50 protein-coding genes, 5 tRNA genes and 1 pseudogene (2 of these 56 running past the window's edge) are annotated in these 56,381 nt (G+C 66.4%); 26 read left to right on the top strand and 30 right to left on the bottom strand.

Annotated elements, in window-relative coordinates; all coding sequences use genetic code 11:
• The 5 genes from ACFOLG_RS12505 to ACFOLG_RS12485 all read right to left on the bottom strand — a co-directional run.
• Positions 1-555, bottom strand: partial view of an ABC transporter permease gene (locus ACFOLG_RS12505; protein ID WP_386092282.1) — the 5' portion only. Its footprint begins 471 nt before the window's first position; the window shows 555 of its 1,026 coding nt (coding positions 1-555); its start codon is at positions 553-555; the stop codon falls past the left edge of the window.
• 76 nt (positions 556-631) lie between these two features.
• A complete protein-coding gene (locus tag ACFOLG_RS12500; protein WP_386092280.1) occupies positions 632-2,089 on the bottom strand; it encodes a sugar ABC transporter ATP-binding protein in 1,458 nt (485 codons plus the stop codon).
• Between the two features lie 161 nt (positions 2,090-2,250).
• A complete protein-coding gene (locus ACFOLG_RS12495; protein WP_386092276.1) occupies positions 2,251-3,189 on the bottom strand; it encodes a sugar ABC transporter substrate-binding protein in 939 nt (312 codons plus the stop codon).
• Positions 3,190-3,588: 399 nt separating this feature from the next.
• Positions 3,589-5,445 carry a 3D-(3,5/4)-trihydroxycyclohexane-1,2-dione acylhydrolase (decyclizing) gene (gene iolD / locus ACFOLG_RS12490; protein WP_386092274.1) on the bottom strand — a complete coding sequence of 619 codons (1,857 nt, stop codon included), beginning with the start codon at positions 5,443-5,445 and terminating at the stop codon, positions 3,589-3,591.
• Positions 5,446-5,613: 168 nt separating this feature from the next.
• Positions 5,614-6,666: a LacI family DNA-binding transcriptional regulator gene (locus tag ACFOLG_RS12485; RefSeq protein WP_386092271.1), complete on the bottom strand. Its 1,053-nt coding sequence runs from the start codon at positions 6,664-6,666 to the stop codon at positions 5,614-5,616.
• Between the two features lie 203 nt (positions 6,667-6,869).
• On the opposite strand from ACFOLG_RS12485, the gene ACFOLG_RS12480 reads away from it, so the two are divergent.
• From ACFOLG_RS12480 to ACFOLG_RS12460, 5 genes are all read left to right on the top strand, one after another.
• Positions 6,870-7,769 (top strand): sugar phosphate isomerase/epimerase family protein, encoded by a 900-nt coding sequence (locus ACFOLG_RS12480; RefSeq protein WP_386092268.1) that lies wholly within the window; start codon positions 6,870-6,872, stop codon positions 7,767-7,769.
• A gap of 83 nt (positions 7,770-7,852) precedes the next feature.
• Positions 7,853-8,671, top strand: a complete 819-nt coding sequence (locus ACFOLG_RS12475) for a TIM barrel protein (protein ID WP_386092266.1) — start codon at positions 7,853-7,855, stop codon at positions 8,669-8,671.
• 82 nt (positions 8,672-8,753) lie between these two features.
• The gene (locus ACFOLG_RS12470; protein WP_386092264.1) at positions 8,754-9,767 is read left to right on the top strand and encodes a Gfo/Idh/MocA family oxidoreductase; all 1,014 of its coding nucleotides are present in this window, start codon (positions 8,754-8,756) and stop codon (positions 9,765-9,767) included.
• 250 nt (positions 9,768-10,017) lie between these two features.
• The gene (gene iolG / locus ACFOLG_RS12465; protein WP_386092261.1) at positions 10,018-11,004 is read left to right on the top strand and encodes an inositol 2-dehydrogenase; all 987 of its coding nucleotides are present in this window, start codon (positions 10,018-10,020) and stop codon (positions 11,002-11,004) included.
• A gap of 141 nt (positions 11,005-11,145) precedes the next feature.
• Complete coding sequence (locus ACFOLG_RS12460) at positions 11,146-12,159, top strand: Gfo/Idh/MocA family oxidoreductase (protein ID WP_386092258.1); 1,014 nt, start codon at positions 11,146-11,148, stop codon at positions 12,157-12,159.
• 155 nt (positions 12,160-12,314) lie between these two features.
• On the opposite strand, the gene ACFOLG_RS12455 is transcribed toward ACFOLG_RS12460, so the two are convergent.
• The 3 genes from ACFOLG_RS12455 to ACFOLG_RS12445 form a co-directional block, all read right to left on the bottom strand.
• Positions 12,315-13,487 carry a Gfo/Idh/MocA family protein gene (locus ACFOLG_RS12455; RefSeq protein ID WP_386092255.1) on the bottom strand — a complete coding sequence of 391 codons (1,173 nt, stop codon included), beginning with the start codon at positions 13,485-13,487 and terminating at the stop codon, positions 12,315-12,317.
• 61 nt (positions 13,488-13,548) lie between these two features.
• On the bottom strand, positions 13,549-14,475 hold the full coding sequence (locus ACFOLG_RS12450) for a sugar phosphate isomerase/epimerase family protein (RefSeq protein ID WP_386092252.1): 927 nt from the start codon (positions 14,473-14,475) through the stop codon (positions 13,549-13,551).
• Positions 14,476-14,665: 190 nt separating this feature from the next.
• Positions 14,666-15,565 carry a sugar phosphate isomerase/epimerase family protein gene (locus tag ACFOLG_RS12445; protein WP_386092249.1) on the bottom strand — a complete coding sequence of 300 codons (900 nt, stop codon included), beginning with the start codon at positions 15,563-15,565 and terminating at the stop codon, positions 14,666-14,668.
• A 187-nt stretch (positions 15,566-15,752) separates the two neighbouring features.
• Between ACFOLG_RS12445 and ACFOLG_RS12440 the strand changes: the two genes are divergently transcribed.
• Positions 15,753-16,763: a LacI family DNA-binding transcriptional regulator gene (locus ACFOLG_RS12440; RefSeq protein ID WP_386092247.1), complete on the top strand. Its 1,011-nt coding sequence runs from the start codon at positions 15,753-15,755 to the stop codon at positions 16,761-16,763.
• Here ACFOLG_RS12440 and ACFOLG_RS12435 read toward each other — a convergent pair.
• The 10 genes from ACFOLG_RS12435 to ACFOLG_RS12390 all read right to left on the bottom strand — a co-directional run bounded on the left by ACFOLG_RS12435 (position 16,760) and on the right by ACFOLG_RS12390 (position 28,187).
• Complete coding sequence (locus tag ACFOLG_RS12435; RefSeq protein ID WP_386092244.1) at positions 16,760-17,509, bottom strand: endonuclease/exonuclease/phosphatase family protein; 750 nt, start codon at positions 17,507-17,509, stop codon at positions 16,760-16,762. The two genes, ACFOLG_RS12440 and ACFOLG_RS12435, sit on opposite strands and share 4 nt — an antisense overlap.
• 201 nt (positions 17,510-17,710) lie before the next feature.
• The gene (locus tag ACFOLG_RS12430; protein WP_386092242.1) at positions 17,711-21,967 is read right to left on the bottom strand and encodes an ATP-binding protein; all 4,257 of its coding nucleotides are present in this window, start codon (positions 21,965-21,967) and stop codon (positions 17,711-17,713) included.
• A gap of 30 nt (positions 21,968-21,997) precedes the next feature.
• Positions 21,998-22,705, bottom strand: a complete 708-nt coding sequence (locus ACFOLG_RS12425) for a response regulator (protein ID WP_386092239.1) — start codon at positions 22,703-22,705, stop codon at positions 21,998-22,000.
• Positions 22,706-22,823: 118 nt separating this feature from the next.
• Entirely contained in the window at positions 22,824-23,267 is a 444-nt protein-coding gene (gene nudB, locus ACFOLG_RS12420; protein WP_386092236.1) for a dihydroneopterin triphosphate diphosphatase, read from the bottom strand.
• Positions 23,264-23,878, bottom strand: coding sequence for a response regulator transcription factor (locus tag ACFOLG_RS12415; protein ID WP_386092233.1), 615 nt, complete (start codon positions 23,876-23,878; stop codon positions 23,264-23,266). The genes nudB and ACFOLG_RS12415 overlap by 4 nt, the downstream gene beginning before the upstream one ends.
• Before the next feature lies 1 nt (position 23,879).
• Positions 23,880-25,175 carry a mechanosensitive ion channel family protein gene (locus ACFOLG_RS12410; RefSeq protein ID WP_386092230.1) on the bottom strand — a complete coding sequence of 432 codons (1,296 nt, stop codon included), beginning with the start codon at positions 25,173-25,175 and terminating at the stop codon, positions 23,880-23,882.
• Positions 25,176-25,196: 21 nt separating this feature from the next.
• On the bottom strand, positions 25,197-25,880 hold the full coding sequence (gene lolD / locus ACFOLG_RS12405) for a lipoprotein-releasing ABC transporter ATP-binding protein LolD (RefSeq protein ID WP_386092229.1): 684 nt from the start codon (positions 25,878-25,880) through the stop codon (positions 25,197-25,199).
• The gene (locus tag ACFOLG_RS12400; RefSeq protein ID WP_386092226.1) at positions 25,873-27,120 is read right to left on the bottom strand and encodes a lipoprotein-releasing ABC transporter permease subunit; all 1,248 of its coding nucleotides are present in this window, start codon (positions 27,118-27,120) and stop codon (positions 25,873-25,875) included. The genes lolD and ACFOLG_RS12400 overlap by 8 nt, the downstream gene beginning before the upstream one ends.
• Positions 27,121-27,123: 3 nt before the next feature.
• Positions 27,124-27,336, bottom strand: coding sequence for a hypothetical protein (locus tag ACFOLG_RS12395; protein ID WP_386092224.1), 213 nt, complete (start codon positions 27,334-27,336; stop codon positions 27,124-27,126).
• Between the two features lie 89 nt (positions 27,337-27,425).
• Entirely contained in the window at positions 27,426-28,187 is a 762-nt protein-coding gene (locus ACFOLG_RS12390) for a C40 family peptidase (protein WP_386092221.1), read from the bottom strand.
• 271 nt (positions 28,188-28,458) lie between these two features.
• On the opposite strand from ACFOLG_RS12390, the gene ACFOLG_RS12385 reads away from it, so the two are divergent.
• The 3 genes from ACFOLG_RS12385 (at position 28,459) to ACFOLG_RS12375 (ending at position 31,702) form a co-directional block, all read left to right on the top strand.
• Positions 28,459-30,117 (top strand): ABC1 kinase family protein, encoded by a 1,659-nt coding sequence (locus ACFOLG_RS12385; protein WP_386092219.1) that lies wholly within the window; start codon positions 28,459-28,461, stop codon positions 30,115-30,117.
• A 405-nt stretch (positions 30,118-30,522) separates the two neighbouring features.
• Positions 30,523-31,170, top strand: a complete 648-nt coding sequence (locus ACFOLG_RS12380) for a hypothetical protein (RefSeq protein WP_386092217.1) — start codon at positions 30,523-30,525, stop codon at positions 31,168-31,170.
• A gap of 178 nt (positions 31,171-31,348) precedes the next feature.
• Entirely contained in the window at positions 31,349-31,702 is a 354-nt protein-coding gene (locus tag ACFOLG_RS12375; RefSeq protein WP_386092214.1) for a DUF2325 domain-containing protein, read from the top strand.
• 170 nt (positions 31,703-31,872) lie between these two features.
• Here ACFOLG_RS12375 and ACFOLG_RS12370 read toward each other — a convergent pair whose 3' ends face one another.
• The 8 genes from ACFOLG_RS12370 to hpnC all read right to left on the bottom strand — a co-directional run bounded on the left by ACFOLG_RS12370 (position 31,873) and on the right by hpnC (position 38,305).
• Complete coding sequence (locus ACFOLG_RS12370) at positions 31,873-32,049, bottom strand: zf-HC2 domain-containing protein (RefSeq protein ID WP_386092212.1); 177 nt, start codon at positions 32,047-32,049, stop codon at positions 31,873-31,875.
• Complete coding sequence (locus ACFOLG_RS12365; RefSeq protein WP_386092209.1) at positions 32,046-32,606, bottom strand: sigma-70 family RNA polymerase sigma factor; 561 nt, start codon at positions 32,604-32,606, stop codon at positions 32,046-32,048. The genes ACFOLG_RS12370 and ACFOLG_RS12365 overlap by 4 nt, the downstream gene beginning before the upstream one ends.
• A gap of 4 nt (positions 32,607-32,610) precedes the next feature.
• A complete protein-coding gene (gene radA / locus ACFOLG_RS12360; protein WP_386092206.1) occupies positions 32,611-33,975 on the bottom strand; it encodes a DNA repair protein RadA in 1,365 nt (454 codons plus the stop codon).
• 4 nt (positions 33,976-33,979) lie between these two features.
• Complete coding sequence (locus ACFOLG_RS12355; RefSeq protein WP_386092204.1) at positions 33,980-34,540, bottom strand: hypothetical protein; 561 nt, start codon at positions 34,538-34,540, stop codon at positions 33,980-33,982.
• Between the two features lie 66 nt (positions 34,541-34,606).
• Positions 34,607-35,359 (bottom strand): SDR family oxidoreductase, encoded by a 753-nt coding sequence (locus ACFOLG_RS12350; protein ID WP_386092202.1) that lies wholly within the window; start codon positions 35,357-35,359, stop codon positions 34,607-34,609.
• Positions 35,356-36,630, bottom strand: a complete 1,275-nt coding sequence (gene hpnE, locus ACFOLG_RS12345; protein WP_386092200.1) for a hydroxysqualene dehydroxylase HpnE — start codon at positions 36,628-36,630, stop codon at positions 35,356-35,358. Before hpnE ends, ACFOLG_RS12350 begins: the two co-directional genes overlap by 4 nt.
• Positions 36,627-37,472: a presqualene diphosphate synthase HpnD gene (hpnD, locus tag ACFOLG_RS12340; RefSeq protein ID WP_386092197.1), complete on the bottom strand. Its 846-nt coding sequence runs from the start codon at positions 37,470-37,472 to the stop codon at positions 36,627-36,629. The genes hpnE and hpnD overlap by 4 nt, the downstream gene beginning before the upstream one ends.
• Positions 37,469-38,305, bottom strand: a complete 837-nt coding sequence (gene hpnC, locus ACFOLG_RS12335) for a squalene synthase HpnC (RefSeq protein ID WP_386092195.1) — start codon at positions 38,303-38,305, stop codon at positions 37,469-37,471. Before hpnC ends, hpnD begins: the two co-directional genes overlap by 4 nt.
• Before the next feature lie 144 nt (positions 38,306-38,449).
• On the opposite strand from hpnC, the gene ACFOLG_RS12330 reads away from it, so the two are divergent.
• The 3 genes from ACFOLG_RS12330 (at position 38,450) to ACFOLG_RS12320 (ending at position 39,737) form a co-directional block, all read left to right on the top strand.
• A tRNA-Ala gene (locus ACFOLG_RS12330) sits at positions 38,450-38,525 on the top strand.
• A 37-nt stretch (positions 38,526-38,562) separates the two neighbouring features.
• A tRNA-Glu gene (locus ACFOLG_RS12325) sits at positions 38,563-38,638 on the top strand.
• Positions 38,639-39,098: 460 nt separating this feature from the next.
• Positions 39,099-39,737, top strand: a complete 639-nt coding sequence (locus tag ACFOLG_RS12320; RefSeq protein ID WP_386092192.1) for a DUF2238 domain-containing protein — start codon at positions 39,099-39,101, stop codon at positions 39,735-39,737.
• 116 nt (positions 39,738-39,853) lie between these two features.
• Here the strand turns inward: ACFOLG_RS12320 and ACFOLG_RS12315 are convergent, their stop codons facing one another.
• Positions 39,854-40,363: a hypothetical protein gene (locus tag ACFOLG_RS12315; RefSeq protein WP_386092189.1), complete on the bottom strand. Its 510-nt coding sequence runs from the start codon at positions 40,361-40,363 to the stop codon at positions 39,854-39,856.
• A 277-nt stretch (positions 40,364-40,640) separates the two neighbouring features.
• On the opposite strand from ACFOLG_RS12315, the gene ACFOLG_RS12310 reads away from it, so the two are divergent.
• The 10 genes and pseudogenes from ACFOLG_RS12310 to ACFOLG_RS12265 all read left to right on the top strand — a co-directional run bounded on the left by ACFOLG_RS12310 (position 40,641) and on the right by ACFOLG_RS12265 (position 53,234).
• A complete protein-coding gene (locus ACFOLG_RS12310) occupies positions 40,641-43,787 on the top strand; it encodes a transglycosylase domain-containing protein (RefSeq protein WP_386092187.1) in 3,147 nt (1,048 codons plus the stop codon).
• Positions 43,788-44,267: 480 nt separating this feature from the next.
• On the top strand, positions 44,268-45,263 hold the full coding sequence (locus ACFOLG_RS12305) for an MsnO8 family LLM class oxidoreductase (protein WP_386092184.1): 996 nt from the start codon (positions 44,268-44,270) through the stop codon (positions 45,261-45,263).
• A 21-nt stretch (positions 45,264-45,284) separates the two neighbouring features.
• Positions 45,285-46,625 (top strand): LLM class flavin-dependent oxidoreductase, encoded by a 1,341-nt coding sequence (locus ACFOLG_RS12300; protein WP_386092182.1) that lies wholly within the window; start codon positions 45,285-45,287, stop codon positions 46,623-46,625.
• Complete coding sequence (locus tag ACFOLG_RS12295) at positions 46,625-47,854, top strand: M20 aminoacylase family protein (protein ID WP_386092179.1); 1,230 nt, start codon at positions 46,625-46,627, stop codon at positions 47,852-47,854. The genes ACFOLG_RS12300 and ACFOLG_RS12295 overlap by 1 nt, the downstream gene beginning before the upstream one ends.
• Entirely contained in the window at positions 47,839-48,378 is a 540-nt protein-coding gene (locus ACFOLG_RS12290; protein WP_386092176.1) for a GNAT family N-acetyltransferase, read from the top strand. The genes ACFOLG_RS12295 and ACFOLG_RS12290 overlap by 16 nt, the downstream gene beginning before the upstream one ends.
• Positions 48,379-48,401: 23 nt before the next feature.
• A pseudogene (locus ACFOLG_RS12285) lies at positions 48,402-49,298 on the top strand (amino acid ABC transporter permease); the annotation flags it as partial.
• 168 nt (positions 49,299-49,466) lie between these two features.
• Positions 49,467-50,216 carry an amino acid ABC transporter ATP-binding protein gene (locus tag ACFOLG_RS12280; RefSeq protein WP_386092756.1) on the top strand — a complete coding sequence of 250 codons (750 nt, stop codon included), beginning with the start codon at positions 49,467-49,469 and terminating at the stop codon, positions 50,214-50,216.
• Positions 50,217-50,282: 66 nt separating this feature from the next.
• Positions 50,283-51,221, top strand: coding sequence for an ABC transporter substrate-binding protein (locus ACFOLG_RS12275; RefSeq protein ID WP_386092174.1), 939 nt, complete (start codon positions 50,283-50,285; stop codon positions 51,219-51,221).
• Positions 51,222-51,287: 66 nt separating this feature from the next.
• A complete protein-coding gene (locus tag ACFOLG_RS12270) occupies positions 51,288-52,214 on the top strand; it encodes an ABC transporter substrate-binding protein (RefSeq protein WP_386092172.1) in 927 nt (308 codons plus the stop codon).
• Between the two features lie 9 nt (positions 52,215-52,223).
• Positions 52,224-53,234 carry an LLM class flavin-dependent oxidoreductase gene (locus ACFOLG_RS12265; protein WP_386092170.1) on the top strand — a complete coding sequence of 337 codons (1,011 nt, stop codon included), beginning with the start codon at positions 52,224-52,226 and terminating at the stop codon, positions 53,232-53,234.
• A 124-nt stretch (positions 53,235-53,358) separates the two neighbouring features.
• On the opposite strand, the gene ACFOLG_RS12260 is transcribed toward ACFOLG_RS12265, so the two are convergent.
• A complete protein-coding gene (locus ACFOLG_RS12260; RefSeq protein WP_386092168.1) occupies positions 53,359-53,949 on the bottom strand; it encodes a malonic semialdehyde reductase in 591 nt (196 codons plus the stop codon).
• A 9-nt stretch (positions 53,950-53,958) separates the two neighbouring features.
• On the bottom strand, positions 53,959-54,174 hold the full coding sequence (locus ACFOLG_RS12255) for a TOBE domain-containing protein (protein ID WP_349585552.1): 216 nt from the start codon (positions 54,172-54,174) through the stop codon (positions 53,959-53,961).
• Between the two features lie 264 nt (positions 54,175-54,438).
• Here ACFOLG_RS12255 and ACFOLG_RS12250 point away from each other — a divergent pair, with 264 nt between their 5' ends.
• The 4 genes from ACFOLG_RS12250 (at position 54,439) to ACFOLG_RS12235 (ending at position 56,017) form a co-directional block, all read left to right on the top strand.
• Entirely contained in the window at positions 54,439-55,437 is a 999-nt protein-coding gene (locus ACFOLG_RS12250; RefSeq protein WP_386092165.1) for a sulfate ABC transporter substrate-binding protein, read from the top strand.
• 346 nt (positions 55,438-55,783) lie between these two features.
• Positions 55,784-55,859 (top strand) — tRNA-Ala (locus ACFOLG_RS12245).
• 2 nt (positions 55,860-55,861) lie between these two features.
• Positions 55,862-55,937, top strand: a tRNA-Glu gene (locus ACFOLG_RS12240).
• A gap of 4 nt (positions 55,938-55,941) precedes the next feature.
• Positions 55,942-56,017, top strand: a tRNA-Ala gene (locus ACFOLG_RS12235).
• A gap of 94 nt (positions 56,018-56,111) precedes the next feature.
• Here ACFOLG_RS12235 and ACFOLG_RS12230 read toward each other — a convergent pair.
• Positions 56,112-56,381: the 3' portion of a hypothetical protein gene (locus ACFOLG_RS12230; RefSeq protein ID WP_386092162.1), read on the bottom strand. 249 nt of this gene lie beyond the right edge of the window; only the last 270 of its 519 coding nucleotides appear in the window; its start codon lies beyond the right edge, outside the window; the stop codon is at positions 56,112-56,114.

Raw genomic sequence — 56,381 nt, 5'->3', positions numbered from 1 at the left:
ACCGATTTCGGCGTAGCTGTCGGACAGCATGCTGATCGGTTCGCCTTCGGTGTACCACTTGGCCACGCCGCGGGCGGTCACCATCACCCCCAGGGTGGCGATGAACGGCGGGATGGCGGTCTTGGCGATCACGAAGCCATTGAGCAGGCCACATGCCAGCCCCACCAGCAGGCCGCACACCAAGGGCACCACCATCGGCAGGTCGGTCAGCGACGGGAACACCGCGCGGCCGAACTCGGAGGTCTGCGCCAGGCTGGCCGACACCATGGCGGTGAGTGCCACCACCGAGCCGGAGGACAGGTCGATACCGCCCATGATGATGATCTGGGTGACGCCGACGGCGATGATGCCGATCACCGACACCTGCAGGATCATCACCAGCAGCCGTTCCTTGTTGGCAAGGAAGCTCTGCCCGACCAGGAACCAGCCCAGGATTTCGAAGATTGCCGCCACCCCGAGCAGCACCGCAAAGATGCGCGCCTCGGCCGGCAGCCGGAATTTAGCCAACGACAGGCCGCCCGGCTTGCCAATCTGTCCAGTGTTGCTGATTGCCATGATTTCGTCCTCCTGTGTGTTCTCTGACGCCCGTTATGAGTCAGGTTCGGGCGCTTGTCTCTGTATTGCCCGACGGTCAGTGTGCCGCCAGTTGCATGATGCTGACCTGGTCCGCCTCGCTGCGGTCCAAGATGCCGGTCACCCGGCCTTCGTGCATCACCATGACGCGGTCGCTCATGCCCAGCACTTCCGGCAATTCCGACGAGATCATGATGACGGCCACGCCCTGCCCGGCCAGTTTGGAGATCAGGCGGTGGATTTCCGCCTTGGCGCCCACGTCGATGCCGCGGGTCGGCTCGTCTAGGATCAGGATGCGCGGGTTGGTCAGCAGCCAGCGGCCGATCAGCACTTTCTGCTGGTTGCCGCCGGACAGGTTCTCCACCCGCTCGTACAGCCCCGGCGCCTTCACCCGCAGCGTGGCGGACATCTCTTCGCACAGCGCGGTAATGCCCTGCTGGCGCACAAAGCCGGCAGTCATGTGTTCGTCGTTCAGCACCGCGATCTGCATGTTTTCCAGGATGCTGAGGTTGAGGAAACAGCCGGTGTCCTTGCGGTCTTCGGTGAGGAAGGCCATGCCGTGGTCCATCGCCACCTGGGGCGAACTCACCCGGATGTCGCGGCCAAAGATATTGATGCTGCCGCTGCTGGCGGGGGTGACGCCGAACAGGGTCTCGGCCACATTGCTGCGACCGGAGCCGATCAGGCCGGCCACGCCGAGAATCTCGCCGCGGCGCAGTTCGAAGCTCACGTCGTGGAACACGCCGTCCAGCGTCAGCTTGTTCACCGCCAGCACCACGTCGCCGATTTCCGCCGCTTCCTTGGGGAACATGTCGGTGACTTCGCGGCCAACCATCATGCGGATGATCTCGTCGCGGTCCAGGCGTTCGGTCTGCATGCAGCCGATGTAGCGGCCATCGCGGAACACCGTCACTTCGTCGGCGATTTCCGACAGCTCGTTCATCTTGTGGGTGATGTAGATGATGCCCTTGCCCTGTTCGCGCAGCGATTTGATGATGCGGAACAGATGGGCCACTTCATGCTCGGTCAGCGCCGAGGTCGGCTCGTCCATGATCAGCACTTCGGAGTCGTAGGACACCGCCTTGGCGATTTCCACCATCTGGCGGGCGGAGATGCTCAGGTCGCGAATCAGGCTGTCGGCCTCGACATCGATGGACAAGCGCTGCAGCAGCTCCTGGGTCATGCGGTTCATGCGGCCGTGGTCGATCAGGCCCAGGCGGTTCAGCGGTTCGCGGCGGATCCAGATATTCTCGGCCACCGTCATGTACGGCATCAGGTTCAGTTCCTGATGGATCATGGCGATGCCTTTTTCCAGCGCATCCAGCGGCGAGGTCAGCGCCACATCCTGGCCATTGAGGCGGAACACGCCCTTGTCCGGCGGCTGCACGCCGGCCAGGATCTTCATCAGCGTGGACTTGCCGGCGCCGTTTTCACCCATCAGCGCGTGCACGGTACCGCGGCGCAGACAGAACGAAGCATCGTCCAGTGCCACAACCCCCGGGAATTCCTTACGCACGCCCTTCACTTCGATCAGTGGTACAGGCTGCGGTCTACCCTGGGCGGCGGCCTCAGCCTGGACCGCGGCAAGCTTTTCGGGAGCTAAGCTCAGCATGGCTTGTATTCCTTTTGCTTGCCGGACACGGGGTGGGCCGCGTCCGGCAGGACAGTCGGTGACGCTTAGTTGCGTGCTTCGTAGTTCTTCAGGTTCGCCGGGGTAACCAGCTCGAACGGGATATTGTTCATCGCCGGTACTTTCTCGCCACGCGCCAGTTTCAGCGCTGTGTCGATGGCGCCGCGACCCTGGCCGGCGGCATTCTGGAACACGGTCACTTTCAGCTCGCCGGCCTTCATCGCGGTCAGCGCATCGCGGGTGGCATCCACGCCGGCCACAATGGTGCCGTTCAGGCGCTTGGCGGCTTTCAGCGCCTGGATCGCGCCCAGCGCCATTTCGTCGTTGTTGGATACCACGGCGTCAAATTTCACGCCGGCGCTCAGCCAGTTCATCATCAGGTCGCGGCCTTCGGTGCGCGACCACTTGGCGGTCTGCTTCTCCACGATCTTGATGCCCTTGCATGCCGGGGTGGCGATCACGTCTTCCACGTCCTTGGTGCGCTGGCGCGCGGCCTGGTTGGACAGGTCGCCCATCATCACCACGATGTTGCCCTTGCCGTTCATCAGGCGGCACACCTCTTTCATCTGCTGGGTGCCGGAATCAATCTCGTTGGAACCGACGAACGCCACCTTGGCCGGCAGTACGCGGTCGGCCGGCAGGCGGTTCACATACACCAGCGGAATGCCCGCCGCCGACACCATCTTGGTGATCTTCGGCGTCACTTCGGTATCCACCACGTTCACCACGATGGCGTCCACTTTCTGGGCAATGAAGTTCTGTACCTGGGAGATCTGACGACCGATGTCGTTCTGCGCATCCTCGAACTGCACGCTGACGTCCTTCTGCGTGCCGGCGTGGGACTTCATGCCATTGCGCAGTACGGTCAGGAAGTTGTCGTCGAAGGCCGACATGGTTACGCCGATCTTGGCGGCGGAGGCCGGCATGGCGGCGGCGGCCAGGGACATGAACACAAGGGAACCAGCAAACTTGGTGATGCGTTTCATCGGTGTCTCTCCTTATTTGATTTGGTCGGGCTCGCCGTCTCCACCGCCAGCGCGGTAGCGGGGCCAGGCCCGCGACAAGTCCGTGTCACTAAGATAAGAGTTCGCGCCGACAATTGCAAATAAAATTTCACTAATTTTTTTAAGTAGAAATTTATTTCCATGAACGCACGTTTGAAGGTTGGCCGCAGCCGGTAAAACCGCCGGCAGAGGCAGTGAATACAGCCAGTTAGCGCACTGGCATCGATACCGCTCAGCACCGCACAACCGCCGCCTCCGGTGCCGCCCGGTGCAGAAATGCAACGCCGCCAGCCGGCCGCCATCGCCCGGCGCCGCGCCGCGCGCAAGCAAAACGGGCTGCCGGTTTCCCGACAGCCCGTTGCGGCCAAGCTGCGCTGCGCGTTACCAGCGCTGGCGACGCTGCGCCTCGTCGGCGCGGGCGCGCGCCTCGCGCACCTCCAGCCGTTCCGACACCTCGGGAATGCCCACCTGCCACCAGCTGCCGCCTTCCGGCGTGCACTGCGGGCCATCCACCTGCATGCTGATCAGGTAGCTCTTCTTCGACGCGCGCGCACGCTGCATCGCCTCGGCAAACTCGGCCACGCTGCGCACCGTTTCCGCCTCCGCCCCCAGCGAGCGAGCGTTGAGTTCGAAGTCGATGGCCGGCGCGCCGTCCGGCCCGGTCAGGCAGTGCTCGTACATATTGTTGAACTGCGCGCCGCCGCAGGCCTGCTGCAGCCGGTTGATGCAGGCATAGCCGGCGTTGTCCAGCAGCACCACGATGATCTTCTGCCCCAGCATCACCGAGGTGGCCAGCTCGTTGTTCAGCATCATGTAGCTGCCGTCGCCCACCATCACGATCACCTCGCGCTCGGGCTGCGCCATCTTGGCGCCCAGGCCGCCGGCCACTTCGTAGCCCATGCAGGAGTAGCCGTACTCCATGTGGTAGCCGCCGGGGCGGCTGGTGCGCCACAGCTTGTGCAGCTCGGCCGGCAGCGTGCCGGCGGCGCACAGCACGATATCGTTGGCCGCAGAATCGGCCGCCGACGCCTGCACCGCGCCGATGGCCTCGGCATAGGTCGGCAGCGCCGCGCGCGAGCTGACCACGATCTCCGCCAGCTGGCGGCGCCAGCCGTCGCACAGCTTGCGTGACTGCGCCTCCCAGCCGGCATCGGCACGCCAGTCGCCCAGCGCGGCGGACAGCGCGTCCAGCCCGGCGGCGGCATCGGCCTGCATGCTGCTGCCACCCCACTTGATGGCATCGAAGGTGTTGACGTTGATCGACAGCAGCTTGGCCTGCGCATACAGCGCGTGCGAGCCGGTGGTGAAATCCTGCAGCCGGGTGCCCACCGCCAGCACCGCGTCGGCGTCCTGCGCCAGCGCGTTGGCCGCCGGCGTACCGGTGACGCCTACCGAGCCGGCCAGCAGCGGGTTGTCCCACGCCAGCGCGCCCTTGCCGCCCTGGCTCTCGCCCACCGGAATGCCGTGCTTGGCGACGAAGCGGTTCAGCGCCTCCACCCCGCCCTGGCTGTACAGCACACCGCCGCCGGAAACGATCATCGGCTTCTTGGCGGCTTTCAGCTGTGCCGCCAGGGTGGCCACCTCGATCTGCTCGGCCGGCGGCTGGCGGAAGCGCACGGTGCGCTCGTCGAAGAAGCTTTCCGGCCAGTCGAAGGCTACCGCCTGCACGTCCTGCGGCAGCGCCAGCGTCACCGGGCCGCACAGCGCCGGGTCGGTCAGGTAGGTGATGGCGCGCGGCAGCGCGGTCAGCAGCTGTTCCGGCACCACGATGCGGTCGAAATAGCGCGACACCGGGCGCAGGCAGTCCACCGCCGACACGCCGCCATCGTGGAAGTCTTCCACCTGCTGCAGCACCGGGTCCGGCGCGCGGGTAATGAAGATGTCGCCCGGCAGCAGCAGCAGCGGTAGGCGGTTGACGTGGGCGGTGGCGGCGGCGGTCACCAGGTTGGTGCAGCCGGGGCCGATCGAGGTGCTCACCGCCATCATGCGGCGGCGGAAGTGCGCCTTGGCGTAGGCGGTAGCGGCCAGCGCCATGCCCTGCTCGTTGTGCGCACGGAAGGTGGGCAGCTTGTCGCGCATCGCGTACAGCGCCTCGCCGAGGCCGGCCACGTTACCGTGGCCGAAGATCGCCCATACCCCGCCAAAAAGCTGCTCGCGCGTACCGTCCGCGGCCTGCACATACTGCGCGGCCAGATAGCGCACCAGCGCCTGGGCCACCGTCAAGCGTACTGTCTTCACCGTTTGTCTCCTTGTCCATGCGGCCTGCCGTGGGCCGTTACTCCGCCGTCAGCGGGCGGCTACCTGCTCACGATATAGGAACGGCGTCTTTTTGCAAATTATTTTCTTAATTTTAAATTGATAGAAATTAATTTCGCAACGCTCGCCACGCCGCTGCCACCGCCCGCCTCAGCCCAGGTACGGCTGCGGCCCCATATTTTCGGCAAAATACAGCCGGAACTCGCCGCCGTGGCCGGCCGCCGTCTGCGCCGGCGCCATCTCCAGCGCCGCCAGCACGTGCTGCAGCGCGCGGATCGCCTGGGTGTCCGGGTCCTGGTCGATCACCACGTCCAGCAGCCCCTGCTGCAGATACTGGCGGTGATCGTCCGACAGCTCGTGCGTCACCCAGCACACCTTGTCCAGCGCGTAGCGCCGCAGCGCCGCCTCGATGCCGGGCGAACCGGCCCCGGTATTGTAGATGCCGGCGATCACCTCGCCGCGCTGGAAGGCGTGGCTCACCGCGCGGTAGCACTTGTCGGCGTCGTCGTGCGTTTCGCTGACCTCCACATCGCACAGCAGCTGCGGAAACTGCTGCTGCAACACCTCGCGGCAGCCGCTGCTGCGCTCGATATGGCCAAGGTAGTCGCGGCGGCTGGACAGCAGCAGCACGCGGCCAACCTTGCGGCACAGCCGCCCCAGCAGGTAGCCGGCGCTGCGGCCGGCGGCGTGGTTGTCGATGCCGACATAGCCTGCGCCAGCCACCTCGCCCACCCGCGTCACCACCATGGCGATGTGCTCGCCGCGCGCGCGCGCCTGCTGCAGCGCGGCGCGCACCGCCGGCGTGTCCGGCGCCGCCACGATCAGCGCCTGGCGCGGATAGCGGCGCGGGCCGATGGCGCGCAGCAGCGCCGCCTCGTCCTGGTCCGGCGTCCACACCCGGTGCACCACCAGCCGCTTGTCCAGCATCGCCACCCCGCGCTGCAGCGCCAGGCCCAGACGCTGGAAGAACGGCGTGCGGTTGTCCGGCAGCACGATGTCGATATGGATCAGCCCGTGCCGCGTCTCCGGCAGCAGCCGCGGCACCGCCAGCTGGCGCGCCGCCTCCACCACCTGTGCCCGCGCCCTGGCCGACACGCTGCCACGCTCGTTCAGCACCCGGTCGACGGTGGCGACGCTGACGCCGGCCAGCGCGGCGATCTCGACGAAGCGCGCGGTTTTCTTGCGGCGGGTAGGACTGTCCATCTGTGGCTCCGTAACGGTGAAAGCTGGCCCGCAGCAGTGCGGCAGCGCCGGCAGCATCCCGCCGCGCTGAGCGGCAGCCTAACCCCATTTTGACGATTTATCGTCAAAATGGAAGCTGATCTTCTCTCGTCAACGCCCTAGATTGAGCGCACACCAGCAGCCGACACAGGCTGCGGCCAACATAACAACCGGAGGAGATCAGCATGAAAATCGCACTCGACCCCTATATGCACCGCCACCTGGCACTGCCCGAACTGGTACGCAAGACCGCCGAGCTGGGCTACGACCAGATCGAGCTGTCGCCGCGCGCCGACTTTCTCGACTGGTGGGTGATGCCGCGCGCCCACGCCGCGCGCATCGCCGAGTTCAAGCGCGCGCTGCGCGAGCACGGCGTTGGCCTGGCCACCCTGCAGCCGATGTACCGCTGGGCCAGCCCGTTCGAGGACGAGCGGCAGTGGGCGATGAAGTGCTGGAAGAAAGCCATCGAGGTAGCGGTAGAAATGGACTGCCGGCTGATGATCTCCGAATTCGGCCGTGGCGCCTCGCCGGAGCGCTCGGTTGGCCAGGGCGCCGGCGCCAATACCCGCGAAATGTGCGAGGCCGCCTGGTGGCGCTCGATGGAAGAACTGGTGCCGATCCTGGAGCGTGAAGACATCACGCTGTCGGTGGAGCCGCACCCGGAAGACTGGGTGGAAACGCTGGCCCCGGCGCTGGACATCGTGCGTGTGCTCGGTTCCAAGCACGTCAAACTGTCCTACATCGCGCCGCACACCTTCTACTACGGCGACGACATGGCCGCCATGCTGCGCGAAGCGGCGCCGGTGCTGGCCCACGTGCGGGTGGCCGACACCTTCAACCACAAGGCCAGCTCGCAGCTGCGCTACATCGTCAACCCGCCGGGCTCCAGCCACATCCGCGTGCACCAGCACCTGGACATCGGCCAGGGCGAGATCGACTGGGAACTGTTCTTCGCCACCCTGGCCGAGGTCGGCTTCGACGGCGTGCTGTCGTCCTGCGTGTTTGCCTGGGAGGAGCGCGCCGACGAGTCGTCGCGCTTCATGCGCAGCGAGATCCAGCGCTACCTCGATAAATACACCCGTTAACACCAGCCACAGCTTTCCAGCCTCCCCGCGCACGACACGGAGCAGGCAGCGCTTCGCCCAAAAACCAGAAGGAGACATCAACCATGAGCCGCATCGACTTTGCCATCAACCGCATCAGCGCCCCGCGCCTGTCGTTCCACGACTACCTGAGCATGTGCCAGCGCCTGGGGGTCAACACCATTGAGATCCGCAACGACCTGAACGGCGTGGAGATCAGCGACGGCACCAGCCCGGCCGCCATCCGCGAGGCGGCACAGGCAGCCAATATCCGCATCCGCTCCATCAACGCGCTGTACCCGTTCGATGTGTTCGATGCCGACCTGCAGGCCCGCGCGGTGAAGCTGGCCGCCTACGCCCGCGACTGCGGCGCCGAGGCGCTGGTGATGTGCCCACTGAACAGCTGGGAAGACCAGCGCAACGCCAGCGAGCGCTACCGCGATCTGGTACACGCGCTGAAACAGCTGCGCCCGATTCTGGACGACCACGGCATCAGCGGCCTAGTGGAGCCGCTGGGCTTCGAGGAGTGCTCGCTGCGGCGCAAGTCCGACGCGGTGAAGGCGATTTTCGATGCCGCCGGCGAGCGCCACTACCAGCTGGTGCACGACACCTTCCACCACCACCTGTCCGGCGAAGACATTTTCTACCCCGAGCTGACCGGTCTGGTGCACATCTCCGGCGTGGAGTCGAAAGAGCTGGCGGAAAACCAGATGCGCGACGGCCACCGCGTGCTGGTGGGCGATGCCGACCGCCTGGGCAATCTGCGCCAGCTGGCCATCCTGCTTGAGCGCGGCTACGACGGCGTGGTGTCGTTCGAGCCGTTTGCCGCCGAGATCATGGAAGCCAGCGACAGCGAAGCGCTGCTGCGCAGCAGCATGGACTACATCCGCCACTCGCTGGGCTGAGCCGAGCAATACCCCCACAAGGTTGGCCGCAAGCCATGCGGCCAACCTTGACCCGACAGCAACAACATAGAGAGAACAGATCATGACCCTGCAAATCGGCGTAATCGGCACCGGTGCCATCGGCCAGGACCACATCCGCAGAATCACCCAGGCGCTGTCCGGCGCCCGCGTGGTGGCGGTGAACGACATCAACCCGCAACAGGCGCGCGACACCGTGGCGCGCTACCAGCTGGACGCCATCGTGCATACCGATGCGCACACCCTGGTGGCCGACCCGGCGGTACAGGCGCTGCTGGTTACCTCCTGGGGCCCGACTCACGAAGAGTTCGTGCTGGCCGCCATCGCCAAGGGCAAGCCAGTGTTCTGCGAGAAGCCGCTGGCGGTGACCGCCGAAGGCTGCCGCCGCATCGTCGATGCCGAGATCGCCCACGGCAAGCGGCTGGTGCAGGTCGGCTTCATGCGCCCGTACGACGCCGGCTACCGCGCGCTGAAAGAGGTGATCACCAGCGGCAGCATCGGCGCGCCGCTGATGCTGCACTGCGCGCACCGCAACCCGACGGTGGGCGACAGCTACACCACGCCGATGGCGATTACCGACACCGTGATCCACGAGCTGGACGTGCTGCGCTGGCTGCTGGACGACGATTACGTGTCCGCGCAGGTGGTGTTCCCGCGCAAGAGCAGCCACGCCAGTTCGCACCTGGCCGACCCGCAGATCGTGCTACTGGAAACCACCCGCGGCGTGCGCATCGACGTGGAAATCTTCGTCAACTGCCAGTACGGCTACGACATCCAGTGCGCGGTGGTGGGTGAAAGCGGCATTGCCAACCTGCCGGAGCCGGCCAGCGTGCTGCTGCGCAGCAATGCGCGGCTGGGCACCGCCATCCTCACCGACTGGAAGCAGCGCTTCATCGACGCCTACGACGTGGAGCTGCAAGGCTTCATCAACGGCGTGCGCGACGGCGCGCTGACCGGCCCGTCGGCGTGGGACGGCTACGCGGCCGCCGTGGCCGCCGATGCCTGCGTCAAGGCGCAGGAAACGCGTCAGGTGGAAGCCATCAGCCTGGGCGCGCGTCCGGCGTTCTATCCGCGCTAAGGCGTAGACACCGCGTCAGCGCGCCCTGCTACTTTACTGTCAGCGTAGCGGGGCTGCTGACGCGGTTGTTGCGGCGGCGGCACAGCCGAATTAATCAAAAAATTTTCTAGCTGTTTTGTATTTGAGAAATTAATTTCTAATCTTATACTGCGTTGGCAATAGGCCGTCCGCCACGGGCGCCAGCAGGTCGCCAGCGCAGCCGGTGTTTCCGACAGGCGGGCGGCCACCCAACTACAACACGGAGAGCACCATGATTGACGTAGCCCTGTTCGGCGCCGGCCGTATCGGCAAGATCCACGCGGCCAACCTGTTTGCGCACCAAGGCGTGCGCCTGAAATACGTGGTGGACACCCACGCCCCGTCCGCCGCCGCACTGGCCGAACAATACGGCGCCAGCGTCAGCGACACCGACACCGCGCTGAACGACGCCAGCGTGGGCGCAGTGGTGATCGCCAGCAGCACCGATACCCATGCCGAGCTGATCCTGCGCGCCGCCGCCGCCGGCAAGGCCATCTTCTGCGAAAAACCGGTCGATCTCGACCTGGCGCGCGCCCGCGATTGCGCCGCCGCGGTGGCTGCTGCCAAGGTGCCGTGCCTGATCGGCTTCCAGCGCCGCTACGACCCGACCTTCGCCGCGGTGAAGGCACGCATCGACGCCGGCGAGATCGGCAGCCCGGAAATGCTGATCGTCACCAGCCGCGACCCGGGCGCCCCGCCGGTGGACTACATCAAGCGCTCCGGCGGCATCTTCAAGGACATGCTGATCCACGACTTCGACATCTGCCGCTGGATCCTGGCCGATGAAGTGGTCAGCGTGCATGCCAGCGCCAGCGTGCTGACCGACCCGGCCATTGCCGATGCCGGCGACGCCGACTGCACCGCGGTAACGCTGCGCACCAAGAGCGGCCGCCTGTGCCAGATCAACACCACCCGCCGCGCCGCCTACGGCTACGACCAGCGCTTCGAAGTGCAGGGCAGCCTCGGCATGCTGCAGGCCGGCAACCACCGCCCGACCGAAGTCACCGCCTTTGGCAGCAAGCAGGTAGCCACCGACCTGCCGGAACACTTCTTCCTGGAACGCTACCAGGCCGCCTACGCCGGCGAGATGGCGCACTTCTTCCGCGTCATCACCCAGGGCGAAACGCCGCGCACCACGGTGCAGGATGGCGTGAAGGCACTGGAACTGGCCGACGCCGCCACCCGCTCGTGGCAGGAAGGCCGCGTCATCGCCCTGTAAATCATTGCCAAACCTGCTTGCACCCTCAGCCAAACCCGGGACTGCCGCGTGACAGCGGCCTGCATGCCGCTGAAGGACGATAGGAACGGCCGCCCCGGCCTGGCTGCAAGCAGGATTGGCGCCCAATTCAAGGACATCTCCGTGACTACAGTACGTCTCGCCATCGTCGGCCTCGGCCGCCTCGGCCGCCGCCATGCGGCCAACCTGCAACAAACCCACGGCGCACAACTGCTTGCCGCCTGCAGCCCGGTCGCCGAGGAGCGCGACTGGGCCGCCACCGCCCTGCCCGGCGTCAGCCTGTACGCCGACTACGCCGAGGTGCTGGCCAACCCGGACGTCGACGCCGTGTTCCTGGTCACCCCCACCTCGCTGCACGCCGAACAGATCATTGCCGCGCTGAAGGCCGGCAAGCACGTGTTCTGCGAGAAGCCGCTGGCGCTGAACGTGGAAGACTGCCTGGCGGTGGAAGCAGAAGCCGCACGCCACCCGCAGCTGAAAGTGATGATCGGCTTCGTGCGCCGCTTCGACGCCAGCTACCGCGATGCCGCCGCCAAGCTGGCCGCCGGCAGCGTCGGCCGCCCCTATTTGCTGCGCTCGCAGACCTGCGACCGTAACGACGAGAGCGGCTTCTTCGTGCGCTTCTCCGCCAGCAGCGGCGGCATCTTCATGGACTGCAGCATCCACGACATCGACCTGGCGCGCTGGCTGCTGGGCAACCCCACGCCGAAGCGGGTATGGGCCACCGGCACCAACGCGCTGCACCCGGCGCTGGCCGAGCACCAGGACGTGGACAACGGCGTGGCGATGTGCGAGTTCGAAGGCGGCCAGCTGGCCTGCTTCTACGCCTCGCGCACCCAGGCGCACGGCCACGAGACGCTGACCGAGATCTTCGCCAGCGAAGGCCGCCTCAGCGTGGGCGCCAACCCGCGCGCCAACCGGGTGGAGATTAGCGACGCCCACGGCGTGCGCAACGAGTGCGTGCAGGACTTCTACCAGCGCTTTGCCGAGGCCTTCGTCACCGAGGCGCAGGTGTTCGTCGACACCATCCGCGACAACCGCCCGTCGCCGGTGACGCTGGCCGATGCCCGCGAAGCCACCCGCATCGGCCTCGCCATCACCCAGGCGTTCCGCAGCGGCGAGGCGGTAACGCTGTAACCCAAGCCCCGCCCGCCCCCGGATGCGCCGCGCGTGTCCGGGCGGGTAATGCCCACCTTGGCCGCACGCCGCTACCGGTTTGCGGCCAACGTTTTTTGCCATCTGCCCTACGCCGGCGGCCCGGATGCCGCGCTGCCACATCCGGGCCTGACGGCTCAGCGGTAATCCACCCACACCCCGCCCAGGTCGGCGGAGCGTACGCAGTTTTCCACCCAGCGCACGCCTTCCACCCCGGCGTGGATGTCCGGGTAGCGGATGGCGGCCAGCGCGGCGCGGTCGTCACGGTCGCTGGCGTCCATCGCCAGCGCAAAGCGGTAGTACAGATTGGACCACGCCTCGAACAGCCCTTCCGGGTGGCCGCCGCCGATGCGGTCGTCGTGCCGCGCGGCCGGGTGCAGGTAGTCCATGCCACGCTCCAGCACCTGCACCGGCTGGCCCTGCACCTCGAAGCTCAGCTGGTTGGGGCGCTCGTCCCACCATTCCAGGCTGGCCTTCGAGCCGATGACGCGAATCTTCTGGCCGTGCATGGAGCCGGCGTTCACCGCGCTGGACCACACGAAGCCCATCGCGCCGCCGTGGTACTGCATCAGGGTGAAGGCGTTGTCCTCCAGCGGCGCACGGCTGGCGACAAAGCTCTGCCGGCTGCACAGCAGGCGGCTGATCTTCAGCTCCGGCAGCATCACTTCCGACAGGTACAGCGGGTGGGTACCGACGTCGCCCAGCACATAGCTGGGGCCGGCGAACTTCGGATCGACGCGCCAGCGGGTAGCCGGATTGGCCTCCTCCACCGCCGCACTGTGAAAGCCGTGCGCGAACTGCATGTTGACGATACGGATGTCGCCCAGCTCGCCGGCGGCGATCATCTGCCGCGCCTGCTCGATAAGTTGGTGGCCGGCGTAGCCGTAGGTGACGCCGACGATCCGGCCACGGCTTGCGGCCAACGTTTGCAGCTCCTCGGCCTCGGCGGTGGTGAAGCACAGCGGTTTCTCGCACACCACGTGCAGCCCGGCCTGCAGCGCCGCCTTGCAGATGGCGAAATGGGTGCCGTTGGGCGTGGCGATGGACACCGCCTGGATGCCGTCCGGGCGTTTGGCCTCCTCGGCAAACAGCGTCTGGTAGTCCGGGTAGCAGCGCCCCGGGTCCACGCCCAGGCTGGCGCCGAAGTCGCGGCCGCGCTGCGGGTCGATATCGAAGGCGCCGGCCAGCAGCTGGAACACGTTGTCGCGCAGCGCGGCGCTGCGGTGGATGTAGCCGATCTGGCTGCCCTTGCCGCCGCCCACCATGGCCCAGCGAATCGGCGTGGCGGTGAGTTTTTCTCCGTTGATCATGTCTCTGTCTCCTGTGTATGCGGCCAACCTTGCGCCGTGGCGCGGCTGGCTGCAGGTCATGTCAGTTGAAACCGGCCTGTTGCAGGTAGTGCAGGCTGGCGGTGACGTCGCGCAGGCTGCTGTCGGCATGGCGCGGGTCGCGTTCCTGTTCGATGGTGATGTAGCCGCGGTAGCCGATGTCATCCAGCAGCTGGCGGATGGCCGGGTAGTCGATCACCCCCTTGCCGATCGGGCACATCACCCCCTTGGCGCAGGCATCGAAGAAGGCGATGCGTTGCTGCATCACCTGCTGGTACACCGCCAGGTCGATATCCTTGAAGTGGATGTAGTCCAGCCGGCTGGCGTGCTGGCGCAGCCACTTAGCCGGGTCCATGCCGGCGTAGTACAGGTGGCCGGTGTCCAGGCACAGCCCGGCCTCGGTGTAGGGAATGTCGGCCAGTATCTGCAGGATCTCGTCGGCGAACTCGATATAGCCGCCGGCATGCGGGTGGATCACGGTGCGCACGCCGAACTCGCTGTGCGCCACGGCGGCAATCTGGCGGATGTGCGCCACCATGCGCTGCCAGTCCTGCTGACTCAGGCGCGGCGCGCGCTCGCTGTGGCCGGCCTGGAAGTCGCGTTCCGGGTGGCCCCAGTCCATCACCACCAGGTAGGGGGCGGCGAACCGCTGGCCGTCTACCTGCGGCGGGCGCGGCAGGCGGGTGATCAGGCGGCAGATGTCGCGCGTCTGCTGCAGCAGGTTGTCCAGGTTTTTTGCAGCCACCAGGTCGTCGAAGATGGTGCCGGCCACGATGTACAGCTGGTGGCGGTGCAGCGCATTGCCCACCAGTTCCACATCCAGCGGAATGTAGCCGTAGGGGCCCAGCTCGATGCCCTGGTAGCCGGCCTGGGAAGCCTCGTCCAGCACCCGCTGCCACGGTGGCAGGTGCGGGTTGTTCACGTCGTCCACACCCCAGCAGCAGGGGGCGCTGGCAATCTTGATAGTCATGTTGTCTCCTTGTGTTGGGCAAAGCGGGGCCTGCCCGTGGCGGCCGCATGGCGGCAACGGGGTGGCTGAAAAACAGAGCACTGCTCACAAAACCCAATGCAATGGCTGAGGCAAAGCGCGCCGCCGCAGGCAGTACAACTAGTACGACAAGGCGGCGCAATGCAGCATCAGGGGTTTTGTGAATGGTGCCTTAGCGCGGGTACTTGTCGAGGTAGCGCTGGATCTCTTTGCGCATGAAGCGCGACGATTCGTCGGCACGCTCCTCCCAGGCGAACACGCAGGACGACAGCACGCCGTCGAAGCCGACCTCGGCCAGGGTGGCGAAGAACAGCTCCCAGTCGATCTCGCCCTGGCCGATGTCCAGGTGCTGGTGCACGCGGATGTGGCCGGAGCCGGGCGGGTTGACGATGTAGCGCAGCTGCGAGCTGGCCTTGTGGTTGAAGGTGTCGGCTACGCGCACGTGGGCCAGCACCGGCGCGGCGGCGCGCAGCATGGCGGCCATGTCGTCGCCGTAGTAGAAGGTGTGCGGCGCGATGTAGGACAGCTTGACGTGTTTGGAACCCAGCACCTGCACGATGTCCAGCGCCGGGGCCAGCGTTTCCACCCAGTCTTCCGGGTGCGGCTCTACCGACAGGATGATGTCCTCGCGCTCTAGGATCGGCACCAGCTCCTCCATCGAGCGCCACCAGGCGGCCTCGCACATTTCGCGGGTGTTGGCGCCGGCGCCCTGGCCGACCGAGCGCTCCGGCGAGGCGCCACGGCCGAATTCGGAGATCATCAGTTGGCAGTCCATTGCCACCGCTACCTCGATGGCCTTCTTCCAGCACTTCATCGCCCACTGCCGCTCGTCCTCGAACGGGCTGGCCCAGCGGTACATCGGCTGCAGGGTGGCGAGGCCAACGCCGTGCTCGCGCAGCGCGCGCTTGAACTCGGCGATGCGCTGCTTATGGGCGCGCGGCATCACCCACCAGTCGAGAAAGTCGGCGCGCGGCGACAGTTCGATCTGGTCATAGCCCAGCTCGGCGGTCTTGCGTACCAGTTCGGGCAGCGCCAGGTGGCGGTGCATATAGGGGTCGAGTGCGATTTTCATGGCCGTGTCTGCTCCGGGCTGTTTTGATAGTTTTGCTGATATGCTGTCGATCATCGCTGGCAGCGCTGTCGGTAGCTGCAGTTTAATTGGCTGATTTCATAAGGCAACAAGCCGAGCCGCTTGCATGCCATGACCTATCAGCCAGCGCCGAAACATTTTTGATAGGTCTATCAAAACCGGAGGAAACATGAGCGAGGCGACCATGGAAGACGTGGCGCGGCTGGCCGGCGTGGGGGTGGCCACGGTGGACCGGGTCATCAACCAGCGCGCCAGGGTGCGGCCGCAGACGGCGCAGAAGGTGCTGGCGGCAGCGGAGCAGCTGGGCTTTCGCCGTACCGGGCTGATCCGCCACCGCATCGAGCAGCAGGCGGCGCCGCGGCTGGGCATCCTGCTGCAGCGGCACAGCACCTACTTCTACCGCGAGCTGGGGCTGGCGCTGGAGCTGGCGGCCGCCGGACGCGCCAAGCTGCTGATCGACTATCTGGAGGTGCTGACCCCGCAGCACGTTGCGGCCCGGCTGCACAGCATGGCGCGCGACGTGGACGCCATCGCGGTGGTGGCGGCGGACCACCCGCAGATCAGCCAGGCGGTGGATACGCTGGCGGCGCGCGGCATGCCGGTGTACGCGCTGGTATCCGACCTCAGCGCCGAGGGCTGCGCCGGCTACGTGGGGCTGGACAACCGCAAGGTTGGCCGCACTGCGGCGTGGGCGATCTCGCGGCTGGCGCCGCGACCGGGCAAGGTGGGGCTGATCCTGGGCAGCCACCGCTACCTGTGCCAGGAGCAGTGCGAGATCAGCTTTCGCGCCTATCTGCGCGAGTACGCACCGCAGTTCCAGGTGCTGGAAACCCTGCCCAGCCTGGAGGATGTCAACCTGGCGCAGCAGGCGACGCTGGAGCTGCTGGACCGCCACCCGGATCTGGCCGGCATCTACGTGGCCGGCGGCGGCATCGAGGGCGTGCTGGAGGCGCTGCGCGAACAGCGCCCCGCCGGGCTGGTGACCGTGTGCCACGACCTGACCGACATCACCCGCCCGGCACTGGGAGAGGAGCTGCTCAGTATGGTGCTGTCGCACCCGCTGGACTGGATGTCGGCGCGGCTGGTGGACACCATGCTGGCAGCGCTGCAGGGCCGGCCGGCGCGCAGCCGCGAGCAGGCGATCCTGCCGTGCATGGTGCACACGCCGGCCAACATCTAGTGCCGGCTGCGCGGCCGCACCCGCGCCAGCAGCGGCAGGTGGTCGGACAGGTGCGACCACGGCTGGCCGTGGCAGACCGCCACCGACTCCACCTCCAGCCCGCGCAGGTAGATGCGGTCCAGCGGCAGCAGCGGCAGCCGCGCCGGAAAGCTGCGCGCGTGGCGGCCGGTGTGGCTGACGAAGGCTTCGGTCAGGCCGGTGGCGGCCTTTAGGTGCTCGTCCGCCTCGCGCTGCCAGTCGTTGAAATCGCCGGCCAGGATCAGCGGCATGTCGGCGGGAATGTGCTGGCGCAGGTAGCGCAGCAGCACCTGGTACTGGCGGCGGCGGTCGCGCGCCAGCAGGTTGAAGTGGCCGCACAGGCAAGCCACCGGCTGCGGCCAACCTTGCGGCTGGATCAGGGTGTGCAGCAGGCCGCGCTGCTCCAGCCGGTTCACCGTCAGGTCATGGTTGGCCGCGGCGGCGATGGGAAAGCGCGACAGCACCGCGTTGCCGTGGTGGCCGTGGTCGTAGCGCGCGTTCATGCCGTAGCTGGCATGCCGCGTCAGCTGGCCGGCCAGGAAATCATGCTGCGGCCAACCCTGGTGCTGCCGTTCACGCGCCAGATGGCGGCCCTGCACTTCCTGCAGGAACAGCACGTCCGGATCCAGCCCCTGCAGCGCGCCGGCGATCTCCGGCATCAGCGCCCGCCGCCCCAGCGGCGACATGCCCTTGTGCAGGTTGTAGGTAAGCACAGAGATTGATTTCATATATTTATCAGTAGCTTATGTTAATTTTTCATTACCAAATACCACTGTTTTTTGCTGGAAACGCGCATTGAAAATCAAGAAGTTAAAACACGATTTCGACAAAGACTTAGCCTTATAAAGTCTATGCCACCCGCAGCCGCGGCGCGCCGCAAAGCCGACGTAGCTGACGCGGCGGCAAGCACGCGCCGCCAGCGGCAGCGGCTACGCCGGCTGGCACTGCAGCCAATCCTTGAACTGCTGCAGGCTGTGCTGCAATGCCGGCCAGCCGGCATCCAGCTGCGCCTGGTCGCCGCTGTGGGCGGCGGACTCCAGCGCGGCGGCGGCTTCCGCCAGCAGGCTGGCGCCCACCATGCGGCTGGCGCCCTTGATGCGGTGCGCCGCCCAGGCGATGCGTTCCGGGTTGGCCGCCGTCACCGCCTGCTGCAGCGCCGCCATGTCGTCGTCGTTGCCGTGCAGGAAATCAGCCAGGATGTCGCGCTCCACCGCCCAGTCGCCGCTGCTGTACACCGCCAGCACGCGGCGATCCAGCGGGGTATCCGGCGCGGGCGGCGGCACGGCGGCCTCGATACTGGCGGGCTCGGCGGGCGGCGCCGGCTGCCAGGCGTGGTGCAGCCATTTTTCCAGCATCGAGGCCAGCGCCTCCAGCCCCAGCGGCTTGGGCAGGAAGTCGTCCATGCCGGCGTCGCGCGTCTTGGCCACTTCTTCCTGCGAGGTATTGGCGGTGCAGGCGATGATGGGAATACGGCGGGCGTCTTCCAGCGCCGCTTCGTAGTAGCGGATGGTGCGCGCCAGCTCGTAGCCGTCCATCTGCGGCATGTGGCAGTCGGTGAGGATCAGCGCGAACGACTGCCGCTGCCAGCGCTGCAGCGCCTCCGTGCCGTTGTCCGCCACTTCCAGCGGGTAGCCCAGCAGGCCGAACTGCTTGATGGTGAGCTTGCGGTTGGTGGGGTTGTCCTCCACCAGCAGCACCGGCAGCTGCTGCGGCAGCGCCGGCTGGCGTGGCAATGCAATTGGCGCCGCCGCCGGCGCGGCCAGCGCGTCGGTCTTGGCCAGTGTGAGCTGCAGCGTGGCGGTGGTACCCACCCCCGGCGCACTGTCCAGCGCGACCTGCCCGCCCATCAGCCGCGCCAGGCTGCGGCAGATGGCCAGCCCCAGCCCGCTGCCGCCGAAGCGCCGCGTGGTGGTGCTTTCCGCCTGGGTGAACGGCTCGAACAGCCGCGCCAGATTGTCCGCCGCGATGCCGATGCCGCTGTCCTGCACCGCAAAGCGCAGCGTCTGCTGGCTGGCGCTGTCGTGCAGGCACTGCACCCGCAGCACGATTTCGCCGTGCTCGGTGAACTTCACCGCATTGCTGCAGAAGTTCTGCAGGATCTGGCGCAGCCGCAGCGGGTCCAGCAACAGCGTGCCGGCCACCAGCGGGTCGACCTGCAGCGTCAGCGTCAGCCCCTTGCGCTGCGCCAGGTCGCTGAACAGCTGGTGCACCTTGTGCAGCAGCTTGGCCACCGATGCCGGCTCCGGCAGGATGTCCAGCTTGCCGGCCTCGATCTTGGAGAAATCTAGGATGTCGTCAATCAGGCGCAGCAGGGTCTGCGCCGAATCCTGGATGGTGTCGATGCTGTCGCGCTGACCGGCATCCAGCGGCGTCAGCGCCAGCAGCTCCAGCATGCCCAGCACGCCGTTCATCGGGGTACGGATTTCGTGGCTGATGGTGGCGAGGAAGGCGCTCTTGGCACGGCTGGCCTGCTCGGCCTGGTCGCGCGCCAGCAACAGTTCCATTTCCTGCTGCTTGAGGTCGGTGATGTCGGCGTAGATGCACACCGCGCCGCCGCCCGGGATGGCATGGTCGCTCAGCTGGTACCAGCGCTCGCCGATGCTGATCTGGAACGACGCCTGCCCGCTGGCGTGGCGGCGCAGGCGCTCGGCCACCCAGTCGTCGTGGGAAAACAGCTCTTCCGGGTGCTCGCTGGTCTGCAGCGCCACCTGCAGTAGTTGTTCGAAGTGCCAGCCCTGCAGACCGGCCGGTGGCTGCCCGCTGCCGATCAGCTCGGCATAGCGGCGGTTGCACAGCACCAGGCAGTCGCTGCTATCGAAAAAGGCGAACGCTTCTTCCAGCGATTCGACCGCCACTTCCAGCTGCTGGCGGGCGGCGGCAGCCTGGTCGCGCGCCTGGCGCAGCGCCTCGCGCGCGGCGCGGCGCTCGGTATTATCGAGGCAGGCCAGGATCATGCCCTGCTGCGGCAGCTCCGGCAGCAGCAGCTGGCCGCTGAGCAATACCCAGATCGGCTGGCCGCTGCGGTGGCGGCATTCGATTTCCAGGCTGGCCTGGCGGTTTTCACGCTGCGCCAGTTGCAGCTGGGCGCGCAATTGCTGCCACGCGGCATCGCTGGCGATCAGCTGCCGCAGCGCCACACCGTGCAGGCCGCCATCGGCCATGCCGAACAGCCGGCAGCCGGCGGTGTTGGCGCGCACGATGCCGTAGTCTTGGTCCAGCCGCAGCAGGCCGACCGGCGAGGCGCTGTAGATCGCCTCCTCCATTTGCAGCACTTCGCGCAGATTGTGCTCCGATGCCCGCCGGCGATCCTCCTCGGCATAGAAGCGCACGATGCTGCTGCCGGCCGCCAGCAGCGGCTGCAGCTCCACCTGCTGCAGCGCGTCAAGGTTGGCCGCAACCCCGGCCACCATCACGGTGCGCTGGTCGACATGCACCAGCAGGAAGTGCCAGCCATCCTGCTGCACTTCGCTGTGCTGCTGCCCCAGCTGCATGGCCTGCGTCAGCGGCATGGCGCAGAAGGCGTCCACCCATTCCGGCAGCGGCGCGCTGCCGATACGGGCCTGCTGCTGGAACTGCTCGCGGCCGTCGTGCGCGCTGTGCAGCGCCAGGATCACGCCGTCGCTGCTGCCGCAGTACTGCAGCAGGCTGAACAGGATTTCGTGGTACACCGTGTGCCGCGTGCTGCGCGCCAGCAGCAGGCTTTCCACGTGATGGATCGCCGCCAGCAGCTGCATGCTGCGCGCCAGCGACACCTGCGCCTCGTGCCGCTCCTGCTCGTTGCGCACGATCAGCAGGTAGCGGTCGCCGCCATTGGTGCTGGCGGGCAAGGGGCTGAGCGAGATGGCGGCCTGGAAGCGGCTGCCATCGGCATGCAGGCCGCAACCGGGCAGCGGCCGCGGCTGGCCCTTGTCGGCGCTGTGCCACAGCGCGGCCAGCGCCTCGCACTGCAGCAGCTGGTCGATGGGCATCGCGTGCAGCTCGCGGCGGCTATAGCCGAACATGCTGCTCGCGCCCTGGTTGGCCACCCGGATGCGCTGCTCGCCATCCACGGTGAGGATGGCGTCGGCGGCGGCATCCAGCAGCCGCTGCATGCGCTGCAAGGGCTGCAGAATGCTGCCGCGCATGCGTCGCAGCAGGTACAGGTACAGCCCCAGGCCCAGCAGGGCAAAGCCGGCGTTGGCGATCAGCTCGCGCTGGTAATTGGCCTTGTTGCTTTCCACCCGCCGCGCCATCACCTCGGTCAGCACATTGAACAGCTCACCCAGCTGCCGCTTGATCTCCTGGTTCAGCTGCTGGTACTGCGGCAGCGCCGCCGCGGCCAGTTGTGCTGCGTCCTGCCCCTGCAGCAGCGCGCGCTGCTGCTCGCTGCTGCGGCGCAGCCGCCACACCAGGTCGCCGACCCGCGATAGCTGCTGCTGCAACTGGGCGTTGCCGAGAAAGCGCGCGCCGCCGCGCAGCTCGCCCAGCAGCAGCTGCGCCTGCTCCTGGCGGCGCAGCAGGTCGTATTCGTCGCTGCTGTTGAGCTGGCGGGCAAAGTAGCCGCGCTGCAGCAAGGCGTTGGCTTCGGCCTGCAGCATGCCGCCCAGGCTCCACACCTGGTATTTCAGGGTGGCCATGCGGTTGAGCGCCGGGTCGGCCTCGTCCACCAGCCAGAAGCTGTCCTGCTGCAGGATGCGGTCCAGCGTGTCGTATAGCGGGCCGACGGTGAGCTTCCAGCCGGACAGCGCGGTTTCGTTGAAGGCGTAGGGCTGCTGCCGCAGCTCCTGGTCCACCAGCGCGCGGCGGCCTTGCAGCGTGGCCAGGTGCTGGCGCAGCCGCGCCAGCTGCCGCACCGCCTCCGGGTAGCGCGCCTGGGCCCCCTGCTGCAGTTCGCGCTGCAGCAGGCGGTCGGTTTCGTGACGGGTGGCGGTGAGTGCGGCCAACGTTGGCCGCGTGCCGGCGTTGGCCGCCAGCAGCAGCGCCAGAGTCTGGTCGTTCTCGCGTGCCAGCTGTTGCGCTGCGGTAAACAGCGCCAGGTTGGCGCCATTGAGCGCCTCGTGCTCGCTGGCCTTGCGGTAGCCGTGGTAGCCGGACAGCAGCAGCAGCATGGATGCCATCAGCTGCAGACCGCCCAGCAGCAGCACCGTCAACCGGATGGCGTGGCCGATGGCGGCCGTCTGGCTGTTGTCGCGCTGTGGCTGGTTCATGCTGCCCCCTTGGCCGGCATGGCGGCCGGGCTAGTCGTCGCCCGGCTGGGTGAGCACCATGTGGCTCACCCCGAAGCGGTCGGCAAATTCGCTCAGCACCCGCAGCTGGGTACGGGTAACGCTGGCGCCGCGCTGCAGCAGCAGGTGGCCGCTCTGGCTGTGCAGGTCGGCACCGAGGATGCGCCCCGGCTTGACCTCGGTCAGCGGCACGCTTTCCACCGGTGTCTGGTCTTCGTCCATCTGCCGCGCCGCCTCGGCGATCAGCTCGCTGAACAGATGCTTGTCGTGGCGGGTGCCGGTGGGAATGGTGCAGTAGGCAAACGGGTCGGCCTCCGGCCGCGGCCGGGCCAGCGCCTCCTGCAGGTGGCGCTCCAGCTCGGCGGGCTTGGGCGGTTTGATGATGAAGCCGTCGGCATGCAGCCGTGCGGCCAACACGATGTTGTTCTTTTCGGCATGGCCGGACAGGAACACGAACGGCAGCGTGGACACGTTCAGGGTCATGCCGCAGCGGATTTCCTTCAGCAGATCCATGCCGTTGATCGGCTCCATCTGCAGATCGCACAGCACGATGTCGACCATCTTGGCGTCCAGCGCCCGCTTGGCGGTGGCACCATCCACCGCCTGGTAGATGTTGTCCTCGCCGACGCCCAGCTCGCGCAGGGTTCTGACAATCAGCGTGCGCACCAGCATCTGGTCGTCGACCACCAGCACCCGCAACTTGTCATAAGCAACTCTCATGACACGCTCCACATTGCTGCCAACTCATGCCGTCATGATAGCCCGCTCGCGCAGCCATCGTGATTGATAAGAGTTAACTAAAAAGAAAGCCGGATATTAACAGCAAACAATGGAGCAATTATGCCTTAAACCTAGCAACCGCTAGTTTTTTTATGGCATCGGCATTAGATGGCGAGAACACCAGCGCCGCCGCCTGCTGCCACGGCAGCCACTGCCAGGCCAGGTGTTCGCCGGCGGCCAGGGTCACCGGCTGCGGCGCCGGCAACTCCAGGCTGAACACGTGTTCGGTATTGTGGGTGACGCCCGGCGCGTAGCGGTGGCGCCAGTGCGGGTAGATTTCGTAGACGTTCTGCTGCTGCCAGTCGCAGAGGCCCACCGCAGCGATGCCGGTCTCCTCCGCCACTTCACGGCGCGCGGTGTCGGCCAGCGACTCGTCGCCCTCGCGGCTGCCGGTGACCGACTGCCAGTAGCCGGGACGGTCGGCGCGCTCGATCAGCAGAATCTGCAGGTCCGGGGTGTGGATCACCACCAGCACCGACACCGGTTGCTTGGCCGGCTTCATGCCTTGCCACCCTTGCCGTCCAGGATGCCGATCAGCCCGGCCAGCTCCACCGCGGATTTCACCCCCATCTTGTCGAACACCCGCGCACGGTGCACTTCCACCGTCTTCATGCTGATGGCCAGCTCCTCGGCGATCTGCTTGTTGAGCAGCCCGGCCAGGATGTGTTGCATCACCTCGCGCTCGCGCTCGGTTAGCGTCTGCAGCGCGTCGGCCACCTGGCGGCGGCGGGCGAAGCGCTCGCGCGCCGCGCTGTCCTGCTGCAGGCAGGTTTCCACCAGCTGCAGCAGGTGCTGGTCGTCGAACGGTTTTTCCAGGAAATCCACCACCCCCAGCTTGAACGCCGCCACCGCGTGCGGCACGTCGCCGTGCGCGGTCAGCATCAGCACCGGCGGGCAGTAGTCCCAGGCGGCCAGCTTTTCCAGCAGCATGATGCCGCTCATGCCGCCCATGCGCAGGTCGACGATCAGGCAATTGAAGTTGGCCGCCGCCGCGTCGGCAAGAAAGGCCTCGCCGCTGTCGTAGCCGCTGACGCCCAGGCTGGGGGATTCCAGCAGCCACAGCAGCGCCTGCCGTACCGCCAGATCATCATCGATCACCGCCAGTCGTTGCATGTCACATTCCTCCGGCGCTGGCGGCCTCGGCCACCACGCGCACCTCACGCTGCGGGTAGGGAATGTCGATGCCGTGTTCGCCAAACAGCTGCCAGATGCGCAGGTTGATGTCGGAGCGCAGCCCCAGCATGCCGTTTTCCGGGTCCAGCACCCAGATGCCCAGTTCCAGATTAATGCCGGAATCGGCAAACGCCACCACGAACGACGCCGGCGCCGGGTCCTGCTTCACCCGCGGGTGTTCCGCCGCCTGGCGCAGCAACGCCAGCGCCGCCGGCAGGTCGGTGCCGTAGGCCACCTGCACCGGCAGGCTGATCCACAGCGCCTTGTCCGAGTACGACTGGTTGACCACGGTGCTGGCGATCAGCGTGTCGTTGGGCACCAGCGCCTCGGAGCCGTCGGCGGTTTTCAGCACCACGTAGCGCGAGGTGATCTTGCTGACGTAGCCGGTGCGGTTTTCCACCATCAGCCGGTCGCCGATGCGGATCGAGCGTTCCAGCAGGATGATGAAGCCGGACACGTAGTTGCTGGCGATCTTCTGCAGGCCGAAACCCAGGCCGACGCCCAGCGCGCCGCCGAACACCGACAGCACGGTGAGGTCGATGCCGACGATGGGCAACGCCACCAGTACCGCGATGATGATCAGCAGCGTGCGCGCCAGCTTGCTGAACACCAGCCGCAGGTTGAGGTCGACCTCGGTAAGCCGCATCACCCGCGCCTCGATGAGCTTGCTCACCCACATCGCCGCCACCAGGATCACCGACACCCACACCAGCGCCGACAGGATCAGCAGCAGGTTGATCTGGCTCTTGCCGACGCGGAAGCTGATGGATTCCAGCCAGTCCAGCACCACCACGTCCACGCCGGTGGCCCAGCTGGCAAAGCCCAGCCACAACAGCATGGCGACAAAATTCTCGCTGCTACGCTCGAAGCGGCCGCTGGGCAAGGCATGGCGCACCACGGCGGTGAGCACGCGGATCAGCGACAGCCAGAACAGCAGCATGGCGATCACCACCAGCAGCTGCGACTTGCCGTGCAGCAGCAGGTGCCAGCCCAGGCCGGCCAGTTGCGTCAGCAGCTGCGCCGACAGCGGGAACACCAGCCGGTAGCCCAGGTACTTGCCGAACGACCAGTGGCCGTCGGGTGCCACCACAAACCAGCGCGCGTAGATGCGCCGCGACAGCCCCCAGGCCAGCAGCACGCAGCCGGCGGCGATGGCCAGCTCCAGCCAGCCGGTGGGGCCCTGCAGCGCGTCCATCAGGCGATCAAAGGTCAACGGTTGGGTGCCGTGCTCCAGCATGCATGCTCCTTGTCAGGCGATTCAATGGCTGCCGGCCAGCCCGTCCGGCCCCAGCGTCAGCACGCGGCCAACCTTGGCCGCCAGCTCGTGGTCGTGGGTGACGATGATCAGGCTGGTGCCCAGCGTGGTGTTCAGTTCCAGCATCAGCCGGAACACCGCGTCGGCATTGCCACGGTCGAGGTTGCCGGTAGGCTCGTCCGCCAGCAGGCAGGCCGGGCGCGTCACCAGCGCACGGGCGATGGCGGCGCGCTGGCGCTCGCCGCCGGACAGCTCACCCGGCTTGTGCTGCAGGCGCTGCCCCAGCCCCACCTGCGCCAGCATGGCACTGGCCTGTGCCGCCGCCTCGTGGCGCGGCAGGCGGCGGATCAGCAGCGGCATCATCACGTTTTCCAGCGCGGTGAATTCCGGCAGCAGGTGATGGAACTGGTAGACGAAGCCCAAGTGCTGGTTGCGCAACTGGCCCAGTGCCTTCTCGCTCATGCCGGCCAGCGGCTGCCCCATCAGGCGCACATCGCCGCTGCTGGGGGTGTCCAGCCCGCCCAACAAGTGCAGCAGCGTGCTCTTGCCGCTGCCGGAGGCGCCTACGATGGCCAGCCGCTCGCCGCGGCCAACGTTGAGGTCAATGCCGCGCAGCACTTCCACGTCCAGCTCGCCTTCGCGGTAGCGCCGCGACAGCTGGCGGCAGGACAATACTTCATCATTCATAGCGCAGGGCCTCCGCCGGACGGGTACGCGCCGCGCGCCAGCTCGGGTACAGCGTGGCCAGCAGCGACAGCAACAGCGAGATCACCGCGATGGTGGTGACATCGGCCGGCTGCACATCCACCGGCAGGAAATCGATCATGTACACCTCGCTGGACAGCAGCCGCGCGCCGATGATCTGCTCGATGGCATGCTGCACGCTGCCCAGATTGAAGGCCAGCAGCAGGCCGCCGGCCACGCCGGCGATGGTGCCCATCACCCCGGCCACCGAGCCCTGGATCACGAAGATCTTCATGATGCTGGCCGGGCTGGCGCCCAGCGTGCGCAGGATGGCGATGTCCGCCTGCTTGTCGGTCACCACCATCACCAGCGTGGACACCAGGTTGAACGCCGCCACCGCCACGATCAGCGTCAGAATGATGAACATCATGCGTTTTTCGATCTGTACCGCGCGGAAGTAGTTGGCGTTCATATCGGTCCAGTCGCTGGCCACCTGGTTGGCCGCCAGCTTGCCGGCCAGCTCGGCCTTCAGCTGTGGCGCCAGCATGGCGTCGTCCAGCTTCAGGCGCACGCCGGACACATCCTGCCCCAGGCGGAACAGCACCTGCGCGTCGCGCAGCGAAATCATCGCCAGCGAGGCGTCGTATTCGAACATGCCGGCCTTGAACACGCCGCTGACGGTGAACTGCTTGAGCCGCGGCATCATGCCGGCCGGGGTGACGCTGCCCTGCGGCGTGATCAGCGTCACCTTGTCGCCGACTTCCACCCCCAGCGCGCGTGCCAGCTCAACCCCCAGCACGATGCGGAAGCTGCCGGGCTCAAGCGATTCAAGCTTGCCGCGCAGCATCTCCTTGCCCAGCGTCACCACCCTGCCCTCGGCCGCCGGCTCGATGCCGCGCAGCATCGCGCCACGCACATTGCCGCCGCTGGACAACAGGCCCTGCGCGCTGACATACGGCGCCGCCGCCAGCACGTGCGGCTGCTGCGCCAGGGTACCCAGCAGCGGCTGCCAGCCGGCGATGCGGCCGTCGTAGCTGGACACCTCCAGGTGCGACACCACCGACAGCATGCGGCCGCGGATTTCCTGCTGGAAGCCGTTCATCACCGACAGCACCACGATCAGCGCCGCCACCCCCAGCGCGATGCCGATCACCGACAACAGGGAAATAAAGGAGATAAAGCCATTGCGCCGGCGCGCGCGCAGGTAACGCAGGCCGATGAAGGCCTCGTAGCGAAGGGACATGGATCAGCCTTGGTAGGGGTTGTCCAGCCGCTGCATCAGCGACACCAGGAAGCCGCGCACTTGCTGCTCGTCGCAGCCCATCAGGATGGCGTCTTCAAATGCGTCCTGCGCCATCTGCGCCAGCTCTTCCATGTTTTCGGTCATCACCTTCACCTTCTCGGTGCAGGAGACCACGCTGCCATCGGCGGCGTGCCAGATCGGCAATTCCAGATTCATGCTTCACCTTGCAAATGTCGATGCCCGCGACAGCGGGCATCCGGTCTGATTCGCGCCCCGGCGGCCAGGCGGCCGGAGCGGTACTGCCATCAACTACTGCGCTTGCGCGGCGGCCGCTTTTTCTTGCTGACCGGCTCGCTGCTCTTGCTGCGCGCCTTCTTGCTACCGGCCTCGCTCTTGCTGCTGCGCGCCTTGCCCTTGACGCTGCGCTTGTCGGCCTTGTCGCTGCTCTTGCTTGCCGACTTGGCGCTGGCCTTGGCCGGCACCGCGCTGCCCTGGCGCTTGCTGGCCACCACCGGCGCCTCGACATTGTCGGCGGCGGCGATCTGCGTGCCACGCGCCACGCGGCGCGCGCCATTGTAGCGGCTCACCCAGTAGCTCTGGCTCATATTGGCCACTTCTACGTTCTTGCCGGTGCGCGGCGAATGGATGAACTTGCTGTTGCCGAGGAAAATGCCCACGTGCGAGTAACGGAAGCCGCGGGTGTTGAAGAAGACCAAATCCCCCGGCTTGAGTTCATCCTGCGCCACTTCGCGGCCAACCTGTGCCATGCCGGCGGCAGTGCGCGGCAGGTTCACGTGCAGCGATTTCTTGAACACGTACTGAATGAAGCCGGAGCAATCCAGCCCGGTTTCCGGGTTGCTGCCGCCAAAGCGGTAGGCCACGCCCAGCAGGCTCATCGCCTGCAGCAGCAGATCGCCGGCGGCCTCTTCACCCGGGTTGGAGAAGCGGGCGATGGGGTCGGCGCTTTCATCGGCCGAGCGGCTGTCTGCGCTTCGATCCGGCGCGGCATGGGCCAGCGCCATGCAAGCGGCCAGCACACCGGCCAGCAAGTAATGATGAAATTTCATAGCTTATTAAGGACAAGCTTCCGCGCGTCCGGTTCGACGGCTGCCGCAATTCGGCGTGCGCGGGCTGGCTGATTCTGAACAAAACGACCAGCACAATACCATCTCGGGCCGTGACGACCAAGCTGCAATCTCTCCGGCACGGCCATGCCGGCGCACGCTATTGTGAAGCCATGGCGAATCTTCGATACTTGTTTGCCATTTTTTGCCACCCGCGCGCCGCCAGGCGCCAGCCCAGATCGGTTCTGCCATGCTCAGAGAAACGCTGATAGCCATGCGTGACCTGCCCCGCCTGAAGGAAATCAGCGGCATCCTGTTTCGCCATGGCCTCGGCGAATTCGCCCAGCGCCTGAGCCTGCCGCGTGCAGTGGAAAAAGCCGGCCAGTGGCTGAACATCCCCTTCCCCGACCCGGCCAATGCCATTCCCACGCCGATACGCCTGCGCCAGGCCTTCGAGGAGCTGGGGCCCACCTTCATCAAGCTGGGGCAGATCCTGTCCACCCGCGTCGACATGTTCGGCCCGGAATGGATCGTCGAGTTCGAAAAGCTGCAGAACACCGTGCCGCCGATTCCGGACGCGCAGTTGGCCGCCACGCTGAAGCAGGCGCTGGGCGCACCCCCGGAGGAAATCTTCGCCGAGTTCGACCACAGCCCGATCGGCTCCGCCTCCATCGCCCAGGTGCACCGCGCGGTGCTGAAGGACGGCACCGTGGTGGCGGTCAAGCTGCGCCGCCCCGGCATCGTGGACAAGGTGGAGGCCGACCTGCGCATCCTGGAGCACCTGGCGCATCTGATCGAGCTGGAGTTCCCGGACGCGCGCCGCTTCCAGCCGTCGGAGATCGTGGTGCAGTTCGCCCGTTCGCTGCGCCGCGAGCTGGACCTGGCGGTGGAGGCGCGCAATATGGAGCGCTTCGCCAAGGATTTCGCCGACGACCCGCATGTGCGCGTGCCGCGCGTGCACTGGGAGTACACCAAGCCGGCGGTGAACGTGCAGGACTTCGTCGACGGCCTGCCGGCCACGCCGGTGGAGGCGCTGGCCCCGGCCGGCCTCAACCCGCCGCTGCTGGCCAAACGCGGCGCCGACGCGGTGCTGAAGATGATCCTGCTCAACGGCTTCTTCCACGCCGACCCGCACCCGGGCAATGTGTTCTTCCTGCCGGACAACATCATCGCCTTCATCGACTTCGGCATGGTTGGCCGCCTGTCGCACAAGCGCCGCGACGAGATCGTCGACCTGCTGGCGGCGCTGTCGGAGCGCGACGAGCGCGGCATGATGAACGTGATGCTGGAGTGGACCGGCAGCACGCCGGTGGACGAGGAGCAGTTCGCCGAGGACATCGGCGAGATGCTGTTCCAGTACGACCACGTGCCGCTGAAGAACCTCAATATGTCGCAGCTGATCAACGACATCATGGCGCTGATCCGCGACCACGGCATCGTGCTGCCGCCGGACATGGCGATGCTGTTCAAGGCGCTGCTGACGCTGGAAGGGCTGGGCCGCCAGCTGAACCCGGACTTCCAGCTGGTGGAGCACCTGGCGCCGTTCGTGCGCCAGCTGATCCTGGCCCGCTACGACCCGCGCAACTTCCTGATGCGCAGCAAGCAGACGCTGCGCGAAGGCTTTGCCATGATCGCCGACCTGCCGCGCGACATCATCCGCATCGGCAAGGATATCCGCCACGGCAAGTTCCGCATCAACCTCGATCTCAAGCGCCTGGAGCAGTTCGGCTACCAGCTGGACAAGAGCGTGAACCGGCTGACCATGGGCATCGTCACCGGTTGCCTGATCATCGGCTCCTCCATCGTGATGACGGTGAAGGGTGGCCCCACGCTGTTCGGCCTGCCGCTGTTCGGCTTCCTCGGCTTCATGGCGGCGTTCTTCAACAGCATGTGGCTGATCTGGTCGATCTGGCGCGCCGGCAAGAACCTGTAAACCGCGCAATCGGCGTCAAGCTGCCGCCATTTGCTGCCGATATAGCCGGACCCGCCGCCGGAGTCCGCCCCATGAAAATCGACAGCATGTCGCTGGCGCTGAACAGCCAGCACCAGCTGCAGCAAAGCCAGCGCCTGCCCAGCCGCCGCCGATAGCGGCGACAGCGTCACCCTCAGCGCCGCCGGCAAGGCCGCCAGCCAGGAAGACACCGTCGCCGACGACGGACTCACCCCGGCGCTGGCCCTGCTGCGCGGCCTGCTGGAACGGGCGTTCGGCATCCACATCCGCCTGCAGGACATCCGCGCGCTGGCCGGCGGCCAGGATGCGGCCAACCTTGCCGCCCCAGCACCGGCGGCCACCCCGCCTGCGCCGGCGACCGACGACGCACCACAGCTGGCGATGCGCGTGCAGCAGGATTTCCACTATCAGGAACAGGAAACGCTGCAGTTTTCCGCCAGCGGCAACATCACCACCCGCGACGGCCGCCAGCTGAGCTTCCAGTTCGACATCAGCCTGCAGCGCAGCCTGGACATCCGCAGCAGCCAGACGCTGAACTTTGGCGCCGCCAGACACGACCCGCTGATGCTGACCCTGGGCGGCGATGCCGGCACGCTGGCCGGCGCCACGGTCAGCTTCGATCTCGACGGCGACGGCACGCAGGACGCCATGCCGCTGCCGGCCAGTGGCGGCTGGCTGGTGCGGGATGACAACGGTGACGGCAAGGTCAACGACCGCAGCGAGCTGTTCGGCCCACAAAGTGGCGCTGGCTTCGCCGAGTTGGCCGCACTGGACAGCGACGGCAACGGCGCCATCGACGAAGGCGACCCGCTGTTCGCCCAGCTCAAACTGTGGCAGGGCAGCGCGGATGGCCAGGACAAGCTCACCCCACTGGCGCAGCTGGGCATAGGCGCGCTGCTGCTGCCCGCCATCGGTGCCGATTTCCGTTTTGCCGACCGCCAGGGCGCCACCCAGGGCCAGCTGCGTCAGGCCGGGCTGTACCTGAAGGAAGACGGCGGCGCCGGCCTGATGTCGCAGGTGGACCTCAGCGCCTGAGCCCTCCCCTGATCTACGCTGCCCTCCCACGGCCGCCAGCTGCATAGCGGCCGTTTTGCTGTGGTGTGCCCCGCTGTCAGCTGCCCGCCACAGCGCACAAATCTAAATGAGAATAATTATTGATTATATTTTTGCGCCCGGCTAAGATGCAGCCACTCCAACACCTCAGGACAACACCATGAATGCCATGCTGATCGGCGCCGACACCCTGGGCAATATTCCGGGGGTACTTTCTTCGTTCGGCATCAACATCCACAAGCACCTGAGCGGACGCAACAGCTCGCATCAACGCAAGCTGGACCGCCTGCCGGCCGGCACCGAGCTGCTGATCCTGTTCACCGACTTCCTCGGCCACAACGTGATGAAGCACTTCCGCCAGCTGGCCAACGAGGAAAACGTGAAATTCATCGCCTGCCGCCGCTCGGTGTGCTCGCTGAAGCAATCGCTGGAATGCGCCGGCATGGCCGAACAGTGCGCCAGCTGTCCCAATGCCTGCGCCGCGCGCGCGCAGCCGCTGCGCCGCAAACACTGAGCCGCGACACGGCACCAGATCGGCAAACGACAAGGGCGGGCCCGCTGGACCCGCCCTTGTGCTGTGTGATCTAGCCGCCGGGATGACTCCCGGCTGTGCTGCGCTTGCTCACGGACGACGCTACATCCCGCCCGCCCGCGCCGGCAAGGTTGGCCGCATGCGGCCAACCTTCAACGCTCGCGCCCCTGGCGGATGCCCGCGCGCAGCTGGCGCAGCTGCTGGCGGAAGTTGCGGCAGTTGCCGCACAGCAGCAGGTGCATCGCCAGCCGCGCCTGCTCCGCCCGCGTCAGCGGCCGGTCCATGGCCTCGGAGATCATGCGGCTGGCCTGCCGGCAATTGAGCATCATGTTCCCTCCCGCTGGAACCAGCGTGTTTCCAGACATTCGCGCAGGCTCAGCCGGGCGCGGTACAGCATCACCGAACAGTTAGCCGCGGTAATCGCCAGATTCTTACAGATGTCGGCGATGTCCATGTCCATCACCTCGCGCATGGCGAACACCATGGCGGTGCGTTTGGGCATCACCTGCGCACACTGCTGGTACACCTGCCAGAACTGCTGCGCCAGCAGGCTTTCTTCCGGCGCCCCCCAGCTGCGCACCGCGTGCGCCCAGTGACCGCTGGCATCGAACACGCCTTCCAGATCGGACAGATCCAGATCCTCGCCCAGGTCCACCGTGGTTTCGCGCGACTGGCGGCGCACGGTGTCCACCAGCTTGAAACGCAGGATGGCAGTGAGCCAGGTGCGCAGGCTGGAGGCGCCGCTGAAGCGCTCGCGCCCCTGCAATGCGGCCAACAGTGTGTCCTGCACCGCATCCTCGGCGGCGGCGGTATCGTGCAGCTGCGCACGGGCGTAGCGCAGCAGGTAGGGGCGTTCGGCTTCGATGTCGGCGTCGGAAGGGGTCATGGCGTCAGCGGCGGATGCAATAGTCTACGGCTTCGGACAGGCGGTCCACGCCGATGATCTCCAGCCCGTCGATGGGCTGGCGCGGCGCGTTGGCCGCCGGCACGATGGCGCGGGTGAAGCCCAGCTTGGCGGCTTCCTTCAGCCGCTCCTGGCCGCGCGCCACCGGGCGTACCTCGCCGGACAAGCCCACTTCGCCGAACACCACCAGCTTTTCCGGCAGCGGCTTGTTGCGCTGCGAGGACACCATGGACAGGATCACCGCCAGGTCGGCGGCCGGCTCCATGATCTTCACCCCGCCCACCGCGTTGAGGAACACGTCCTGGTCGAAGCAGGCCACGCTGGCGTGGCGATGCAACACCGCCAGCAGCATCGCCAGCCGGTTCTGCTCCAGGCCCACGGTCAGCCGCTTGGGCTGAAAGCCGTGCGCGTCGTCTACCAGCGCCTGGATCTCCACTAGCAGCGGGCGGCTGCCCTCCTGCGTCACCAGCACGCAGGAGCCGGACACGTCGTCGCGATAGCTGGACAGGAAAATGGCCGACGGGTTGGACACGCCGCGCAGGCCGCGCTCGGTCATGGCGAACACGCCCAGCTCGTTGGCGGCACCGAAGCGGTTCTTGATGGCGCGGATCATGCGGTGGCTGGAATGGCTGTCGCCCTCGAAATACAGCACGGTATCCACGATGTGCTCCAGCACGCGCGGGCCGGCGATGGAGCCTTCCTTGGTGACATGGCCCACCAGGATGATGGTGATGCCGCTCTGCTTGGCCAGCCGGGTGAGCTGCGCCGCGCACTCGCGCACCTGCGACACCGAGCCGGGCGCCGAAGTAACCTGGTCGGAATACAGCGTCTGGATCGAGTCGATCACCGCCACGTCCGGCTTTTCCTGCTGCAGGGTGGCGATGATGGCTTCCAGGCGGATCTCCGACAGCAGGCGCACGCGGGCGGCATCCACCGCCAGCCGCGAGGCACGCAGCGCGATCTGCTGCGGCGATTCCTCGCCGGACACGTACAGCACCTTGCGGTTGCCGCCCATGGTGGCCAGCGCCTGCAGCAGCAGCGTGGACTTGCCAATGCCGGGGTCGCCGCCCAGCAGCACCACCGCGCCGCGCACGATGCCGCCGCCCAGCACGCGGTCCAGCTCGTCGATGCCGCTGGATTCGCGCGGCACCTCGGTGGCCTGCACCTCGGACAGCACCTGCACCGGCTGGGTCTGCGCCGTCCAGCTCTGGTAGCGCGGGTTGGCCGCAGCCGGCGCGGCCATGGTTTCGCTCAGGGTGTTCCAGGCGTTGCAATGCGGGCATTGCCCCTGCCACTTGGGCGAGCTGCCGCCGCATTCGCTGCACTGGTAGATGGTTTTGTTCTTGGCCATGAATTCAATGTGCCCCGGCCGGTTTGGCCGGCGGGGCCTTGGCAGCAGGCTGGCTGCTGTTGATGTCGTTGAGGATATTGAGCAGGCGGTTGTCGCGCGTCAGCTGCTCGTCCTTGGGTTTGGGCGGCAGCCGCGATTTTTCATCGCCGCGCACGGTGGACAGGATGGAGTCGATCAACGGGTCATCCTTGGCCATCGCCTCGGCCTCGGCATTGCTCAGCGGCTTGCGCACCGGCGGCACCGCGCGTATCGCCACCGTCGGCACCGAGGCGATAGGCAGCGGCACTAGCGCGTGACTACTTTTTTTTTGAGCCGGGGCCTCTGCGTGGCCGCTGGATGCCGCTATCAGCGGCGCCGAGGCTTCCGGCGCCATCTCCGGTGCGGGCGTCATGGTTTCCAGCTTGTTCTTGGCCATGTATTCCTGCATTTCGCGCCAGCCGGCGTAAATCTGTGCCTTGTCGGCTTCCGGATTGCGGCTGTAGCACTCCTCCAGCGAGCGCCCGGTCTGGCGGCACGACGCCCCGATCGCCTTGTTGGATTCGGCTGCCAGGCCACTGATGTTCATGACCCAGTTACAGCCGGTCAGCAACAGCAGGGCTGGCAACAGCAGATATGCCCGCATCGTTGGTCCTTATTCCTTGTTACGCAGATCCAGCTCGACGATTTCGCCGCTGCGGCCGCGGCTGGCGCCGCCCAGCCAGTACAGCATGTGCGGCATCAGGTCGACCAGATCGCCGCGCTCGCTCTTGGCTTCGCCCGGGTGGGTGCGGTTGCGGAACGGCGAATTCACCGCGCCAGGCACCAGTAGGTTGACGCGCAGATTGGGGTACACATCCCACTCCGACGCTGCCACCTGCATCAGGTAGTTGAGGCCGGCCTTGGAAGCGCCGAAGGCGCCCCAGAACGGGCCCGGCTTCTGGCCGTGGGTTTCGCCGACAAACACCACGCTGGCGTCGTCCGCCGCCTTCAGCAGCGGCAGGCAGGCGCGGGTCAGCGCAAACGGTGCCACGGTGTTGATGCGGTACTGGTTCATCCACTCGTCGATGCGCTGATCCGACAGAGGCGACAGCGCAAAGAAGTGCGCGGCGCAATGCACGATGCCGTCCAGGCGGCCCACCGCATGCTTGATCTGGTAGGCCAGGGTGTTGAAGGCGTCGTCGCTGGCTTCCAGCAGATCCAGCGGAATCGCCACCGGCTCCGGCGAACCCTGCGCCACGATCTCGTCGTACACCTTTTCCAGCCCGCGCACGCTGCGCGCCAGCAGTACCACGGTGGCGCCATGCTTGGCCGCCGCCAATGCGGTGTCGCGGCCGATGCCCTGCGTGGCGCCGGTCACCAGGATCACGCGGCCGGCCAGATAGTTATCGTCAAAAGTTTGCATCATGTTCTTGTTGTCCAGTCCTGCATGAGGGCATGGGCGGCGGCTATGCCACTGCGTACCGCTCCTTCGAGGGTAGCCGGGTAGTCGGCACATAGCCAGTCGCCCGCCAGATAGCCCGATTTTACGGGAAGTCGCACATCGGGGCGCGGCAACGCAACGTTGGCCGCAAAGGTGGCACGCCGTTCGGTAATCACCCGCCCGGCCAGCAGCGGCGGCAAGTTCGGCACGGCACGGCGCAACTCCGCCTCGCAACGCGCAACAAGCGCATCCTGCGCCAGCGCCTCGTGCTCCCCTGCGGCGCTGATCACCACCGACACCAGCCCGGCCTCGCCGCTCAATGCCTCGCGGTCGAACCACCACTGCCCCAACCCGTGCGCCTGCCCGGTCATCACCGCCGGTAACGCCACCCGGCCGGCAAACTGCAGGTATACGGTGCTTATCGGCTGGTATTGCCATGCCTTGAGCAAGTTTGTCAGTGCCGGATCATCCACTAGTCGTAAAGCGTGGTAGGGCGCGGTGGCGACGATGATGGCGTCGAAGCGTTCGCCGTCCACCGTGCCGGCCGGCAGATCCAGCGTGCTGACGCGCCGGCCCAGACGGATGTCGGCGCCGCGAGCGGTCAGCCAGTGCAGCGCCGGCTCGGCAAACAGCGCGCCCAGATCGACGCGCGGCAGCAGCAGCCGGCTGTCCGCGCCGCGCGGCGAGCCCAGGCTGTCGCGCAGCACATTGGCTAGCAACTGCATCGAGGCCTGCGCCGGTGGCGTGTTGAGGGTGGCCAGGATCAGCGGCGTCCAGAAGTACTGCAACAGCCGCTCGCTCTGCCCCTGCTGGCGCAGCCAGCGTTGCGCGGCGACATCCTGCCCGATTTGCCAGCGCTTCACCCTGAGCCAGGTCAACAGCCGCAGCAACGCCAGCTTGTCGCGCCAGCGCAGCCCGCGCGCGCCGAGCAAGCCGGCCAGCAGCTGCCACGGCGCCGGCCAGTCCGGACAGCGCATGTGCATGCCATCCACCTGCTGCCAGCTCAGGGGCTGTGCGGCCAACGTTTGCTGCGGATCGACGCCCACCCGGCGCATCAGCCGCAGGCTGTCGCGGTAGGCGCCGATCAGGATGTGCTGGCCGTTGTCCAGCCGCATGCCGTCCAGCGCCACCGCGCGGGCGCGACCACCGGCCACGCGGCCGGCTTCGAACACGGTAAGGTTGGCCGCATCGGCCAGCTCGATGGCAGCGGCCAGGCCGGCCCAGCCGGCGCCGATGATGGCAACGCGCGGGGTCACGGCTTGTAGCCGAAGGTCCAGGTCTTCCACGCCAGCCAGATCTTGCGCCCCGGCGACAGCGACAGCCGCTGGTTCAGCACCTTGCCTGGGCCGTCCAGCGCGATCTCGTCCAGCGTGGCGCGGTAGATCGCCGCCATCACCAGGCCGATGCGCTGCGCCTTGCGGTCTACCGCCGGCAGCAGCTGCCAGGCCTTGCGGTAGTGCTCGTGCGCCCGCGCAATCTGGAACTGCATCAGCTCGGCAAACTGCGGCGATTCCTGGTAGGCCAGCACCTCGGCCGCCGGCACGCCGAAGCGCTGCAGGTCTTCCACCGGCAGGTACAGCCGGCCGCGACGGGCATCCTCGCCCACGTCGCGGATGATGTTGGTGAGCTGGAACGCCAGCCCCAGCTCGTGCGCGTACTTCAAGGTGGCGCGGTCGCTGTAGCCGAAAATCTGCGCCGACAGCTGTCCCACCACCCCGGCCACGCGGTGGCAGTACAGTTGCAGGTCGGCAAAACGGTTGTAGCGCGGCACATCCAGATCCATCTGCATGCCGTCGATGATCTCGGCCAGCCACTCCTGTGGTAGCTCGAACGCTGCCACATGCGGCTGCAGCGCGCGCATTACCGGGTGGCTGGGCGTGCCGGCGTACAGTGCCGCCAACTCGCTGCGCCACCATGCCAGCGTGGTGCGCGCCACGTTGTCGTCGTGGATCTCGTCCACCACGTCGTCCACCTCGCGGCAGAACGCGTACAACGCCACCATGGCGTCGCGCTTGTCCTTCGGCAGGTAGCGAAAGCTGGCGTAAAAGCTGGAGCCGCTCTTCGCCGCCTTGTCTTCACAGTATTGCTGCGGGGTCACGCCCGTCTCCCTTTTTTGGCATACGGCGCCCACAGCGCCTTGCCGATAATCACCGGCCAGTCCTTCCAGCCCAGTACCGGGCGATGATTGAACACATCGCCACGGGCATCGTGAATCTTTTTCAGAATGCGCTCGCCACCCAGCACGATCATGCGCAACTCCAGGCCAAAACGGCCCTTGAGCTTGAGCGCCAGCGGCGAACCAGCCTGCAGCATCGCCAGCGCGCGCTTCACTTCTTTGTCCATCAGCAGCGGCCACACCCCGCCGGCATCGCCGCGCGCAATCTGCTGCTCATCGATGCGGAATTTGGCCAGATCGTCCTGCGGGATATACACCCGCCCCTTCTGCCAGTCGATGGCCACGTCCTGCCAGAAGTTGATCAGCTGCAGCGCGGTGCAGATACCGTCGCTCATCGCCAGGCTGCGGCTGTCGTGCTCGCCATACAGCGCCAGCATCAGCCGCCCCACCGGGTTGGCGGAGCGCCGACAGTAGTCCACCAGCTCGGCAAAATTCTGGTAGCGGGTCTTTTCCACATCCTGGCTGAACGCCGACAGCAGATCGTAGAACGGCTGCAGCGGCAGCTGGCGCTCGGTAATCACCTGCGCCAACGCCTGCATCAACGGCTGCTGCGGCGCCTGCCCGGCAGCGATGCGATCCAGCTCCGCGCGCAGCGCTTGCAATACGGCCAACCTTTCCGCCGCCGGAGCATCGCCCTCGTCGGCGATATCGTCGGCATGGCGCGCAAAACGGTAGATAACATGCACCGCCTTGCGCATGCGCCGCGGCAGCGCCAGCGAGCCTACCGGAAAGTTTTCGTAATGATCCACCGCCATCGGCGCGCATCCATCTGCATAGGCAAACGCGCATTATAAGCGAAGCGCGTCTGCGCCCCGATTTCGCTACTTGCAAAATTAATGCTTGACGCCGCCAACGACGCCGACTAAACTGCGCTCCGCGTTGAGAGACGCAGCCTCTGTGGGGGTATAGCTCAGCTGGGAGAGCGCTTGCATGGCATGCAAGAGGTCATCGGTTCGATCCCGTTTACCTCCACCACGAATACTCAAAAAATCCGACCACGGTCGGATTTTTTGTCCCCATCGTCTAGAGGCCTAGGACACCGCCCTTTCACGGCGATAACCGGGGTTCGACTCCCCGTGGGGACGCCAGCAACACGAAAAGCCACCGCAAGGTGGCTTTTTCTATTCTGCGCCTTGCGGCCAACCCCTCTCACGCCGCGTCACGAAAACGTGACGGGCGCCCCTCCGCCGAGGAAACAAGCGGCAGTCAAACCGGACTGATGCACAAGCATTCGTTTCAGCCAGCGATGTACGCACTACCCTGTCGGCAAGGTCGCAGCAGCAAGCATATGTCCAAGCGCTTTCACACCAATTATCGCAAAATTAATTCAGATGGCATTTTGATGCCATTCTCACCATTGACGCTGATGCCGACACCGGCAACGGGCATGTTCCTGTACAGCACCAGCAGCAGGTCAAAAGTTCGGCCCCGGTAGTCTAGCGACTGTCTCTGTGATTCTGGATCTAGCTCAAGCCATGCACCGTTAACGAAGGACTCAGCCAGCTTTTAAAGCGAACGAGCGAAAACATCAGGAATATTCAGAACAGCATGAATATCATTCCATCCAAAAAAACTTCCACCTTGCTGATGGCAGCCATCTTCATCACCAGCTGGATCAAGCCAATCTGGCCGGCCGAACAGGCCCTTCACAGCTCGCTCACTGTCATTGCATTTTTCATATTGTGGCATCACGTCAAACACAACAAGACTACAGATCTTGATTTCTTCTTAATTATCATTTTTCTCTCAACGCACTCCATCGCCGCACGTTGGCTGTATTCAAACACGCCCTACGACAATTGGCTGCAGACCATGCTGGGATTTTCCCTGAACCAGCACCTTGGCTGGACAAGAAATAATTTTGATCGCCTGGTGCATTTTCTTTATGGTTTTTGCTTTACCCCAGTCATCATTTCGCACGTAGCTAACAGGTTTTTCCTGTCCGCGAAAAAAGGTTTCATCATTGCCATCACTGCCATTATGGTAACCAGCCTATGGTATGAATGGTTTGAATGGCTGATAGCCATTACCCTTTCTGCCAATGATGCTGAAGCATACAACGGGCAGCAAGGTGATATGTGGGATGCCCACAAGGACATGCTGGTGGCAACCATCGGGAGTTTGGTGTGGGCCAAAGCATATCTGAGCCCCCATTCAACCCGTGCAGTTACCGCGATACCTCGTTAACCCGGTATCCCACACCTCAGCCCCCCTAGTGGGCGGACTACGCAATGCAGGCCCACCCACTTGTCGTGCAACAACAGCCGACGCAGCAAATCACCACGGCCGGCTCGGGCTCATGGTCAGACGTACCTGGACTTCTGCCCCCGGCGATTCGGAAGTGGTAGCCAGCAGCATCCAGCCAGTTGCGGCCCCTCCTTCTGGATGAAATAGCCAAGCTGGCGGCATTTGCCGCCGACACCATCTTCGACCTTGTCCATCATCGGCTTCACCGTCAGCCCCGGGCGGGTGACTCCCTTGACCAGCTTGTCGAACCTCGCATTCACGACAAGGACGGGCCAGTTTCTGGGGCTGCCTGAACTACCCACGCTGCAGACATACCCTGGGCATGCGCCACAGCGAGGCGTGAAATAATCATCGTCCCTGCCGCCGGCCGCGTTCGCATAGCCTACTCTCTGCGCAAGTGCTGGCCAGCCGCCCAGCGTTGCAACTATCTTGCTGGCCGATGCCGACACGCAACGGCCGTCGTAAGCAGGGAACTCGCTCCCCATGCGCAGTTTCCAGCATGCAGCCTCACCCGTCCTGGCACACGCCAGCATCAAAAAAAGCCACCACGAGATGGCTTTTTGCATTTCCAGCTTCCCCGGCAAGAAACCTCGCGCCTGCATGATGCAGACCGGCATGCCGGCAGCTATGCTTTTTATTGAACCCCCACTAAGCGCACGTGAACGACAGACACACCGGCAGGCTTTACCGGGCCACGGCGGCATGCGATAACAAGGCTCCCGCTCGCAAGCTACCGCCAGGCGACCACGGCATGAACGGCGGCGGCAATGCCGCACATGCCCCAAGCGTTTGAGTTGATTGCATAACAGTTTCTTATCCAAATCTCACTGGTGAAAAATCGCCATGGATAACTCAGAACTCAATCTCAAACTGAGCCACAGCAAGCCCCGCAGCTATATCCGGCGCTCCATCTACCTGCTGTTGCTGCTGCTGCTTGGCCTGCTGGTCTATCTGCTGCTGGAGGAACTGAAAACCTCGCGGCTGCAGGCACATTATTTTTCCCAGATTGCCCACGACGCCAGATTTACCCTCAAGCCGGGCGCCAGCAGCGCCATCCGCTACCCGGCCAACAACGGCCCCTACGACCAGCGCCTGGGTTACGCCGCCATGCCGCGCTTCCTGCAGCGGCTGGATACCCGCGGCTACGCCATCGACAGCCAGGCGGTGCAGTCTGCCGGCATGACCGGGCTGGCCGACCACGGCCTCACCGCCCCGCTGTTGCCGCTGGGGCTGTTCCTGCCCTATCGCGAAAAAGACCAGGCCGGGCTGACGCTGTATGACGGCTACGGCCAGGCCATCTACCAGTCGCGCTACCCGCAGCGCGTGTACCCGGATTTCGACGCGCTGCCGCCGCTGCTGGTCAGCGGCCTGCTGTACATCGAAAACCACACCCTGCTGGATCAGGAAAACCCGCTGCGCAACCCGGCGGTGGAGTGGTCGCGCCTCAGCAAGGCGGTGCTGGACAAGAGCGTTCACTTGCTGAACGACGGCTACCGCCCGGCCGGCGCCAGCACCCTGGCGACGCAGATCGAGAAATACCGCCACTCGGCCGCTGGCCGCACCGGCTCGGAGCAGGAAAAACTGCGCCAGATGCTGTCGGCCTCGGTGCGCGCCTACCTCAACGGTGAAGACACCACCGCGGCCAGACGCCAGCTGGTGCTGGCCTACCTCAACACCGTACCGTTGGCCGCACGCGCCGGCTTTGGCGAGATTTCCGGCATCGCCGACGGCATGTGGGCGTGGTACGGCCGCTCGTTCGAGCAGGTCAACCAGGCACTGGGCGGCATCGCCGCCACCCCGGCGGCCGAGCGCGCCACAGTGTTCAAGGAAGCCCTCAGCCTGATGATCTCGCAGCGCAGCCCGTCCACCTTCCTCAACGGCGACATGAAGGTGCTGGAGGCCATGACCGATGCCTACCTGCGCCTGATGGCCAAAGACAAGGTGATCACCGCCGAGCTGCGCGATGCCGCACTGAAAGTGTCGCTGCGGCAGCAGCGCGAGCGGGTACGCCTGCCCAGCGTGGCGCCCATCAAGCAAAAAGGCGCCAATGCCGTGCGCATCAAGCTTGCCGGCCTGCTGGGCGTGTCGCGCATGTACGACCTGGACCGCCTGGATCTGAGCGCCAGCAGCACGCTGGACTTCAAGCTGCAGCAGGACATCACCGCCGAGCTGGTCAAGCTGCGCGACCCGGAGCATGCCAAGGCGGCCAACCTTTACGACGAGCACCTGCTGCAGCAAGGCTCGCCGCAGGGGGTGACCTACAGTTTCACCCTGATCGAGCGCACCGCCGACGGCAACAAGGTGCGCGTGCAGGCCGACAACTTCGACCAGCCCTTCGACATCAATGAAGGCGCCAAGCTGGACCTCGGCTCCACCGCCAAGCTGCGCACCCTGGTCACCTACCTGGGGGTGATCAAGGAGCTGCACCAGCATTACAGCGCGATGAGCAGCGAGCAGCTGGCCGCCATCAAGTTCAGCGGCAAGGAGCCGCTACTGCAGCGCTGGGCCATCGACTACCTGCAACAGACGCCCGACCACGACCTGACCGCCATGCTGGAAGCCTCGCTGCTGCGCACCTACTCCGCCAGCCCGGGCGAAAGCTTCTTCACCGGCGGCGGCCTGCACACCTTCAACAACTTCGATGAGAACGACGACGTCAAGGTACTGACCGTGCGCGAGGCCACCCGCCGCTCCGTCAACCTGGTGTACATCCGGCTGATGCGCGACATCGTCCGCTACTACATGGCGCCGGTGGGCAGCGCGCCAGCGGACACGCCCGCCGACGACGCCGCGCGCAGGGCCTACCTGCAGCGCTTTGCCGACCGCGAGGGGCGCACCTTCCTCGCCGGCTTCTACAACAAGTACCGCCGCAAATCGCTATCGGAAATCGACGCGCTGTTGGCCGCACGTGCCAGCCAGAGCCCGCGGAAACTGGCGGTGATCTTCCGCAGCGTGCAGCCGGATGCCGGGCTGGACGCCTTCAGCGCGTTTCTGGACAGCCAGCTGCAGGCCACCAAAAAACCGGATCAAAAAACGGTAGCCAAGCTCTATGACGAGTTCGCCCCCGGCCGCTTCAACCTGGCCGACCGCGGCTACCTGGCCAACGTGCACCCGCTGGAGCTGTGGCTGGTGGCCTACCTGCACAACCACCCGCACGCCGGCTGGAGCGAGCTGGTGGCCGCCAGCACCCAGCAGCGGCAAGAGGTGTACCAGTGGCTGCTCAACAGCAAGAACCGGGCGGGCCAGGCATCGCGCATCAGCGAGATGAAGGAAATCGACGCCTTCAAGCAGATACACAAGAACTGGCAGCTGCTTGGCTACCCGTTTGACACCCTGGTGCCCTCCTACGCCACCTCGCTGGGCGCCTCGGCCGACCGCCCGGCATCGCTGGCCGAGCTGATGGGCATTCTGAGCAATGACGGCATGCGACTGCCCACCGCCTACCTGGACAAACTGCACTTTGCCGCCAACACCCCGTACGAAACCACCCTGGCGCAGGTACCGGCCAAGGGCGTCCGCGTGCTGGCACCGGAGCTGACCCAGGTGGTACGCAAGCTGCTGTCCGAGGTGGTGGACCAGGGCACCGCGCGCCGCGTTTCCGGCGCCTTCGACCTGCCGGACGGCACGCACATCCTGGTCGGCGGCAAGACCGGTACCGGTGACAACCGCTTCAAGGTATTTGCCAAGGGCGGCGCGCTGACATCCGAGCGCGTGGTTAGCCGTTCCGGTGCGTTTGCCTTCTACATCGGCGAGCGCTACTTCGGCACCCTGGTGGCCTACGTGGCCGGCCCGCAGGCGGCCGACTACAAGTTCACCAGCGCACTGCCGGTGCAGATCCTCAAGGTGCTGGCCCCCACCCTGAAACAGCGGCTGACGCTGACGAACCCCGCCACCCCGCCGCTAGTCACCCCGCCGCCAGCCAGCCAGGCCGCCAGCCAGCCGGCCCCGCGGCGGGCGTTCAAGGTACTGCCGGGCTTTGCCATCGGCTAGACGGCGCCCGGCACTCCACGCCGGGTTTCCGGCACCACCACCTCCTCCGGTGGCGCCAGGCCGCGCACCAGCCACCTTGCGGCCAACCTGTGCCGTTAGCCTGCCCGCGCCGGCAGCAGCGCGGCGCCTGCCACCAGCGCCGGGCGGCGGCCACCGCGCCCGCGCCAGCAATCCGCCGGCGCAATACAACCCGCCAGTCTAATTCCCGCCCCGCCACTGCATAAACAATAAAAACCGCAAACCTTAGCGGCAAATCGCCTGGCGCCGTGAGCAAAACAGCCCGGCGGCGCTTATTTTAATTACCGATAATCTTATTCACCAATTGCACAAGCGCCTTGGCAATTAATTTCCAAACACGGAATTAATATTCACAGCCGCGTTAAATAAGCTTTGCCGGATAAATCACAAGTCATTGCATTGCAATAACTTTTCCGCACCGGTAGATTTTTTGCGTCACCGCCAATTAATCAGGTAGCGCAAATGTCTTATTTACTTTCCCTGCTGGAAAAAAGTCCGATTCCCGATGGCAAAACCGCCGCCGATGCGCTGCGCCACAGCGTAAAACTGGCGCAGCGGGCGGAAGAGCTGGGCTATCACCGCTTCTGGCTGGCCGAGCACCACGGCAATGCGCAGCTGGCCAGTGCCGCGCCGGAAATCGTCGCCGCGCATGTGCTGGCCAAGACCTCGCTGCTGCGCGTCGGCACCGGCGGCGTAATGCTGCAGCACTACAGCCCGTACAAGGTGGCGGAGGTGTTCCGCCAGCTGGCGGCGCTGGCGCCCGGGCGGGTGGATGCCGGCGTGGGCAAGGCGCCGGGCGGGCTGCCGCCCAGCACCCGTGCGCTGCAGCAGCGCCATGCCGCCGCGCCCGATTTCGAGCAACTGCTGGCCGAGCTGGATGGCTTCCTGCGTGACGACATCGCCGCCGGCCACCCGCTGGCCGGCGCCGTCGCCACCCCGGCGGTGGCCAGCGCCCCGCAGCGCATCCTGCTGGGCGGCAGCCCGGACAGCGCCGCGCTGGCCGCCAAGTACGGCTGGGAGTTCACCTACGCCGGCCATTTCAACGGCGATGCGGCCAACCTGCAGGCCTCGCTCGACAGCTACCGCCAGGCCAGCGGCAAAACCGCCGCGCTGGCGCTGTACGCCTTTGCCGCCGCCAGCCGCGCCGAGGCCGAGGCGCTGGTGGGGCAGCTGCGCATCTTCAAGCTGCACCCGGAGCACGGCCAGGCGGTGAACCTGCCCAGCCTGGCCGCCGCCGAGCAGTACGCGCGCCAGGCCGGCATCCGCCACTACCGCATCGAAGAACTGACCCCGCACGTGATCACCGGCAGCGGCGAAGACGTGCGCCGCCAGCTGGATGCGCTGCATCAGCGCTACGGCATCCACGAATTCATCATCGACAACCCGGTGGCCGACTTTGCCCGCCGCCTGACTTCCATCGAGCTGATCGCCGGCGCCGACATCGCCGTCGCCGCCTGAACCCACACGAGGACATTCCCCATGAGCCAGACCCAATCCATTCCTTTCGGCATCATGCTGCACGGCGCCGGCGGCCACATGAACTCGTGGAAGCACCCGTCCGGCCCGGCCGACGCCAGCGTGAACCTGGATTTCTACATCGACACCACACGCAAGGCCGAGGCGGCCGGCATCCGCTTCGCCTTCGTCGCCGACGGCCTGTACATCAACGAGAAGTCGATCCCGCACTTCCTCAACCGCTTCGAGCCGCTGACCATCCTGTCGGCGCTGGCCACCGCCACCCGCAAGATCGGCCTGGCCGGTACCGTATCCACCTCCTACAGCGACCCGTTCACCACCGCGCGCCAGTTCGCCTCGCTGGACCTGATCAGCGGCGGCCGCGCCGGCTGGAACGTGGTGACCACGCCACTGGAAGGCAGCGCCAAGAACTACAGCCGCACACACCCGGAACACGCGCTGCGCTACGAGATCGCCGACGAATACCTGCAGGTCACCCAGGGGCTGTGGGACAGCTGGGACGACGACGCGCTGCTGCGCAACCGTGACAGCGGCCAGTTCTTCGACCCGGCCAAGCTGCACGCGCTGAACCACAAGGGCCGTTTCTTCCAGGTGGCCGGGCCACTGAACATCAGCCGCTCGCCGCAGGGGCAGCCGGTGATCTTCCAGGCCGGCTCGTCCGATGCCGGCATCGGCCTGGCCGGCAAGTATGCCGACGCGGTATTCACCCACTCGCCGTCGCTGGACGACACCCGCCAGTTCCTGCGCCAGGTAAAAACCAGCGCCGTGGCGCATGGCCGCAGCGGCGACGACGTGAAAATCTTCCCCGGCATCAACCCGGTGGTGGCCGCCACCCGCGCCGAGGCCGAGGCCAAGTACCAGCGCATCCGCGACCTGCTCACCATCGACGAGGCGCTGGCCTACCTGGGGCGCTTCTTCGACCACCACGACTTCAGCCAGTACGACCTCGATGCGCCGTTCCCGGAGCTGGGCGAGGTTGGCCGCAACAGCTTCCGCTCCACCACCGACCGCATCAAGGCCGATGCCAAGGCACGCGGCCTGACGCTGCGCCAGGTGGCGCTGGAAGCGGCCACGCCGCGCGACCAGTTCGTCGGCAGCGGCGAGGAAGTGGCCGCCGAGATCATCCGCTGGATCGACGCCGGCGCCGCCGACGGCTTCATCCTCGGCTTTGCCGTGTCGGCAGAAGGACTGGACGACTTCATCCAGCACGTGATCCCGGTGCTGGAGGCACGCGGCCGCTACCAGCGCGAGCTGCCGGGCAGCACGCTGCGCGACCACCTCGGCCTGCCGCGCAAGGCCAGCCGCTACGCCGCCGCGGCGGCGAGTCAGGAACAGGTGGCGTAATGGGCGTCTCCGACTCTGCGGCCAACCTTGCCGCCAGCGCGCGCATCGCCGCACATATCGCCGGCTTTGGCGAGCAGTTCGTCAGCCTGCGCCGCGACCTGCACCAGCACCCGGAGCTGTCGTTCCAGGAGGTACGCACCGCCGGCATCGTCGCCGGGCTGCTGGCCGGCTGGGGCTATACGGTGACGACCGGCATTGCCGGCACCGGCGTGGTGGGCAGCCTGCGCCGCGGCAGCGGTGGCAAGCGGCTGGGCATCCGTGCCGACATGGACGCGCTGCCGATCCACGAGGCCACCGGCCTGCCCTACGCCAGTGTCAACGCCGGGGTGATGCACGCCTGCGGCCACGACGGCCACACCGCCATCCTGCTGGCGGCGGCGCGCTACCTGGCCGAAGGCGGGCAGTTCGACGGCACGCTGCACTTGATCTTCCAGCCGGCGGAGGAAACCGGTGCCGGCGCGCAGCGCATGATCGACGAAGGGCTGTTCCAGCGCTTTCCCTGCGACGCGGTGTTCGGCCTGCACAACTGGCCCGGCGTCGAGAGCGGCCACGTCGGCTGCGTGTGCGGCCCGGCGATGGCGTCGGTGGACCAGGCGCACATCACCGTGCACGGCCAGGGTGGCCACGGCGCCGAGCCGCAGCACGCGGTGGACCCGGTGGTGGTGAGCGCGCACCTGATCACCGCGCTGCAAACGGTGGTATCGCGCAATGTGCCGCCGCTGGACATGGGCGTGGTGACGGTGGGCGCCATCCACGGCGGCGCCGCCTCCAACGTGATTCCGGACAGCGTGGCGCTGAAGCTGACCGCGCGCGCCTTCCGCCCCGAGGTGCGCCAGCTGCTGGCCGAGCGGGTGCCGGCCCTGGCCCGCGCACAGGCGGAGAGCTTTGGCGCCCGCGCCGAGGTGGACTACCGGCTGGGCTTTCCGCCAGTGGTGAACCACGCCGCCGAGACCGAATTCGCCCGCCAGGTGGCCATCGACACCCTGGGCGCGGCACAGGTACCAGCCGACTTCCGCCCGCGCACAGCCAGCGAAGACTTCGCCTTCATGCTGCAGGCGCGCCCCGGCAGCTACCTGTTCTTCGGCAATGGCGACAGCGCGCCGCTGCACAACCCGCGTTACGACTTCAACGATGCGCTGATCCCGCTGGCCGCCAGCTACTGGGCCAGCCTGACAGAGCGCTACCTGCAGGCCGATGCCGGCCAGGAGGCCACATGGCAGAACAGCTGATCTTCACCTCGCCCGACGACCCGCGCGCGCAGCCGATGCTGGCCGAGCTGACCGCGGAATACGAGCGCCGCTACGGCGACTACTTCAGCGCCGACGGCGCCGCCGCCGAGATGAACCGCTACCCGGCCAGCGCCTTCCAGCCGCCGGCGGGCAACTTCCTGCTGCTGCTGCGCGACGGCGTGGTCATCGCCGGCGGCGCCTTCAAACAGCTGGATACGCACACCGCGGAATTCAAGCGCATCTGGAGCCACCACGCGCACCGCCGCCAGGGGTTGGCCGCACGCATCGTCGCCGCGCTGGAACAACAGGCGCGGCAGCAGGGCTACCGCCGCGTCTACCTCACCACCGGTTTTCGCCAGCCGGAGGCGGTGGCCCTGTACCTGAGCCAGGGCTACCGCGCGCTGTTCGACCTGGGCGCCGACCCGGAGCGCTACGGCAGCCTGCCGTTTGAAAAACACCTGCGCCACGACCGCAGCCACACACCGCCGGACACCCCGGCGCTGCCGGCGCCGTCGGTCGCCTGAACACACTCGCAAGGACACCCACCATGAGCGAATTCACCCACTTTGCCGCCGCCACCAGCACCGGTGCGCTGGACGGCAGCCGGCCGCAAGCCGGCACCGGCGCCAGCAAACCCTGGCGCGACTACACCACGCTGCGCGTCATCCCCGCCCGCTACCCGGCGCGCACGCTGGGCACGCTGCTGGCGCTGCTGCTGATCGCCGCCAGCGCCTATTCGGTGCTGACCAACCCGCGCTGGGGCTGGCCGGTGTTTGCCGAATGGTTTTTTGCCGAGCCGGTGCTGGCCGGGCTGGGCCGCACCCTGCTGCTGACCGCGCTGGGCACCGTGTTCGGCTTTGCGCTGGGCACGCTGCTGGCACTGGCGCGGGTGTCGCGCTCGCCGCTGCTGGCCAGCCTGTCGTGGAGCTATGTGTGGCTGTTCCGCTCCATTCCGCTGATCGTGCTGCTGCTGCTCCTCAACAACCTGGGCTATCTGTACGAAACCATCTGGCTGGGGGTGCCGTTTACCGACATCAGCTTCGCCAGCTGGTCCACCACCCAGCTGATCACCCCGTTCGCCGCCGCGCTGCTGGGGCTGACGCTGAACCAGGCGGCGTTCTCCGCCGAGATCATCCGCGGCGGCATCCTGTCGGTGGACCAGGGCCAGCATGAGGCCGCCGCCGCGCTGGGGCTGCCGCGCCGCCGCCAGGCGCGGCGCATCGTGCTGCCGCAGGCGATGCGCACCATTCTGCCCACCGCCTTCAACGACATCATCGGCCTGGCCAAGGGCACCTCCAACCTGTACATCCTGGCGCTACCGGAGCTGTTCTACACCATCCAGGTGATCTACCGCCGCAACCTGGAAGTGATTCCGCTGTTGATGGTGGCCACCGTGTGGTACCTGATCATCCTCACCGTGCTGTCCGCCATCCAGGTACACGTGGAACGCCACTACGCCCGCGGCGCGCTGCGCAGCGTGGAACCGGGCTGGCTGGGGCAATGGTGGGCGCGGCTGCGCCCGGCCGCCAAGCGCGACGACGGCAGCGCTGCGGCCAACCTTGCCGCCGGCAACGAGCGCCGCCAGCCGCTGGCGCGCATCCAGGGCGGCGCAGTGTCGATCCACAACGTCAGCAAGCGCTTTGGCGCGCTGACGGTGCTGGACAGCGTGTCGCTGGACATCGCCCCCGGCAGCGTCACCGCCATCCTCGGCCCGTCCGGCTCCGGTAAATCCACCCTGCTGCGCACCATCAACCACCTGGAACGCGTCGACGGCGGCTTTATCGCCATCGACGGCGAGCTGATCGGCTACCGCCAGCACGACGACGCGCTGTACGAGCTGAAGGAGCCGGAGATCCTGCGCCAGCGCGCCGACGTGGGCATGGTGTTCCAGCACTTCAACCTGTTCCCGCACCTCACCGTGCTGGAAAACATCATCGAGGCACCGCAGGCGGTGCGCGGCCAGACCCGCCAGCAGGCCGAAGCGCTGGCGCGCGAGCTGCTGGCCCGCGTCGGGCTGGCGGACAAGGCCGACGCCTTCCCGCGCCAGCTGTCCGGCGGCCAGCAGCAGCGCGTCGCCATCGCCCGCGCATTGGCGCTGCAACCCAAGGTGCTGCTGTTCGACGAGCCGACCTCGGCGCTGGACCCGGAACTGGTGGGCGAGGTGCTGGACGTGATCCGCGAGCTGGCCAACAGCGGCGCCACGCTGCTGGTGGTAACGCACGAAATCGGCTTTGCCCGTGAAGTGGCCGACCGCGTGGTGTTCATGGAACACGGCCGCATCGTGGAGGCCGGCACCCCGGCGCAGGTGCTGGGCCAGCCGCAACACAGCCGCACCCGCGAATTCCTGGCCAAGGTGCTGTAACGCTTTTCCCTACTGGCTGCGGGCAAGCCCGCGGCCAACCTTGCACACACAAAAAAGGACTGACTCATGCACTTCTCGCCCAAACTGCGCCGCACGCTTGCCGGCTCCCTCGCCCTCGCCACGCTGACCCTGCCGGTGGCCGCCGCCGAATTCAAGGTCGACCTCAGCCCGGAACAACCCGGCCGCGTGCGCGCCGCCAAGGTGGACGCCGCCATCAAGCTGATTCCCAAGGACGCGCGCTTTGCCAAGGACGGCGTGTTCACCGTGGCCATCAACGGCGGCCGTCTGCCGCTGGCCGCCTTTGCCAGCGACACCAAGACGCTGGTCGGCTCCGAGCCGGACATCGCGCAGCTGGTGGCCGACAGCCTGGGCCGCAAGCTGGAGATCGTTAACGTGGCCTGGGCCGACTGGCCGCTGGGGCTGAGCTCCGGCAAGTACGACGCGGTGATTTCCAACGTCACCGTGACCGAGGCGCGCAAGGAGAAGTTCGACTTCTCCACCTACCGCAAGGACACGCTGGGCATCTACGTGAAGACCGGCGGCCCGGTGAAGCAGGTGCGCGAGCCGAAGGACATTGCCGGCCTGCGCGTGATCGTCGGCGCCAGCACCAACCAGGAGCAGATCCTGCTGCGCTGGAACCAGCAGAACGTGGCCGCCGGGCTGAAGCCGGTGGAGGTTCAGTACTACGACGATGACGTGGTACAGCGGCTGGCGATACAGTCCGGTCGCGCCGACGCCTACCTCGGCCCCAACGCGCTGGCCGCCTTCGAAGCGGCCAAGGATGGCAAGACCCGGCTGGCCGGCACCTTCTCCGGCGGCTGGCCGTTGAATGCCGACATCGCGGTAACCACCCGCAAGGGCGCCGGTCTGGCCGCCGCCATCACCACCGCCATTAACACCCAGATCGGCAACGGCAACTACGCCAAGGCGCTGAAGCGCTGGAACCTGGACTCCGAAGCCATCACCCAGTCGCAGACCAACCCGGCCGGCCTGCCCAAGAGCTGAGCCGGCAGTCTGCGCCTCGCCCCCGCCCCGCCGGCCCGCCCGGCGGGGCTGTTACCAGGAGCCACCATGCGTTTTGTCCGTTCCCTGCTTCCCGCCCTATTGTTGAGTGCCGCCGGCAGCGCCACGTTGGCCGCAGGCATCCAGTTTGATTTCAGCCCGCAGCAAGCGGGCCGCGTGCGCGCCGCGCCGCAGCCGGCGGCGATCGGCGCCATCGGCAAGCAGTTCCAGCCGGTGAAGCCCGGCGTGCTGACCGTGGCCATCGCGCCGTATGCGCCGCCGATTGCCACCTACGCCACCGACGCGCGCAGCGTGGTCGGCTTCGACCCGGATTACGCCCAGCTGGTGGCCGACAGCCTGGGGCTGAAGCTGGACTTGCAGCCGATTGCCTGGGCCGACTGGCCGCTGGGGCTCACTGGCGGCAAGTACGATGCGGTGATTTCTAATGTCGGCGTTACCGAGCAGCGCAAGGAGAAGTACGACTTTTCCACCTACCGCCTGGGCCTGCACGGCTTCTACGTGAAGGCCGACAGCCCGCTGCGGCGGATCCGCGAACCGAAGGACATCGCCGGCCTGCGCATCAGCACCGGCTCCGGCACCATCCAGGAAAAAATCCTGCTGCAGTGGGACCGGCAGAACAGCGCGCGCGGCCTGAAGCCGATCGAGCTGCAGTATTACGACGACGAAGCGGCGCGCAATGTCGCGCTGCTGTCCGGCCGCGTCGATGCCATTTTCAACCCCAACTCGCCGCTGGCCTACCAGGCGGCGCGCGACGGCAAGAGCCGGCTGGTGGGCACGGTGAATGCCGGCTGGCCGCTGACCGCCGACGTGGCGATCGCCACCCGCAAGGGCAGCGGTCTGGCCGCGGCGCTGACGCAGGCCACCAACGGCCTGATCAAGAGCGGCAAGTACGCGCAGGCGCTGGCGCGCTGGGGGCTGCAGGCCGAAGCCATCGACCGCGCCGAGACCAACCCGCCGGGCTTGCCCAAACTGTAGGAGCCGATGATGGCCATTGAAGAAATCAGCTTTCTGATTCCCGGCAACTTTGCCGCCGAGCAGCCGCAGCAGGGGCTGGAAGACACGCTGCAGCTGATCCGCCACGGCGAGGAGCTGGGCTACGACATTGCCTGGGTGCGCCAGCGCCACCTGGAGCGCGGCATTTCCTCCGCCGCCACCTTTCTGGCCGCCGCCAGCCAGCGCACGCGGCGCATTGGCCTTGGCAGCGCGGTGATCCAGATGGGCTACGAGAACCCGTTCCGCCTGGCCGAGGACCTGGCCACCGTGGACGTGCTGGCCGGCGGCCGGCTGCAGGTGGGTCTCAGCAGCGGCGCGCCGCCGTTTGGCGAGCTGCTGGGCAGCCGGCTGTTCGACGGCGACCCGGCCGGCATCGACTTCAGCCACAACCGCGTGCTGCGGCTGCGCGACAATCTGCGCGCCGAGCCGCTGGGCGACGAAGACAGCCTGATCGACTCCCCGGCCGGCCGCCAGCGGCCGCAGTTGCACCCGTATGCGCCCGGGCTGGCGCAGCGGCTGTGGTATGGCGGCGGCTCGCTGCGCTCGGCGGAATGGGCCGGCAGTAACGGCTTCCACCTGCTGATCGGCAACCTGACCCGCGGCGAGCACAGCGACGATTTCTTCACTGCGCAGCAACAGCAGCTGCAGCGTTTCCATACCAGCTGGCAGGGCGACACGCTGCCGCGGGTCGCCCTGGGGCGGGTGATCGTGCCGCTGGACAGTGCCGATGCCGCCAGCCGTCGCCATTATCTGGACTACGCCGCCGGCCGCCACGCGCGCACGCTGGCGCCGCAGGGCGAACGGCGCACGCTGTACGCCCGCGATCTGGTGGGCAGCAGCGAGCAGATTCTGGCCTGGCTGGCGGCCGACCCGATCCTGCCGCAGGTCAGCTCGTTGCGGCTGGAACTGCCGTATGACTTCAGCCCGGAGGCGTACCGGCAGATCCTGTCCGACTTCGTGCAGCACATCGCGCCGGCGCTGGGCTGGCGCCCGCGCGGCTGATGCGGCCAACCTTGGGCCGCTCCGGTCACGCCCTGCCACGGTGGGCAAGGGTGTGGCCGGGGCGCCAGACAAAAAAGCCATGCTGTGCACCAGCATGGCTTTTTGCTTGCGGCGCGGCGGCGGCTTACTGCACGCGCGCCACCTCGTCGAACGCCAGCCGCGGGCCGCGCGGCAAGGCCTGGCTGCCGTCGCCATAGCCCAGGTTCAGCAACAGGATGCTCTTGTAGCGGCCATCGCTGAAAAACTCGCGGTCCACCGCCTCGGCATCGAAACCGCTCATCGGCCCGGCGGTCAGCCCCAGCGCCCGCGCCGCCAGCAGCAGGTAGGCCGCCTGCAGCGTGGCATTGCTGCGCGCGCCCGGTTCGATCAAATGCGGCAGGCTGTCGTAAAAGCCCTTGGCATCGAAGGCCGGAAACTGGCTGGGCAGCTGTTGGTGAAAGGCGGTGTCGTAGGCCACGATCACCGTCAGCGGTGCGGCCAACGTTTTGTCGCGGTTGCCGGCGGACAGCGCCGGCGCCAGCCGGCTCCTGGCGGCGGCTGAGCGCAGGAACACGTAGCGCGCCGGCTGGCCGTTGAAGGCGGTGGGGCCCCATTTTTGCAAGTCGTACAGCTGCTGGATCAGCTCGTCGCTGACCGGGCGGGCGCTGAAGCTGTGCAGCGAACGGGCATCGCTGAACAGCTGCGCCAGCGCCTGCGGTGCCAGGGCGGTGGACATGGTGGCTCCTTACAGGGTGGCGATGGAGACTTCGGTGGATTTGACGAAGGCGATCACCTCCGAACCCGGCTTCAGCCCCAGCTCGCGTACCGAGCGGGTGGTGATCACCGAGGTAACGATGCCGGAGGCGGTTTGCACATCCACTTCCGACAATACCGGGCCGTCGATGATTTCCTTGATCACGCCGCGAAACTGGTTGCGCACATTGATGGATTTGATGCTCATGCTGAATTCCTTTGCTGGCTGATGGGCAATGACCGGTAAAAAACGGGCATGACGCTGATTTCCCTATCGCCCCATGTCGCGGCTTTTTCCCGGCGGCTGAATTCACCTTACCAGCCGTCATTAGCCAGCCAAACGAATTAAAGCTGGCTTGCTTTTGCAGATTGCCGCTAAGCAAATACGCTGCTGAGCTTGTGAAAAAAGCTTGTTTCCCTTGCCCGCGCGCCCGTCACCACAATCGGTATTCATTCACTCAGGGAGCAAGGCATGAAACAGAAACTGCTAGCCGGCGCCGTGTTATTCGCCAGCCTGCTGGGGCAGCCGGCGCTGGCCGATATTTCGCTGCTGAATGTGTCCTACGACCCGACGCGCGAGCTGTACCAGGATTTCAATACCACCTTCGCCAAATACTGGCAGCAGAAAACCGGCGAGACGGTCAGCATCAAGCAGTCGCACGGCGGCTCCGGCAAGCAGGCGCGCGCGGTGATCGACGGGCTGGAGGCCGACGTGGTGACGCTGGCACTGTCCAACGACATCGACGAGCTGTACCGCAACGGCAAGCTGGTGGCGCCCAACTGGCAGCAACGGCTGCCCAACAACGCCACGCCCTACACCTCCACCATCGTGCTACTGGTGCGCAAGGGCAATCCCAAGAATATTCGTGACTGGAACGACCTGGCGCGCGCCGGCGTGGAGGTGGTGACTCCCAACCCCAAGACCGGTGGCGGGGCGCGCTGGAACTACCTGGCGGCATGGGGCTACGCACTGCAGCAGCCGGGCGGCAACGACGCCAGCGCCCGCACGCTGGTGCAGAAGATCTACCACAACGTGAAAGTGCTGGATTCCGGCGCGCGCGGCTCGCTGATCAGCTTTGCCCAGCGCGGCATCGGCGACGTGCTGATCTCGTGGGAGAACGAGGCCTTCCTCGCCAGCCGCGAGCTGGGACCGGACAAGTTCGACATCGTGGTGCCGTCGGTATCGATCCTGGCCGAGCCGCCGGTGAGCGTGGTAGACAAGGTGGTGGACAAGCGCGGCACGCGCAAGGTGGCCGAGGCCTACCTGCAATACCTGTACAGCCCGCTGGGCCAGGAGTTGGCCGCACAAAACTACTACCGCCCGCGCGACCCGAAAGTGGCCGCCAAGTACGCCGGCCGCTTCAGCAAGGTGAAGCTGTTCACCATCGACGAAGTCTTCGGCGGCTGGGCCAAGGCACAGCAGACCCACTTCGACGACGGCAAGATTTTCGACCAGATCTACGCCAAGTAAGCACGGCGGGCGCGGCCGTCACTGGCGGCAGCTGCCGGTAGCATCTGCCTGCCCCGCCCTCTGCTGTCGCCTGTGCCGGCGGCCACCGGCGGAGCGCCTCAGGCGATCCCTTGGCGGCCAGTTGTCGTTTGCGCGGCGTTGCCAGCCGCACACGCCGCCGGCGGCAGCTGGTCCGCAATGGTACCGCCCCCTGGCAGTTGTTTTTAAAATCAAACACTTGCCACATGCATTTTGACAAACTGCGAATAATCGTAAAAAGAACGCAAAAAAGCGCTTGACGCCAATTATCACGCACGTTAAAGTGCGCACCTCTTCGCGATGCAGCGATGCAAGACGAAGAACCTGTGGGGGTATAGCTCAGCTGGGAGAGCGCTTGCATGGCATGCAAGAGGTCATCGGTTCGATCCCGTTTACCTCCACCACAGTCCCCATCGTCTAGAGGCCTAGGACACCGCCCTTTCACGGCGATAACCGGGGTTCGACTCCCCGTGGGGACGCCAATCTGGGGGTATAGCTCAGCTGGGAGAGCGCTTGCATGGCATGCAAGAGGTCATCGGTTCGATCCCGTTTACCTCCACCAGATAAAGAAAAAACCGACCCTCGTGGTCGGTTTTTTCATGTCCGCGCTGCAGAACCGGCTGGCGGCCAACTAGCCACCGGCAATCAGCTCACACTCAGGCCAGCAGTCCCCGCTCGCTGGCGGCCAGGCTGTCCGCCAGCTGCTGCCAGGCGGCGGCTTCGGCGCTGTGCTGCAGCGCACGCAGCAGGAAATGGCAAACGGCAAACAGCGGCTGCAAACGCGCCCGCGCCACTGCCAGCTGCTGCGGCAGTACCGGCAGCAAACGGGGCCACAACTGCAGCAGCCGCGCCAGCACCGCCGCCACCTGCTCCAGCTCGGCAAACAGGCCATGCGCCGGCCGCCCGCCCGCCAGCAGCGCTCGCTC

This window comes from Vogesella facilis, assembly GCF_042648525.1.
Classification (GTDB): Bacteria; Pseudomonadota; Gammaproteobacteria; order Burkholderiales; family Chromobacteriaceae; genus Vogesella; species Vogesella facilis.
This window is presented reverse-complemented; position numbering and strand designations above follow the sequence as displayed.

Excerpts from the sequence above, each read along its gene's own strand:
- iolG (WP_386092261.1), top strand. The coding sequence starts at position 10,018 with ATGATTGACGTAGCCCTGTTCGGCGCCGGCCGTATCGGCAAGATCCAC.
- ACFOLG_RS12395 (WP_386092224.1), bottom strand. The coding sequence starts at position 27,336 with ATGAATCTGGAATTGCCGATCTGGCACGCCGCCGATGGCAGCGTGGTC.
- ACFOLG_RS12495 (WP_386092276.1), bottom strand. The coding sequence starts at position 3,189 with ATGAAACGCATCACCAAGTTTGCTGGTTCCCTTGTGTTCATGTCCCTG.
- ACFOLG_RS12375 (WP_386092214.1), top strand. The coding sequence starts at position 31,349 with ATGAATGCCATGCTGATCGGCGCCGACACCCTGGGCAATATTCCGGGG.
- ACFOLG_RS12435 (WP_386092244.1), bottom strand. The coding sequence starts at position 17,509 with ATGAAATCAATCTCTGTGCTTACCTACAACCTGCACAAGGGCATGTCG.
- ACFOLG_RS12475 (WP_386092266.1), top strand. The coding sequence starts at position 7,853 with ATGAGCCGCATCGACTTTGCCATCAACCGCATCAGCGCCCCGCGCCTG.
- ACFOLG_RS12315 (WP_386092189.1), bottom strand. The coding sequence starts at position 40,363 with ATGCAAAAAGCCATCTCGTGGTGGCTTTTTTTGATGCTGGCGTGTGCC.
- ACFOLG_RS12370 (WP_386092212.1), bottom strand. The coding sequence starts at position 32,049 with ATGATGCTCAATTGCCGGCAGGCCAGCCGCATGATCTCCGAGGCCATG.
- ACFOLG_RS12455 (WP_386092255.1), bottom strand. The coding sequence starts at position 13,487 with ATGATCAACGGAGAAAAACTCACCGCCACGCCGATTCGCTGGGCCATG.
- nudB (WP_386092236.1), bottom strand. The coding sequence starts at position 23,267 with ATGAAGCCGGCCAAGCAACCGGTGTCGGTGCTGGTGGTGATCCACACC.
- hpnC (WP_386092195.1), bottom strand. The coding sequence starts at position 38,305 with ATGGCGGTGGATCATTACGAAAACTTTCCGGTAGGCTCGCTGGCGCTG.
- ACFOLG_RS12450 (WP_386092252.1), bottom strand. The coding sequence starts at position 14,475 with ATGACTATCAAGATTGCCAGCGCCCCCTGCTGCTGGGGTGTGGACGAC.
- ACFOLG_RS12365 (WP_386092209.1), bottom strand. The coding sequence starts at position 32,606 with ATGACCCCTTCCGACGCCGACATCGAAGCCGAACGCCCCTACCTGCTG.
- ACFOLG_RS12485 (WP_386092271.1), bottom strand. The coding sequence starts at position 6,666 with ATGGACAGTCCTACCCGCCGCAAGAAAACCGCGCGCTTCGTCGAGATC.
- ACFOLG_RS12415 (WP_386092233.1), bottom strand. The coding sequence starts at position 23,878 with ATGCAACGACTGGCGGTGATCGATGATGATCTGGCGGTACGGCAGGCG.
- ACFOLG_RS12470 (WP_386092264.1), top strand. The coding sequence starts at position 8,754 with ATGACCCTGCAAATCGGCGTAATCGGCACCGGTGCCATCGGCCAGGAC.
- ACFOLG_RS12310 (WP_386092187.1), top strand. The coding sequence starts at position 40,641 with ATGGATAACTCAGAACTCAATCTCAAACTGAGCCACAGCAAGCCCCGC.
- ACFOLG_RS12430 (WP_386092242.1), bottom strand. The coding sequence starts at position 21,967 with ATGAACCAGCCACAGCGCGACAACAGCCAGACGGCCGCCATCGGCCAC.
- ACFOLG_RS12275 (WP_386092174.1), top strand. The coding sequence starts at position 50,283 with ATGCACTTCTCGCCCAAACTGCGCCGCACGCTTGCCGGCTCCCTCGCC.
- ACFOLG_RS12250 (WP_386092165.1), top strand. The coding sequence starts at position 54,439 with ATGAAACAGAAACTGCTAGCCGGCGCCGTGTTATTCGCCAGCCTGCTG.
- ACFOLG_RS12295 (WP_386092179.1), top strand. The coding sequence starts at position 46,625 with ATGGGCGTCTCCGACTCTGCGGCCAACCTTGCCGCCAGCGCGCGCATC.
- ACFOLG_RS12410 (WP_386092230.1), bottom strand. The coding sequence starts at position 25,175 with ATGCTGGAGCACGGCACCCAACCGTTGACCTTTGATCGCCTGATGGAC.
- ACFOLG_RS12390 (WP_386092221.1), bottom strand. The coding sequence starts at position 28,187 with ATGAAATTTCATCATTACTTGCTGGCCGGTGTGCTGGCCGCTTGCATG.
- ACFOLG_RS12425 (WP_386092239.1), bottom strand. The coding sequence starts at position 22,705 with ATGAGAGTTGCTTATGACAAGTTGCGGGTGCTGGTGGTCGACGACCAG.
- ACFOLG_RS12440 (WP_386092247.1), top strand. The coding sequence starts at position 15,753 with ATGAGCGAGGCGACCATGGAAGACGTGGCGCGGCTGGCCGGCGTGGGG.
- ACFOLG_RS12255 (WP_349585552.1), bottom strand. The coding sequence starts at position 54,174 with ATGAGCATCAAATCCATCAATGTGCGCAACCAGTTTCGCGGCGTGATC.
- ACFOLG_RS12385 (WP_386092219.1), top strand. The coding sequence starts at position 28,459 with ATGCGTGACCTGCCCCGCCTGAAGGAAATCAGCGGCATCCTGTTTCGC.
- ACFOLG_RS12305 (WP_386092184.1), top strand. The coding sequence starts at position 44,268 with ATGTCTTATTTACTTTCCCTGCTGGAAAAAAGTCCGATTCCCGATGGC.
- radA (WP_386092206.1), bottom strand. The coding sequence starts at position 33,975 with ATGGCCAAGAACAAAACCATCTACCAGTGCAGCGAATGCGGCGGCAGC.
- ACFOLG_RS12480 (WP_386092268.1), top strand. The coding sequence starts at position 6,870 with ATGAAAATCGCACTCGACCCCTATATGCACCGCCACCTGGCACTGCCC.
- ACFOLG_RS12290 (WP_386092176.1), top strand. The coding sequence starts at position 47,839 with ATGGCAGAACAGCTGATCTTCACCTCGCCCGACGACCCGCGCGCGCAG.
- ACFOLG_RS12355 (WP_386092204.1), bottom strand. The coding sequence starts at position 34,540 with ATGAACATCAGTGGCCTGGCAGCCGAATCCAACAAGGCGATCGGGGCG.
- lolD (WP_386092229.1), bottom strand. The coding sequence starts at position 25,880 with ATGAATGATGAAGTATTGTCCTGCCGCCAGCTGTCGCGGCGCTACCGC.
- ACFOLG_RS12400 (WP_386092226.1), bottom strand. The coding sequence starts at position 27,120 with ATGTCCCTTCGCTACGAGGCCTTCATCGGCCTGCGTTACCTGCGCGCG.
- ACFOLG_RS12270 (WP_386092172.1), top strand. The coding sequence starts at position 51,288 with ATGCGTTTTGTCCGTTCCCTGCTTCCCGCCCTATTGTTGAGTGCCGCC.
- ACFOLG_RS12350 (WP_386092202.1), bottom strand. The coding sequence starts at position 35,359 with ATGATGCAAACTTTTGACGATAACTATCTGGCCGGCCGCGTGATCCTG.
- ACFOLG_RS12260 (WP_386092168.1), bottom strand. The coding sequence starts at position 53,949 with ATGTCCACCGCCCTGGCACCGCAGGCGCTGGCGCAGCTGTTCAGCGAT.
- ACFOLG_RS12300 (WP_386092182.1), top strand. The coding sequence starts at position 45,285 with ATGAGCCAGACCCAATCCATTCCTTTCGGCATCATGCTGCACGGCGCC.
- ACFOLG_RS12265 (WP_386092170.1), top strand. The coding sequence starts at position 52,224 with ATGGCCATTGAAGAAATCAGCTTTCTGATTCCCGGCAACTTTGCCGCC.
- ACFOLG_RS12320 (WP_386092192.1), top strand. The coding sequence starts at position 39,099 with ATGAATATCATTCCATCCAAAAAAACTTCCACCTTGCTGATGGCAGCC.
- ACFOLG_RS12445 (WP_386092249.1), bottom strand. The coding sequence starts at position 15,565 with ATGAAAATCGCACTCGACCCCTATATGCACCGCCACCTGGCGCTGCCC.